Genomic DNA, 56,512 nt, shown 5'->3' on the forward strand with positions numbered 1-56,512 from the left:
GGGCGGGAGCGGGCGCAGGCGCGGCGGAGGCGGCGGTGGCGGCCGGGGCGGGGGCGGCCGCGGCCCGCGGGGCCGCCTCGGGCCAGGAGGACGTGAGGCCGGAGCCCGCACCACCGCCGCCCGGGGCGTCGGGCCACGCCGGGGCCGGGGGCGCGGCGGCGGGCGAGCGCACCGACAGGATGCCCGCCGAGGCGGAGGCGGATGCCGGTGCCGCCGCCGGTGCCGGGAACCGGACCGCCGGAGCGGCGGCCGCGGCTGCGGACGGCGTACGGGCCAGGGAGATTCCGGGACCGGCCCCTTCGGCCGCCGGCTGCTCGGGGCGGGAACGGCCCCCCGAGAGGACCGCCGGGCGCGCGACCGGCTCGTACACGGCCTCGCGCGCCTCTCCGTGCGCGGCCTGGTGCGCGGCTTCGGACGCGGCTTCGGACGCGGCGCCGGACGCGGCCTCGGGCGCGGCCCCGGGCGCGGCTTCGGACGCGGCCCCGTACGCGGCCTCGGGCGCGGCCCCGGGCGCGGCGCCGTACGCGGCCCCGGGCGCGGCTTCGGACGCGGCCCCGGGCGCGGCTTCGGACGCGACCCCGGGCGCGGCTTCGGACGCGACCCGGTGCGCGGCCTGGTGTGCAGCTCCGTGCGCGGCTTCGGGCGCGGCCCCCGCGGTCTCGGGCGCGGCGCCGTGCGTGACCCCGTACGCGACCTCGGACGCGGCCCCGTACGCGGCTTCGGAGGCGGCCCGGTGCGCGGCCCCCCGCGCCGGCTCGTGCGCCGGCTCGTGTGCTGCTTCCTGACCGGCGGCGGGCTCCGCCGGGCTGCCCCACGACACCCGGTGGTCGCGCGGTCCGCCGAAGCCGGCCTGGTGGAGGGGGTCGGCCTGCCACGCCAGCGGTTCGGGCTCCGGCGCCGGGGCGCGGGTCGGGGCCGCGGCGGGTGCCGGTTCGGGCTCCGGCAGGGCTTCCGTCGCGGAGGTCTCGTCCAGGAAGACCGGCCCCGTCTCCTCCATGGGGGCGCGGGCCTCGACGACCGGGGCGGGGCGGCTCGTACCGGGCACCCAGGCGGCGCCGTTCCAGTACCGGACGAACCCGGGAATGGACGGATCGGGGTAGTAGCCCTCGCGGGCCGCGTGCTCGCCGTCACCAGGGGAGGCCGTCATGTCCCCAACTCCGATCGTGGCTTGAGGCTTGTCCAGGGGAGGACCATAGCCAAGAACCGTCCCCCGGCAGGTCCGGTAACGGGAGAATGCAAGCCTTCGGGCGAACCTTTCACCAGGCGACCTTTTTCGGCCATCCGATCAGATCCGGCCAATCTCCCTTTCGCTGCCCGAAGTCGCGTCATACTCGGCCGCCCGCGCGCTCTCTCCGGGCGTGGGGCGCGACCCGGCCCCGCACACGAAGGCGCGGCGCGCACCCGGCGCACGCGCAGTGCATCGAAGTGAGGCCGTCATGCACCACCCCGTCGTCGAGCGCGAGCTGGAACTGAAGCTGGTCCTGTCACCCGAGCGCAGCGTCGCCGTCCCCGCCCGCCTCCTCTACCTCACGGACGACCCGTACGCCGTCCACATCACCTTCCACACCGGTTCCAGCGCCCCGGTCAACTGGACCTTCGCCCGCGAACTGCTGGTCGAGGGGGTGTTCCGGCCGTGCGGCCACGGGGACGTCCGGATCTGGCCCACCAGGATCGAGGACCGGGCCGTGCTCTGCATGGCGCTCAGCTCCCCCGACGGCGACGCCCTGCTGGAGGCGCCCGCCGCCTGCGTGTCGGCCTGGCTGGAGCGCACCCTGCGGATCGTCCCGCCCGGCACCGAGGCGGACCGGCTCGGGCTGGACGCGGCCCTGGCCGAACTGCTCGCCCCCACCCCGGCCGACGAGCTGTGGCTGCGCGACCCGTGGCCCTCGGACGAGTCGGCGGACGGGGAGCGGTGAGGGCCGGCCGCCCCGCGCGGACCGGGCGGCGGGCGCCGGGAGGACTCCTCCGGTGGGAGGCGGGTCCGTCCGGTCAGAAGACCTTGCCCGGGTTGAGCAGCCCCAGCGGGTCGAAGGCGTGCTTCACGGCGCGCTGCATCTCCATGCCCACCGGGCCCAGTTCGCGGGCGAGCCACTCCTTCTTCAGGACGCCCACCCCGTGTTCGCCGGTGATCGTCCCGCCCAGGGAGAGCCCGAGCTCCATGATCGCGTCGAAGGACGCGCGGGCCCGCCGCGCCTCGTCCGCGTCGGCCGGGTCGAAGCAGACCACGGGGTGGGTGTTGCCGTCCCCCGCGTGCGCGCAGACGCCGATGAGCAGGTCGTACGCGCGGGCGATGGCGGCCGTGCCGTCCAGCATCTCGGCGAGCCGCGAGCGCGGTACGCACACGTCGTCGATCATCGTCGCCGGGCGCAGCGCGTCGAGGGCGGTCAGGGACATCCGGCGGGCCTGGAGCAGCAGTTCGGACTCGGCCACGTCCTCGGCGGGGACCACGGAGGTGGCCCCGGCGGCCGTGCACAGCTCCCCCACGGCCGCGAGCTCCTCGGGGGCGTGCGGGGTGTCGAAGGCGGCGAGCAGCAGCGCCTCGGTGGTCTCGGGCAGCCCCATCCTGCCGAGGGCGTTGACGGCGCGGACGGTCGTGCCGTCCATCAGCTCCAGCAGGGAGGGGGTCAGCCCGGCCTCCATGACGGCGCAGACCGCCGCGCAGGCGGCCGCGGCGGACGGGAACTCGGCGGCCAGGGCGAGCTGCCGGGGCGGCGCGGGGCGCAGGGCGAGGACGGCCCGGACCACGACGCCGAGGCTGCCCTCGGAGCCGACGAAGAGCCGGGTGAGGTCGTAGCCGGCGACGCCCTTCGCGGTGCGCCGGCCCGTGCGCAGCAGCCGTCCGTCGGCCAGGACCACGTCGAGCCCGAGGACGTACTCGGCGGTGACCCCGTACTTGACGCAGCACAGGCCGCCGGAGGCGGTGCCGATGTTGCCGCCGATGGTGCACTGCTCCCAGCTGGAGGGGTCGGGCGGGTAGTACAGGCCCCGGGCGGCGACGGCCCGCGAGAGCACGGCGTTGACGACGCCCGGCTCGACGACGGCGATCCGGTCGACGGCGGAGACCTCCAGGATGCGGTCCATCTTGATCAGGGACAGCACGATGCAGCCGTCGGAGGCGTTGGCGGCGCCCGACAGACCGGTACGGGCGCCCTGCGGGACCACGGGGATCCGCAGGGCGGTGGCGGTGCGCAGCACGTGCTGCACCTGCTCGACGGTCCGGGGCAGGACGACGGCGGCGGGGGTGCCGGCGGCGCAGAACCCCGCCATGTCGGTGGCGTAGGAGGCGGTCACCTGGGGGTCGGTGAGCAGGGCCTCGGCCGGGAGACCGGCCAGCAGGCGCTCGGTGAGCTGTGTGGAGAGGTCCTCGTCCATGGGGCCAGCGTGGCACTCGGGGCCATCGGTGTGAACACGCCCGCGCCCCTCTTCGGACACCTCGGTGAACTCTTCATATTGACGCACAGTGAGCACATGGACCGTATCGACGAGGAATCGCAGCAGCCGGCGCCGCCCGTGACCTTCACCGGCCGCAAGACGCTCGTGGCGGCCGCGGTCGCCGTGGTCCTGATCGCCGGGGCCCTGCTGATCCGGCCGGCCCGCACCGGTGACGACGCCCGTCCGCCGGGGCCGAGCGAGCGGGCCGCCTCGGCGGTCGGCAGGGGCGCCCCGGTCGCGGCGGTGGACCTGACGGCGCTGGTCGCGGGCCGGGAGAAGTGGGTCGCGGCGCACCCGCGGGACCACGCCTCGTGGGCGGTGCTCGGCGCGGCCTACCTGGAGCAGGGGCGGCGCACCGCGGACTCGGGGTGGTTCCCGAAGGCGGAGAAGGCGCTGAAGCGGTCGCTGGAGGCCCGCCCGGCGGAGAAGGGCAACTTCGACGCGATGACGGGCATGGGCACGCTGGCCAACGCCCGGCGGGACTTCGGCACCGGCAAGAAGTGGGGCGAGCTCCTCCGGGCGCAGGCCCCGGAGCGGTGGACGGCCTACCCGGTGCTCGTCGACGCGTACACGGGCCTGGGGGACTACAAGGCGGCGCAGGCGGCGATGGACCGGCTGCTGGAGCTGCAGACGGGCCTGGTGGCGTACACGAAGGCCTCGCAGGTCTACCGCGACCGGGGCTGGCGCGAGGACGCCGTGATGGCGATGGAGCACGCGGCGGGCGCGGCCAAGGCTCCGGCGGAGAAGGCGCACGCGCTGTTCCGGCTCGGCGAGCTGTCCTTCGAGCGGGGCGACGCGGCGCTGGCGCTGACGCAGTACGAGGCCGCGCTGCGCACGGACCCGGGGCAGGCGCAGGCGCTGGGGGGCCGGGCTCGGGCGCTGGCCGGGCTGGGGCGCGGCGGGGAGGCGGTGCGCGACTACCGGATGGCGCTGGGGCGGACCCCGGTGCCGCAGCTGGCGCTGGAGCTGGGCGAGCTGCTGGAGGCGCTGGGCCGCGGGCAGGAGGCGCGGGTCCCGTACGACATGCTGGGCGCGCTGGCGGCCCGGGACGGCTCGAACGGGGTCGACGACGACGTGGTGCTGGGCCTGTACGAGGCGGACCACGGCGATCCGGCGGCGGCGGTGCGGCGGCTGTCGCAGGAGTGGTCGCGGCACAAGAGCGTGCAGGTCGCGGACGCGCTGGGATGGGCGCTGCACAAGTCGGGCGACGACGTGGCGGCGCTGGAGTACGCGAAGAAGGCGACCGAGCAGGGGCTGCGGAGCGCGGACTTCGCCTACCACCGGGCGATGATCGAGCGCGGCCTGGGCGACGAGTCGGCGGCGCGGCGGCACCTGGAGGAGGCGCTGCGGACCAACCCGCGCTTCTCGCCGCTGCGGGCGCCGCGGGCGAAGGAGATGCTGACGGTGATCGGGCAGCCGGCGGCGGGCGGTCCGGAGAACGTGCTGCCGACGAAGCCGTGGGTGGCGCCGGAGCTGCCGAAACCGAATCCGCCGAAGCCGAAGCCGCCTGCGGTGCCGCCTGCGGCGAAGCCGACCCCGACGCCCGCGTCCGACTGACCCCGGGGCTCCGCCCCGGACCCCGAACGGCGCTCCGCGCCGCGCCTCAAACGCCGGCGGGGCTGGGATGAGGCAGATCCGGCCCCGCCTGGCACGTGCCGGCTCACGGAGGGCAGATCCAGCCCCGCCGGCGTTTGAGGCGCCGGGCCTGGGGCGGAGCCCCTGGGGCGGAGCCCCGGCGGGCCGGGGCGGGGCAGATCCAGCCTCGCCGGCGTTTGAGGCGCCGGGTCTGGGGCGGAGCCCCGGAGGCCGGGCCCCCCCGGGGCCGGGCCTCCGGGGCCGGGGTGGGGCGGCGGCTACAGGTTGCCGCGCTTTTCCTGCTCGCGCTCGATCGCCTCGAACAGCGCCTTGAAGTTGCCCTTGCCGAAGCCCATGGAGCCGTGGCGCTCGATCATCTCGAAGAAGACGGTCGGCTTGTCCTGCACCGGCTTCGTGAAGATCTGCAGCAGGTAGCCGTCCTCGTCGCGGTCGACGAGGATCTTCAGCTCGCGCAGGGTCTCGACCGGTACCCGGGTCTCGCCCGCCCACTCGCCGAGCGTGTCGTAGTACGAGTCCGGGGTGTCCAGGAACCGCACGCCCGCGGCGCGCATCGCGCGGACGGTGGCGACGATGTCGTTGGTGGCGAGCGCGATGTGCTGGACGCCGGCCCCGCCGTAGAACTCCAGGTACTCGTCGATCTGCGACTTCTTCTTCGCGATCGCCGGCTCGTTGATCGGGAACTTCACCTTCAGGGTGCCGTCCGCGACCACCTTCGACATCAGCGCCGAGTACTCGGTCGCGATGTCGTCGCCCACGAACTCCTTCATGTTCGTGAAGCCCATGACCTTGTTGTAGAAGGCGACCCACTCGTTCATGCGACCGAGCTCGACGTTGCCGACGCAGTGGTCGATGGCCTGGAAGGTTCGCTTGGCCGGGGGCTCGACGATCGGGGAGGCGGCGACGAAGCCCGGCAGGTAGGGGCCGGTGTAGTCGCGGCGCTCGACGAGCGTGTGGCGGGTCTGGCCGTAGGTGGCGATCGCGGCCAGCACGACCGTGCCGTGCTCGTCCTCGACCTCGTGCGGCTCCTCCAGCCCGCGGGCGCCGTGCTCGACGGCGTAGGCGTACGCCGCCCGGGCGTCCGGGACCTCGATGGCCAGGTCGACCACGCCGTCGCCGTGGTCGGCGACGTGCTCGGCGAGGAAGCGGCCGCGGTCGGTCGACGCCTTGATGACCGAGGTCAGGACGAAGCGCGCGCCGCCGTTGGTGAGGACGTAGCTGGCGGTCTCGCGGACGCCGTTCTCCGGTCCGGAGTAGGCCACGAGCTTCATGCCGAAGGCGGTCGAGTAGTAGTGCGCGGCCTGCTTGGCATTGCCGACGGCGAAGACGACCGCGTCCATGCCCTTCACCGGGAAGGGGTCCGCCTCACGCGCGGTGTGCGGGGTGGTGTCGAGGGTCTCAGTCATGACCGCAGAGTCCCGCCCATCCACAAGCTGCGCAATAGTTCTCATTTCAGCTGTACAGATTGACCAGCTGAGCCAGAGAATGGCTGAAACATCTGCGCACTATGACCACCACCGAGGGCCGGAGGCACCCGTGGGCATCGACGACCTCGACGGCCGGCTCATCGTCCTGCTCGCCCGCGAACCCCGGATCGGGGTGCTGGAGGCCTCGCGCCGGCTCGGCGTGGCCCGCGGGACCGTACAGGCCCGCCTCGACCGGCTTCAGTCGAACGGAGTCATCCGCGGCTTCGGTCCGCAGGTCGATCCTGCGGCCCTCGGGTACCCGGTGACGGCCTTCGCCACTCTGGAGATCAAGCAGGGGCAAGGGGCCGACGTGCGGGCCCACTTGGACGGGGTCCCCGAGGTGCTGGAGCTGCACACCACCACCGGTCACGGGGACATGCTGTGCCGGCTCGTCGCGCGCTCCAACGCCGACCTCCAGCGGGTGATCGACCGGGTTGTCGGTTTTGATGGCATCGTGCGGGCTTCGACGGCGATCGTCATGGAGAACCCCGTACCCCTGCGGATCATCCCCCTGGTCGAACAGGCGGCCGAGGACGACACCCGCTGACACCCCGCCGACCGAAGGCGGCCGGACGCAGGACGAGGTGACACGGCGTGAGCTTCTGGACCTACCTGTCCGCCCGCCACGAGCAGCTCCTCACCGACGCCTTCCAGCACGCCAGCGCCGTCTTCCAGTGCATGCTGCTCGCGACGGTCCTCGGCCTGGTCATCGGCGTGACCACCTACCGCAGCGGCTGGGCGGGCAACCTCGCCATCACCTCCACCGCCTCGGTGCTGACCATCCCCTCCCTCGCCCTGATCGGCCTGCTGATCCCGCTGGTCGGGCTGGGAGTGGCACCGACCGTGATCACCCTGACCCTGTACGGGCTGCTGCCGGTCGTCCGGAACTCGATCGTGGGCCTGCGCGGGGTGGACCCGGCCCTGGTCGACGCGGCCAAGGGCATCGGGATGTCCCGCGCCGCCCGGCTGCTGCGGGTGGAGCTGCCGCTCGCCTGGCCGCCGATCCTCACCGGCATCCGCGTCGCGACCCAGATGCTGATGGGCATCGCCGCCATCGCCGCCTACGCCTCGGGGCCGGGCCTGGGCAACGAGATCTTCCGCGGGATCGCCTCGCTCGGCAGCGCGAACGCCCTCAACCAGGTCCTGGCGGGCACGGTGGGCATCGTCATCCTCGCCCTGCTCTTCGACGCCGCGTACGTCCTGCTCGGCCGTCTCACCATCCCGAGGGGGATCCGTGTCTGAGACCGACGCCCCGGCTCCGGGGAGCGCCTCCGGAGCGACGATCCGGCTGGAGAACCTCACCAAGCGCTACCCGGGCAACCCCGCCCCCGCCGTCGACGACGTCTCGATGGACATCAAGGCGGGCGAGACCGTCGTCTTCGTCGGCCCGTCGGGCTGCGGGAAGTCCACGACCCTCAAGATGATCAACCGGCTGATCGAGCCCAGCTCCGGCCGGATCAGGATCGGCGACGAGGACGTCACCGACATGGACCCGGTCAAACTGCGGCGCAAGATCGGCTACGCGATCCAGTCCTCCGGGCTCTTCCCGCACATGACGGTCGCCGAGAACATCGCCCTCGTCCCGAAGATGACCGGCTGGTCCAAGGCGAAGGTGAGGGACCGGGTCGAGGAGATGCTCGACCTGGTGGGCCTCGACCCGCGCGAGTTCCACGGCCGCTACCCGCGCCAGCTCTCCGGCGGCCAGCAGCAGCGCGTCGGCGTCGCCCGGGCCCTGGCCGCCGACCCGCCGGTGCTGCTGATGGACGAGCCCTTCGGGGCCGTCGACCCGATCACCCGCGACCACCTCCAGGACGAGCTGATCCGGCTCCAGCACGAGCTGCACAAGACGATCGTCTTCGTCACCCACGACTTCGACGAGGCCATCAAGCTCGGCGACCGGATCGCGGTGCTGCGGGAGCGCTCGCACATCGCGCAGTTCGACACCCCCGAAGCCATCCTCACCAACCCGGCGGACGACTTCGTCTCCGGTTTCGTCGGCGCCGGCGCGGCCCTCAAACGGCTCAACCTGACCCGCGTACGGGACGTGGGGATCGCGGAGTTCCCGACCGTGTCGGTGGACGACCCCCTCCAGCAGATCTTCAGCACCCTGCGCGGCGGCCGGCACAACGAACTGCTGATGCTCGACCGGCGCGGCCGCCCGTACAAGTGGCTGCGCCGCGGCGACCTCATGCGGGCCAAGGGCTCCCTGGCCCGGGCCGGCCAGCTGGTCCACGACACCGTGACCCGCGACGCGACCCTGCACGACGCCCTGGAAGCCGTGCTCACCGACAGCGGCGGGCGGGTGGCCGTCACCGGCCGGCGCGGCGAGTACATCGGGGTCGTGGACATGGAGACCCTGATGAACTCGGTCCACGAGATGCTGGAGGCGGACCGGCTCACCGCCGCCGAGCACGCGCACGACCTGGAGGAACTGCGCCACCACCGGACCGAACAGGAGCTGGAGGGCGAGGGGGGCGGCTCATGAGCACCGCGTCCCCGCACCGCCCCTCCGGCGAGCGGCCGCCCGGCGAGCACGAGGTCAGGGGCCTCCCCTTTCGCGACGACCTCGCCGACGGGACCGAGGAGCCGGGCCCCCCGGCCCCCGGGCGGGGCCGCGCCCACCGGATCACCCGGGCCAGGCTGCTGGTCACGCCCGCCGTCCTGGGCCTCGTACTGCTGGCCCTCTACCTGTGGATCACCAACATCCCCCTCGACCCCATCGAGAAGAACTCGCTCGGCAACGGCAACGTGCGGCTGCGGCTGTGGCAGCACGTGCGGCTCACCGCCGTCTCCACCTTCTGGGTGCTGGTGATCGCCATCCCGCTGGGCATCGCCCTGACCCGCGGCGCGGCGCGCCGGGTCGCGCCGGTGTTCACCGCGATCGCCAACGTCGGCCAGGCCACCCCCGCCATCGGCCTGCTGGCCCTGCTGGTCATCTGGCTCGGCATCGGCCCGTCCACCGCGATCGTCGGCATGGTGGCGTACGCCGTGCTGCCCGTGCTGTCCAACACGATGGCGGGGCTGCGGGCCATCGACCCCCAACTGGTGGAGGCCGCGCGCGGGATCGGGATGTCGGGGAGGGGCCGGCTGCGGAAGGTGGAGCTGCCGCTCGCGGTCCCGCTGATCCTGGCGGGCGTACGGACGGCGCTGGTGCTGAACGTCGGCACAGCCACCCTGGCCACCTTCGGCGGCGGCGGGGGCCTGGGCGACCTGATCACCTCCGGGATCCAGACGCAGCGGATGCCGGTGCTGGTGGTGGGCTCGGTGCTCACCGTGGTGCTCGCCCTGTTCGTGGACTGGCTGGCCTCCCTGGTGGAGACGGTCCTGACCCCGCGCGGGCTGGAGGCGTAGATGCACACCTTCCGGACGAGGGCGGCGACGGCGGTCGCGGCGGCCGCTCTGCTGGCACTGGCCGGCTGCGGGCTCAAGAGCGGCTCCCCGATGGTGGACGACGTGCGGCCGGGCTCGGTCGGGCAGGGCGAGCCGCTCGCGGGCGCCTCCCTCACCGTCACCTCGAAGAACTTCAGCGAGAACATCGTGCTCGGTCAGATCCTCGGCCTCGTCTTCGAGGCGGCGGGCGCCGAGGTCCTGGACCGCACCAACCTGCCCGGGTCGATCAGCGCGCGCGAGGCCGTCCGCAAGGGCGACGCCGACGCCATGTACGAGTACACCGGCACCGCCTGGATCACCTACCTGGGCAACACCGAGCCGATCGACGACCCGCGCAAGCAGTGGGAGGCGGTGCGCGCCGCGGATGTCCGAAACGGCGTGGTGTGGCTGCCGCCGGCCTCCCTGAACAACACCTACACCCTGGCCATCAGCAAGAAGAACAACGCGAAGTACCACCTGCGGTCCCTCTCGGACGTGGCCGCGCTGGCCCGCAGGAACCCGTCGGCGGTGACGCTGTGCGTGGAGAACGAGTTCGCCTCCCGCGAGGACGGCCTGCCGGGCATGGAGAAGGCGTACGGGATGAAGATCCCCGCGGGCAACGTCCAGAAGATGGACGCCGGGATCATCTACACGCAGGTCTCGAAGTCGGACTCCTGCCTGCTGGGCGAGGCCTTCACCACGGACGGCCGGATCAAGGCCATGGACCTGGACATCATGGAGGACGACAAGCGCTTCTTCCCCAACTACAACGCGGCGCCGGTGGTCAACGCCAAGACGTTCGAGAGGTACCCGGTCATCGCGCAGCTGCTGGCCCCGGTGACGGAGCGGCTGACGATCGAGCTGACGCGGGAGCTGAACGCGCAGGTGGACGTGGAGGGGCGGGACCCGCACGCGGTGGCCAAGGCGTGGCTGCTGGCGGAGGGCTTCATCCGGGAGGGCTGACGGCTGGGGGCTGCCCGGGGGGATTCTGCCGATTCTGCCAAAAACCTGCCGCAGGGAAATGATCGCCCACGGGAGTCTTCGCGACTCTATCGTCGGGGCATGCCCGCACACCTCCCTCCGTACCCGCGTCCGGCCGGGCGCCGCGTGAGCCGGGGGCCGTTCGCCGCGGTCCTGGCCGCCAACACCATCTCCATAGCCGGGAGTTCACTGACGCTCATCGGGGTCCCGTGGTTCGTCCTCGTGACCACGGGGAGCGCCGGCCGAGCCGGGATCGTCGCCTTCTGCGCCACCCTGCCCGTCGTCGTCGCCGCTCTCGTCGGCGGCCCCGTCATCGACCGCATGGGCCGCCGCCGGGTCTCGGCCGTCTCCGACCTGGTCTGCGGCCTCGCCGTCGGGGCCGTCCCGCTGCTGCACTACGCGGGCCTGCTGGAGTTCTGGATGCTGTGCGCGCTGATGGCCGTCAGCGGCCTCGTGCACACGCCCGGCCTGACCGCCCGGCACGTCCTGATGCCCGACCTCGCCGAGCACGCCGGGACCACCGTCCCCCGGGCGGCCGGCCTCTACGACGCCGTCTCGCGCGGCGCGCGCATGATCGGCGCCGCGGTGGCGGGCGTCCTCATCGCGGCCTTCGGGGCCGAGACCGTGCTCCTGGTGGACGCGGTCACCTTCGGGGCGTCTGCCCTGCTGGTCACCGTCTTCCTGCGGGAGGTCCCGTCCGCCGAGCCGCAACGCGCCCGCGGAGGAGTGTCGTTCGCCTCGTACCGCGCCGAACTGGCCGAGGGCTGGGCCTTCCTGATCCGTTCCCGCCTGCTGCTGGGCGTCACCGTGATGGTGATGATGACCAACGGGCTGGACCAGGGCTGGTCCTCGGTCCTGCTGCCCGTGCACGGCCGCGAGAACCTGGGCGGCGCCGGCGCCCTGGGGCTGATGATCTCCCTCTTCGGCGGCTTCGCCCTGCTGGGAGCCCTGCTGTACGGGGCGTGGGGCGAGCGGTTCCCGCGCCGGACGGTGTTCGCGGCGGCCTTCCTGGCCTCCGGGGCGATCCGGTACGCCGTGGCCGCGCTCACCGATACGGCGCTGCCGCTCGCGGTGACGATGGCCCTGGCCGGCCTGGGAGCGGGCATGCTCAATCCGATCCTGACGACGGTGATGTACGAGCAGGTGCCGCAGGAGCTGCGCAGCCGCGTCTTCGGGGTCACCACCGCGGGCTGCGAGCTGACCATGCCGCTGGGCGGGCTGGCCGCGGGACTGCTGGTCGACGGGTTCGGTGCGACGACGGCGCTGCTGCTGTTCGGCGGCACCTATCTGCTGACGACGCTCGCCCCGCTGCTCTTCCCGGCCTGGCGGGGGCTGAACGCCGCGCCGCCGCCGCCCGTCAGCAGGTCGGAGCCGGCTCTCCCCGGTTCAGCGCGCGCAGCGCGTTCACCGCGTCCGTCAGCGAAGTGACGGGGACGAGCCGCAGCCCCTCGGGCAGTTCGGACCGGGCGTCGGAGCACTCGGCCTTCGGTACGAGGAACACGCTGGCCCCGTCGCGCCGTGCGGCCTGCGTCTTGAGGGCCACTCCGCCGACCGCGCCGACCTCTCCGCCGACGCTGATGGTGCCCGTACCGGCGATGGTGCGGCCGCCCGTGAGGTCGCCGCCGCTGCCGTCGCCGTCGAGCTTGTCGACGATGCCGAGGGAGAAGAGGAGCCCGGCGCTGGGGCCGCCGACGTCGGCGAGGTTGAGGTCGACCTTCACGTCGTCGCGGTCCTTGTGGAGGAAGCCGAGGGCGGCCTGGGTGGCGGTCGACTGGGACTTGGCCATTTCCTCCAGGTTGTGCGCCTCGATCTCCTGGTCGGTTCCGCCGGAGGAGTAGACGGCGTCCTTGGGCATGACCGCACGGGCGGGGTCGAACCAGTGGCCGACGAGCTCCGGCAGGGTCACCGTCGTGGAGGGGCCGGTGGCCTGGATGGTGGTCATGCGGAGCTGGCCCGTGGTCTGCCGGGTGGGGGCGCCGGTGACGGCGATGACGGCTTTGCCGTCCCGCTCGCCGAGCACGTCGGCCGTGAGCCCCGGCTGGGCGATCACGAAGGGCAGCGGCGCGAAGGCGGCCACGCCGAGCAGCGCGACGACGGGCGCGGCGCAGACGGCCAGGGCGGCGGGACGCGGCAGACGTGTGAGACGAGAGAGCACCCGCCCAATCTATCCGCCCACCCACAGCTTCGACCCGCACCGCTACAGAAGCCCCACCGCGCGGACGGGCCGGGCCCGGCGCACCACGGCACCCGGCCCGGCCCGCGCAACGGCGTCAGCGCAGGGCGTCGGCGACCTCGCGCGCCGCGTCGACCACCCGCGGCCCCACCCGCTCCGGGACCGCGTCGGCCAGCATCACGACCCCGACACTGCCCTCCAGCCCGGTGATGCCCACGAGCGGCGCCGCGGCGCCACTCGCGCCCGCCTCCAGCTCTCCGTGGGTCAGCGTGTACCCCGGCTCGATCAAGGAGCCCTGACGGGCGGCCAGGATGGCCCGCCCGGCGGCACCGCGGTCCAGCGGGTGGCGGAAACCCGCCCGGTAGGCCACGTGGTAGTCCGTCCAGGTCGGCTCGACGACGGCCACGGCCAGCGCGTCGGTGCCGTCGACGAGGGTCAGGTGCGCGGTGGCGCCTATGTCCTCGGCGAGGGACCGCAGCGCGGGCAGGGCCGCCTCACGCACGAGGGGGTGCACCTGCCGGCCCAACCGCAGGACACCGAGCCCGACGCGGGCCCGGCCGCCGAGGTCGCGGCGGACCAGGGCGTGCTGTTCGAGCGTGGCGAGAAGCCGGTAGACCACGGTGCGGTTCACACCGAGGCGGTTGGAGAGCTCGGTGACGGTCAGACCGTGGTCGGTGTCGGCGAGCAGTTTGAGGACTCTGAGCCCTCTGTCGAGAGTCTGGGAGGTTTCCGCGGTCACGACGCCTCTCCCTCTTTCGGTGGGCGGCGGTGACTCTCGGGGTGGCGCGCCACCGGTCCCGCGGCGGCGCACGGAGAGGCCGCCGGTAGCGGCCATGGCACCGGCTGCGCTCCCGCGGCGGCGCTGCCACGGTGCGTTCGATGCGGGGACAGTAGCGAGCAGGTTCGCTGAGCGGAAGGGCCCGTCCAGAATCCGGGCGCCAACTACCGTTTTATGACGGTTCCTGATCGGTGTCGGAGTCGTTTCGTGACCTCACCCGCCCCAAGAGGTCTCCACGTCACCACGACGCGGGCGACGCGGGCGACCCGGGCGACGCGCGCGGGGTCCGTGCGGCGTACCCCGCACGGACCCCGCCCGCCCCACCCCTCGTACGAACCGCTCACCGCATCCGGGTGGCCCACTCCTGGACCTTCTTGATGCGCTCCCGCAGCTGCCCCGCCGTCGCCTCCGCGCTCGGCGGCCCGCCGCACACCCGGCGCAGCTCCGTGTGGATGACCCCGTGCGGCTTCCCGCTCTGGTGGACGTACGCGCCCACCATCGTGTTCAGCGACTTGCGCAGCTCCAGCAGCTCCTTGTGGGAGACCACCGGCCGCCGGTCGGCCGGCAGCTCCAGCAGGTCCGCCTCCGCGTCCGGCTTGCGGCGGCTGTGCGCGATCTGCCGCGACTGCCGCTTCTGGAGCAGCATCTGCACCTGGTCCGGTTCCAGCAGCCCGGGGATGCCGAGGTAGTCCTGCTCCTCTTCGCTGCCCGGGTGCGCCTGCATGCCGAACTCGGCGCCGTCGTAGAGGACCCGGTCGAAGACCGCGTCGGACTCCAGCGCCTCGAAGGACATCTGCTCCTCGTCGCCGGTGTCCTCGTCCTCCTGCTTGTTCGCCTCGTCCATCTCCTTCTCGGACTCGGCGTACGGGTCTTCCTCACCCTGCTTCTTCGGCTTGTCGAGGACGTGGTCGCGCTCGACCTCCATCTCGTTCGCGAAGCCGAGCAGGTAGGGAATGGTCGGAAGGAACACGGAGGCGGTCTCGCCGCGCCTGCGCGATCGCACGAAGCGCCCCACGGCCTGGGCGAAGAAGAGGGGGGTCGAGATCGTCGTCGCGTACACCCCGACGGCCAGCCGGGGCACGTCGACGCCCTCGGACACCATGCGGACCGCGACCATCCAGCGGCTGCCGTCCTCGCTGAACTCGTCGATCCGCTTCGAGGCGCCGGTGTCGTCGGACAGGACCACGGTCGCCTTGCTGCCGGTGATCTCCCGCAGCAGCTTGGCGTACGCGCGCGCCGAGTCCTGGTCGGAGGCGATGACCAGGCCGCCCGCGTCCGGGATGCCCTTCCTGACCTCGGTGAGCCGCTGGTCGGCGGCGCGCAGCACGTTCGGCATCCAGTCGCCGCGCGGGTCCAGCGCGGTGCGCCAGGCCTGCGAGATGGCGTCCTTGGTCATCGGCTCGCCGAGCCGGGCGGCGATCTCGTCGCCCGCCTTGGTGCGCCAGCGCATGTTGCCGCTGTAGGAGAGGAAGATGACGGGCCGCACGACGCCGTCGCCGAGCGCGTTGCCGTAGCCGTAGGTGTAGTCGGCGGAGGAGCGCCGGATGCCGTCGTTCCCCTCCTCGTACGTGACGAAGGGGATCGGGTTGGTGTCGGACCGGAAGGGGGTGCCGGTCAGGGCCAGGCGGCGGGTCGCCGGGTCGAAGGCCTCCAGGCAGGCCTCGCCCCAGGACTTCGAGTCGCCGGCGTGGTGGATCTCGTCGAGGATCACCAGGGTCTTGCGCTGCTCGCACCGGTTGCGGTGCAGCATCGGGCGGACGCCCACACCCGCGTAGGTGACGGCGACCCCGTGGTAGTCCTTGCTGAGCGGGCCGGCGGAGTACTCGGGGTCCAGCCGGATCCCTATCCGGGCGGCCGCCTCGGCCCACTGCTTCTTCAGGTGCTCGGTCGGCGCGACCACGGTCACCTGCTGGACCACGTGGTGGTGCAGCAGCCAGGAGGCCAGGGTCAGCGCGAAGGTGGTCTTTCCGGCGCCCGGCGTCGCGACCGCGAGGAAGTCCCGCGGCTGGGTCTGGATGTAGCGGTCCAGCGCCCCCTGCTGCCAGGCTCGCAGCGCGTTGGCGGTGCCCCAGGGGGCACGGCCGGGGAAGGCGGGTGAGAGGTGGTGGGAGGCGGTAGTAGTCACGGTCTCCGGTTCGGGCTCTCGGCGTACTCGCGTACTGGCACGGGCAGTCGTACGTAGGACAACCGGGCCACCCTACCGGCCCGGGCCCGCCCCTCGCGGAGGGACAGGCCCGTGACCTCGGGCGGTGCGGCGAGCGTCACATCCGTCGCGGGCGCGCATCCCATCCGGACATCCCGCGCAGGCGCTGCGCGATCCGCCCGATGTCGGACTCGTTCCCGGCGGCCACGTCGATGACCAGGCCGTACGCGAGTTCCTGGTCGACGGCCCCGAGGTCGATGCCGTTCACGGCGAGGAAGGTCGCGGCGGCGAGCCAGGCGGTGCGCTTGTTCCCGTCGACGAGGGGATGGTTCACCGCGATGCCGTGGAGCAGCGCGGCGGCCTGCTCGTACGGGTCCGCGTAGGCCGGCGTCCCGAACATCCGCGCCCGGGGCCGGTGCACGGCGGACTCCAGCAGCCCGGACGCGCGCAGCTCGACGGACTGCCCCCGGGCGAGGCAGGCACGGCGCGCGAGGTCGAGCACCTCCACGAGCGTGAGGTGCCGCGCGGCGGGCGACGCGGGGGCGGGCGCGGGGCGGGTGGTGGGTGCGGGGGCGGGTCGGGGTTCGGGCGCCGGGGCGAGCGGGCTGGCGGACCCGGGGGCGGATCGGGGCTCGAAGGCGTGGGCGGGGCGGGGGGCGGTCACGAGCCGAGCCGCTTCAGCAGGGCGGAGTGCTGCTGCGCCAGGCGTCCGGCGGCCTCGCCGACCCGGGTGCGCTCGGCCCGCAGGTGGGCGCGTACGGCCTCCAGCGCGACGGCCTCCGGCGTGCTGCCGACGGCATCGGCCAGATCGGCCAGCTCCGCCCGCTCGGCACCGTCCAGTCTGATGATCGTCTCGTCCATTCCGCGACCCTAACCGCCCCGGGCGGGGACGCCCCCTGCTTTTCCGCGGGGGCGGGGCGGGAACGGGCGGGCGGCCGGGGGGCCGGCCGGGGGCTGGGCGGCCGAGGGGCCGGGCGGGCGGCCGGGGTCGCTGTGACACCGGCGGTTCGAACCCGGCAGCGCTCACCTCACCGGTCGTCGTACAGGCGGGTCGCCACCCACGCCCCCACCAGCGCGACGCACGCCATCGGGAGGAAGACCACCACGAAGGCCCCCGGGTGCGAGGGCCCGCCCGCGGCGTCCGCCACGGAGTGCGCGGCGCCCACCGCTCCGCCGCCCAGCGCGGCGAACGCGGCGCCGCCCCCGGCCAGCAGCACCACGTTCGCCAGCGCGTCGGAGATCTGCAGGGCCGCGGAGTTGGCCCCCGCCTCCTCCGGCGCCGACAGCTTCAGCAGCAGCACGCTCGTCGAGCCGATCACCAGGCCCATCCCCAGGCAGCCCACCGCCCAGGCCAGGGCCAGGGTCCAGACCGGCACGGACTGGACCAGTACCGCCGGGGCGGCCGCGATGGCCACCGCCACCATGATCATCCCGCCGACCATCAGCCGTTCCCGGTACGGCTCCGCACCCCTCTTCGACTGCACCCACGAGCCGCCCGCCCAGGTCAGCCCGCCCAGCGCGAGCGAGAAGCCGGCCATCGTCGGGCTGAGCCCCCGCTGCGTGACCAGCATCAGCGGCACGAAGCTCTCCGCCGCGATGAACGACCCGGCCGCCACCCCGCGCAGCAGCACCACCGACGGCAGCCCGCGCCGCGCCCGGTACGTACCGCGCGGCAGCAGCCCCCGCACGGCCGGCACCAGCAGCGCCGCGCCCGCGGCTGCCGGGAGCAGGGACGGCCACCGCAGGTCCTGGGCGGCGTACTGGAGCAGCCCCGCGCCGGCCGAGATGCCGAAGGCCAGCCGAATCCGGCGCCGGTCGAAGGCCGCGGGCCGCCCGCCGGTGTCGACGGGGCCGGAGGCGGTCCGCCGTATGGCGGGCAGGGCGACCACCAGCGGTACCACCACCAGGGCCGGTATCCCGAGGAACACCCACCGCCACCCGAGGTGCTCGGTCACCGTCCCGGAGGCCAGCGGCCCCACGATGGAGGGCACCACCCAGCTCGCGGCGAAGGCCGCCATGATCGCGGGGCGCAGCCGCTCCTCGTAGGCCCGGCTGACGACCACGTAGAGCGCGACGATCACCAGCCCGCCGCCGAAGCCCTGCACGGCCCGGCCGAGCACGAACACCCACATGGCCCCGGCCGTGCCGGAGAGGACGAGCCCGGCGGCGAAGGCCCCGATGCCGACGGTGAGGGGCCGCAGCGGCCCCTGGCGGTCGGCCCACTGGCCGGACAGGACCATGCCGAAGAGGCTCGTCGTGAAGTAGGCGGAGAAGGCGAAGGCGTAGAGCCCGATTCCCTCCAGCTCGCGGGCGGCCACGGGCATGGCCGTGCCGACGGCGGTGGCCTCGAACGCGATCAGGAAGACGACGGAGATGATCCCGATGCTGAGCGTCCGGTACGCGGCCCCCATGACTCCGCCCGGCGGCGGCGCGGCCGGGGCCGGGGCGGCTGTCTGGGTCGCGCGGGGTTCAAGGGCACTCATCGCCCCAGAGTAAGGTGCGTAGCCATCGTTCGACCCTGTCCATCCGACGGTTCCGGGCCTCCGCCCGGAGACCCGCGCCGTCGGGCACTGTGAACGCGGCATGGCAGTCGTGTTGCGGCCCCGGCGGGGGCCTTCCGCCACCCCGCGGGCCCCCGTACGGTCGTACCCATCACCACCTCACAGCCGTGTGCCCGAGTGGTTGAGGGACTCGCCTGCAAAGCGAGTTACACCGGTTCGATTCCGGTCACGGCTTCTGGATGCCCGGACAGGCAAAACGAGTGGGTGGCGCCCCGTAACGGGTACCACCCACTCGCCATTCGTCTCGGTTCTCGTCTCGCTTACGCCGCCTGGCATCCGACGCAACAAGACGGAGACCTCACCCGGGGCGCCCAGGATCGCGAGCCGCTCCTACAGAGACTCAGCCGGCCTTGAATCTCAAATGCTCAGGTCCCCGATGCGGTACGTCAGCGTGTAGCTCCCGCCGACGCCGCCGGCGAAGTTTTTCGAGTGTTCTCCGTTTGGCTCAAAGCGGGATACGTCCACAAATCCGAGCGAGTCGGAACCCAGCGGACTCTCGTCATCCCGCAGGCTGATCCTCTTGCTTTCATCTCCACCGAAGGGGAAGAGGGTATCGAACCCTACTTCGGTAGCCTGCACCATGGAGAAGATGCCCGAAGGCGGCCAGAACTTTGTTCCGTTGTGGAACATGAAAAGCTCGTCGACGTCGTCGTCGTCGGTGTCATTACACCGGAGCCTCGTGAGTTTCACGACCCTTTCGGCCACGATCGTCACCTCCCTCATTCGACAACCTTTACTCGGTAGGTCAGGACGTAGTGGAAGTCATCCCCAGTGATATCGAACCGCTCGGGACCGTTAGTGTCACCCTCAGAAATAATGACTCCACCAAGGTCGTCATCGGTTCCTAGATCCTCCTGATCGAGTAGGACAACGGTGACTTCACCCTTGAAGGCGAAGTTGACACCGAGTGGAACCTCTAGACCTGCACCGATGGAGAAGAATCCAGAGAAAGGCCAGATCTGCATACCGTTGGCCTGGATCATTATCTCGTCGATGTTGGAATCTTGAGGGTCCTCGCAGCGCAGTTTATCCATCGTCAAGACGGCGACCAATCCCCTCGCCTTCCTCCGTTATCTACTACACCCCTCTTCTTTCAGGAGACCACCGCCCGGCGATTTACGCAACTGCCACAAGGCGTACTTGTAATACGATTCAATAATTGCTTCATAAAAAGCTGGAGGGCCGTACCACCGCCCTCTCATGGAGCGCTGCATCGACCCCGTAAGCGCCTCTCTCGCGTAGGCCCCCGGGCACGGGTGCCCCGGGCTCCAGCGGAACCGTCGCGGCCGTGTGGCGTGCATCGTGTCGCCCGTCCCGCACGTGCGCCTCGGCCAGAAGAGCCTTTTACTCTGCCCAGTCACGGCGGTGGGAGTGGCTGCGCCCGTGCTCGTCGGGGAACACCCACTCCCCTTCTGCCCAGCGCTTCCCAACCGCTGCCGCTCCGCGTCCTGGGCCTTGCGGTGGGCGCGCAGTACGGGGATCACGGTCGAGATGGACGGCACCGTAGGGCTCTACACCGACCCTCAGCACGTGCACACGTGGTCCTGTCCCCGCGCGAACGCGGCGAACCACTTCAGTTCCCGCTGGGACATATCTGCGAAGCGAGTTACGCCGGTTCGATTCCGGTCACGGCTTCGCGGCGCGGCCGCCCGGGGACAGACGCTCCCCTGGGCGGCCTTCGCCGTGCCCGGCCCGCCTGGGGTCAGGGGCCCACGCTCGTGCCCGGCTTCGGCAGGTTCTGCGCCTGTTCGGGAAGGCCGGCGTTGTTCGCGCAGCCGAGGTCCCTCGCCACGGACAGCGCCGCCGAGTGGATGACGGTCAGCTGGTCCTGTCCGGGACCGGCTTCGCCCTCGTTCCCGCCGCCTTGTGCGTGGACCAACACTCGGATCTGCAGCGGGACGGCCTGGGTGGAGCCGACGCGGGGGCTGACGCAGTCGTACGTGAGGTAGAGCTGCTTCGACTCCGTCCAAACCCGCGGGTCGCGGGCGCCCACGCCCGGAAGGTCGGCCGGGTCCGCGGCGTTCTTGCTGAAGGCGGTGAAGCGCACCCGCGCCGTCGCGAAGCGGGACCCTTTCGGCTCTCCCGCGACCTCGCAGGTCGCTTCGGGCATGTCCCGAACCCTGGCACCGGCCCGATAGGCGTCTTCCATCGCCTGAGCGACCGCCCGCACACCTGGATTCTTCTGCGCGTCGCGGATCCTGAACTCCGTGGATCCAAGGACGCGCTCCAGGGCCTCGCCCCCCGCGGCGGGAAAGAGGCCGGTGCAGACCTGGGCTACCGGAACCTTCTGCGGCTCCGCGGCCGGCGCCGGCTGCTCCGATCCCCCCGTGGAACAGCCCGCGGCCACCGTGCCGAGGACCACCAGGGTGACGGCCGGCCCCCACAGCGGGCTCGACATCCGATCGCGGTTCACTTGACCCCCTTCGTCTGCGATTCATGGCCCCGCTGGCGGGCCACAGAATTGCCGGACTCGTACCCGATCCGCATCGACTCGGCGAAGTCGTTGCCGAACTCGCTGGACGCCGACCTCCCGACGGGGCCGGCCCAGGGCCGCCGGACGGACCGTACACGCTCCGACCGATCCGCGATCGGCGCGGCTCAGCCCGTCGTCGGGGTCCTCTGCACGGTCAGCCGATCCGGTACGCCACCGTTGTCCTCGCAGCCCAGTGCCTCGACCAGCGGGAGCGCAGCCGCGTGGGCGAGCGCGAGGTTGGCCTCGCGGTACTTGGCGTCATCTCCTCGGGGGAAATCCCGGTTCCAGGCCCGCACCGCCACGACGGCCGGCGAGGCTCCGTCCGCACCCTGCAACCGGGGGCTGACGCAGTCGATGTACACGACCGCCTTGCTCGCGTCGGCCCACGCTCCGCGAGCCAGCGCGTACCGCGCGGCCCCCGGGCCGGTCTGCGCGGCGTCCGCGACACCGGGCCGTACCCGCTCGGCCGTCACGGTCAGGTCGGCGACGCCCGCCTCCGTGCCCTTCCGTACGGAGCAGATGCGGTGCTCCCGCCACGCACCGTCGTCCATCGGCTCCGCGGCCAGCTTCCCCGCGGCGTCCTTCGCACTCTCCCCGTCCGTCGACGGGGCGAAGGCCTCGGCTCCCGACGCCACCCGGAGCGCTGCGCCACCGTCTCCGCGGAACAGCCCGTGGCACGCCTCCGCGGCGGCCACGGGCACCTCGGCCTTCCCCTCGCCGTCTCCCCCGCCCCCGCCCCCGCAGCCGACGAGCAGGAGCGCTGCTGCCACCCCCACGATTGCCGCTCCCCGCTGCGCGGGGCCCCTCTTCTCACTGCGGGTCATGGCCCTGCTGGTCCTCTCGGTCGGCGCCCGTCCCGTAGCCGATCAGAGCGGCCTGGCGCAGGTCCTCGGCGAAGGCCGAATCGCTCTCACGCACGTTGTGCTGGTTGATGAAGGACCTTGAGGGCCCCTGCATCGTCTCCTCGCCCGCGCGGTAGATCTCGCTCTTCTGCTCCCGCAATTCCTTCTTCGAGTCGTCCTCGTGCTTCTTCTGCTCCGCCTCCGACCAATCCCCCACCACCTGGCCGGCCATCTGCTCCAGCGCACCGCTGCCGACGTCCACGGCAAGCGGGACCATGATGGCTGCGGCGCCCACGGCAGCCGTCGCCGGGAGGAATGCCACTCCGGCAGCGATCGCCGCACCGGTGCCGAACTCGATCCACGCGCTGCGCTTCTCCAGCGCCTTGTTGTACTCCTCGTCTTTCGCCACGTGGTGCTCTTGCACTTGGTCGGCGCGGGACTTGTCAAGCATGCCCTGCACTTCCGCGCCCACCCGGACGGTCTCCCGCGCAGCTCCCTTATCGATCTGCCCGTCGGGTCCGACCTGGGCCTCCAGGACTGACGTCGAGTAGACCCGTTCGGCAGTGGACACCGTGGCGTAGGCGTCAGGGTGCTGACCCAGTGCGCTCAGGAGCTTGCGGACCTCGTCCCGTTCGAGAGTCACGTGCCCGGTCGAACTCTTGGGCTCGAATGGGGTGTTCGGGTCGTTCTCTGTCAGGGCACGGTTAACGTCGTCAATGTATCCGGCGGTCATGTTGCCCACGCTGTCGGCCAACGATTCGTGCGCCTTGAGCAGGCCGGCGTCGCTTCCGTACTTGGCGACGACCTCCTTCATGATGCTCGCCGAGGTGTCGTCCCGCTCCAGCGTCGGCGACGGATCGTCCCACGCGTGGCCCAGCGTCGCGGCCTCCAGGGCGTGCCCCAGCGCGTCCGGCATGTACTGCTGGACCTTCTTCAGATCGTCGGGGTTGGTCCCCTCCATGTCGATCGTGAAGTCGTACTTCTCGTTGCCGAAGAAGTCGAGGTAGCTCGTGATCGGTTTCTTGTCCGCGCCCTTGCCGAGGTCGGCCGCACCGGATTTTTCCGTCCCATCCTGGTTGTACGCGTGCGGCGCGCGGTCGGGGTCGAAGAACTGCCGCGCGGCCTCCGGGCTGTGGCCCATCGCTTCCAGGAAGCTGACCACCGGGTCGTAGCCGGCGCCGTTGACCCCGGACGGGTTGAGCATGTTCTTGCCGTACCCGTTCAGGTGCCGGGTCCCGTTGAAGAAGTCCGGGTCCTTCGCGTGGATCTGGGTGGCGTGCTCGGCGATCGGCACCAGGAACCTGGGGTCGTAGTTGCCGTGCCGCATGATGCCGCCGAGCAGCTGGTATCCGTACGGCGGGTTCTGGTCGTATCTCACCAGCGGGATGTGCTGGGTGCCGAGTTTGCGCAGCTCCTGCGCGAAGCTGTCGGGAAGGTGCGGTTCGGTCTTGGAGTTCGTGGCCGTGGCAAGGTTGAGACCAAGGTTCTTTTGGAGTTCCTGGACGTCTTTCAGCCGCTGCTCGTCCAGCTTCGAGTAGTCGTACGTGTCCGTCGACATGTGACCGAAGAATTCGAGGGCGCCCTTGGGGCCGAGTGTCTCGTAGAAGTTCTTCGAGAACTCCGGGACCTTCGCGTTGTCCGCGAGCAACTCGTTGAGCTCCACGAGCTCGTCGTGGCTGAGCCCGCGTCCCTTCTTGGCCAGACCTGCGGCGCGGCCGGCCTGTTCGGCGTCGAGGCCGGCATATGTGGGTCCGCTGAAGTCGCGCGTGTCGGTGACGTTGGCGCCGAGCAGGCGGGACAGGGACTGGTCGACGTCGTCACAGTTCTCGACGATGGCGTCGATTTTCTGTTGCCACAGACCCCGGTTCTCCCGCAGGGACTGCTGGTAGTCGGGGTCATGGCGCGCCGCGTTCCGCTCCCCCTCCGTCTTCGCCGGTACGGCGGACACCCGCCCGGAGGCGTCGACCTGGAATCCGGCCGCGGGCGCCTCCTCGGTCGCGATCTTCTTCAGTTGCTCCTTGGAGGACTTGAAGACGGCGAGACCCTCGGTCAGGGCCTTGTGGACGCCCTTGGCCTCCTTGGCCGCGTCCTCGAACTCCTTCGCCGTCTTGGCGACGAACTCCCGCGCCACCCCGGCCGTGACCCCGCTCCACTGGGCCTTGTCGGCCTTCGCCTTCATGCCGTCACGGGCCGCCCGGGCCATCTCGTCGAGCTTGCCGGCCATCGCCTGCCAGTCGGTCGCGGCCGTCTGCAGCTTGTCGACCGGCGCGTTGATCACGTTTTCGTACGTCAGCATGCCGGCGCCCTACTTGAGGTACTCGTTGAGCGCGGACGAGGTGAAGTCGGCGTGGAGCTGCTGCTCGTCCTTGGCGTGGGAGGAGAGAGAGTAGTTCAGGCCGTTGGAGATGTTCGCGCAGGCCGCCACGAGGGTCTTCACCTGGCTCTCCCACGTGGTCTGGGCCTTGGACAGCGCTGCCCCGCTCGCGAAGTTCTCCTTCGTCAGCGCGCCGGCCGCCTCGGTGGTGGCGGTGGCCGCGTGCTTGCCGTCGGTCTGGAGGCGGGAGTGGAGTTTGTAGGCCTCGGTGCCGATGGCGCCGATGTGGTCCTGGTTGACTTCGAGGTCGCTTGCGCCACCGCCGCCACCGGGCTCGGGAGCCAGCTGGTTGAGCCGCATGGCGACACTGGCGGTGGCCGTGGCGCGCGCCGCCGACCATTCCTCGTCGAACGACATCGCGTGAACTCCCTCTTTGGATCAGGTCGGATCAGAATCGGATGGGATGGGGTGGGGTGGGGTGGGGTGGGATTGGGTCCGATGCGATCAGCGGTTGGAACGGCGTACGACGACGGCGGTGACGGCTCCGCCGATCAGCAGGCAGGCTCCCAGCCCGATGCCGAGCCAGGGCAGGAGCCCGCTGCCTTCTTCCGCCTTCTGGGCTTCCCCGGCCTGCGGCACGGGCGACTGCGACGCCGTGCCGCCGCCCGAGGGCTCCGGGGACGTGGCCGCCGCGTCGGCGGCGGCGAGGTCGGGCAGCGGAAACACGTCGGCGGGACCGGGGTCGCCGGGGGTGGGCAGCGCGATGCGGGGGCGGACGACGCCGTAGCCGACGTAGTCGTTGCGCTCGGAGCCGTCGACGGGCCCGCCGGCGGTGTTCAGCAGGACACGGAGGATCTGGTTGTTGGTCCAGTCGGGGTGGGCGGACCAGAGGAGGGCGGCGGAGGCGGAGGCGAGGGCGGAGGCGTCACTGGTGCCGTGGCTCTTGCAGACCCCCGTCGCACCGCCACAGGCGGAGAAGATGTCGATGCCCGGGGCTGCCATGTCCACCTGCGGACCGTGCTGCGATTCCTTGGTTGGCTCACCGTCGGCACCGACGGCCCCGACACCTACCACCCCAGGCGTTGCACCCGGGTATTCAACTTCGTTAGTCGTGTCCCCCGAGTTGCCGACGGCAGCGAAGACTAGCTTCCCTTTCGAAAGCGCATACTTCACGGCTTCGGCACGCGCGCGGTCGCCCTCTGGCTTACTGACGGTACCGAGAGAAAGGTTGATGATCCTGGCATTTGAGTCTGCGGCATACCGGATGGCTGCAGCCCACGATGGGGTCGTAATCGGCTGATCTTCAGAGACGCGGATGGGAAGGATCTTGGCACCCGGTGCAAGCCCGTACGCGCCATCACCTGTCGGATGCTTTCCAGTACCGGCAATGATTGCCGCCATCGTGGTTCCGTGCCCTCCCGATCCGCCAAACTCGTCGCCCTCGAGCGATGCGGCGAAACTCTTGCCGGGCACAAACTGGCCTTCCAGTTCAGGGAGAACCTTGAACCCGCTGTCGATGACAGCGACGATGACTCCTTTGCCTGTGCTCCTCTTCCAGATGTCGTCTGCCTTCATGGCGTCGAGATGCCATTGCTGCGATCGAATGCTCGCCGCGTGGGCCGGGGTCGCGGCGACTCCGGCCAGCAGCAGGCCCGTAAGGGCCGCGGTCGCCTTGCGCATGTGCATCCCGTGCCACGTCCGTTCTGCTCAGTCGATCACAGGCGGGACAACGCGACGGTTGCCCTGCCAGGTCTCTTCGTCTTCGGCCAGGTAGTCGGGGCGTTCGCCGCCTTGGCCGTCGCGCCGCCTGCCGGGTGTACGTGCACCGACGCCGCCCGCATGACCCGCGCCCCCGATCCCGGCAACGTTGTTGCGGACCGGCCCGGAGCCACCCTGCGTAAAGGGCTGCCCGCCCGTGACGGGACGGGCACCCGTGCCGGCCTGCCGACCTCCGACGACGCCTCCCGATTCCATCGCGAGACGGCGTCCTGCCGCCGTTCCCGCCGCTCCACCGTGCGGCCCGCCGACACCGCCGCCCGTGCCTCCACCCATGCCCATACCACGGCCGACCTGCGATCCTTCTGCGCCGATGACCGTGCCGCGCGGGATACCGGCGTGCGGACCACCGGAAGCAACCGGTCGTCCACCCACGATGCCGCTGTCACGCGGGGGCAGCCCCGTGAAGCCACCGACCCCACCGGCTTTGCCGCCGAGGCCGCCGGGACCATTGGTCCCCGGGACAGGACCGATGCCACCGGGGCCCGTCCTGCCGCCGATCGGCGGCAGGGGCTGCAGGGGCGGTGGCGGCAGGAACCCGCCAGGAACGATATGACCGCCACCCGGACCGGTGGGAATCGTGCCCGGTGTGGTCGTCGCCCCGTGAAGGGCGGTGGGCGGCAGCGTGGCGACATGGTCGAGGTCCATGCTCACCTCACGGTCCGGAATGCCCGGCAGTGGAGTGGATGTCGCCCCGGTCGTCGGCGGCAAGGTGCCACCGGCGTGCGGTTGCTGCCCCGGGAGGAAGGGGGAGTCACTTGACGGCGTCAAACCGGAGGCGCCGGACGACCCGTACGGCGCTCCAAGCGATCCGGAGTCGTCAACGGAGCGTCCACCGCCGCCGGACCGTGTTACGTCATGCTCTCCGCTACGGTCTGGAGGCACGAGCACCGGCGGCGGCGGCGGGAACGTCGGGATTTCTGCCCTGTTCATCTGCGTCGTCGACATCTCGTACGACTGCGACAGGCTCCGCAGCGCGTCCACCGCCCGCGCATGGTCCCCGCTCAGCCTCGAATGCGCCTCCTGGCCCAGCTGGCGGGCGTCCGGGTCGTTGCGGTACTCGTGCGACGTCGCCAGGTCGTCCTTCAGCTTGGCCTCGGCCGCCGCGCTGTACGCCGGCATGTTGTTCCTGGCCTCGACCATGGTCTGCGCGGCCAGCGTCATCCAGTGGCCGCCCGTGGCGCTGAAGTCGCTCAGGACCAGCGTCGCGCTGCCGGCCTTGTTCACCCATTCCTGGAAGGCCACCGCCGCCTCGCCGTCCCAGCCCTCGACCTTGTGGTCCTTGAGCTTCTGGCCGATCTCCTTGATGGCCTTCGCCGCCTCCGTCAGCTGCGTGGCGCGGGTCCTCACCGCCTCCGGGCTGAGCGACGCGATCATCGCGTGCAGCTGGGCGTGCGTGCATCCCTCGAAATCCGTGGCCATCAGACCTCACCGCCCCGCTGCGCGCCGGGCTCGCCCGCGTGCGTCGCGTCCGCCGGCTTCTTCGCGTACGGGTCGCGGTCCGGGACGTACTGCTCCTGCGCCTGCTTGGCGATCAGCACCATGCGGCGCTGCGTCTCCAGGTCCACGTCGCCGTACCCCTTGCCCGCCGACAGGATCGCGATCCCCAGGGCCTCGATCTGCCCCGCCAGGCCCCTCGACAGCTTCTGCAGCTCCGTGTGGACCGTGTTGTACGACGTGAACAGCGCGTCCGCCTCCGCGAAGCCCGTGCCCAGCGTGCCCTTCGGCAGGGTGCCGTCCGCCAGCTTCCCGTGGTCCGCCGGGGATTCCTCCAGGGACTTCAGGAGGTCGTCCACCATGGTCTTGTACTCCTTCAGCGAGTCGTACTCGACCGCCAGGGCAGCCGCCTGCGCCCTGATCGCGTCCGCCACGCCCGCTCCGAAGCCCACTCCGAACAGGCCCGCCCCGTTGTCCTCTGCCACGCTGGCCGTCTCCGTCTCCCCGTAGGCGCGGCGTCGCCGCCGTGCCCCGTCCCCGTTGGTCGCGCCGTTCGCACGCGCATGCCGGTCGCACGCGCACGCACATGCGCCTGCGCACGCGCGCGTCGGCACTCTCGGCGATCACTCTAGCGACCGGCGCGGACAGCCCCAACCCTCGGGTTGCAGCTGCAATGCGGTTCAGGTGCTCACGAGTTGGGCGCGGCGACCGCCGCCGACGGGCGGATCGGGAGCCGGTTGACCGGGCGCCCCGTGGCCGCCCGCACCGCCGAGGCGACCGCCGCCGGGGTCGTCACCACCGGGACCGCGCTCGCCGCCTTCGCCCCGAACGGGGCCACCACGTCGCGCTCCTCCACGAGCTTGACGATGCGCACCGCCGGGGCGTCCAAGGCGGTCGGCAGGGCGTACCCCGTCAGGTCCGGGTGGCGGACCAGGCCCGAGACCGTGCGGAGGTTCTCCGTCAGCGCCGCGCCCACGCCCTGGGTGACGCCCGCCTCGATACGGGCCTCCAGCTGCCGGGGGTTCAGGACGCGGCCCACGTCCTGGGCGACGGCCAGCTCCACCACCCGCACCGAGCCCAGCTCGATGTCCACGTCCACCACCGCGCGGATCGCGCAGAAGGCCAGGCCCACGAAGGCGTCGCCCTGGCCGTCGCCGTCCAGCGGTTCCGTCGGGTGGGGGCGGCACTGGGCCGTGGCCCACAGTTCCTTGCCCGCCATGGCCTCCGGGACCGTCATGGAGAACGCGCCGTCGTACGAGGTGATCCGGCCGTCCGTGATCTGGAGCAGCTCGGTGGACATGCCGAGCTTGTGGGCCATGGGCTGCAGCAGCTGGGTGCGGACCATCTTCGCCGCGCGCTCCACCGCCCCGCCCGAGACCCACGTGTGCCGGCCGTGCGCCGCCGGGCCCGCCGGGGGCTGGTCGGTGTCGACCGGGGCCACCGCCACCTCGTCGACGCCGAGCACCTCCTGGACGATCTGCCGGGCGAGCGTGGCGAAGCCCTGGCCGGTGTCGACCGCCGCGCAGATGACCGTGGCCACGCCGTTGACGACCTTCACGGTGGCCGTGGAGACCTCGTCCGCGCCTTCCGCGCCGAGCATGTGCACCATGCCGACCCCGTACCCGACCCCGCGCCGCACCGCGCCCGGCTCGCCCGCGCCCTCGGGGCCGCCGGGCAGCAGCCACTCGTCCTCCGGGGTGTCCTTCGGGAGCGCGGGAAGCTCGAAGTCGCGTACGGCTCGCAGCAGTTCGGCGACGGGCGCCGGGCAGGTGACCGTCTGGCCCGTGGGCAGGAGGTCGCCGGTGGCCAGTACGTTGCGCATGCGCAGCTCGGCCCCGTCGAGGCCGAGGGCCGCGGCCAGCTTGTCCATCTGGCCCTCGTACGCGGCGCAGACCTGCATCGCGCCCTCGCCCCGCACGTGGCCCGACGGCGGGTTGTTGGTGCGTACGACCCAGCCCTCGACGAAGGCGTGCGGGACGACGTACGGGCCGCACGCGAAGGCCACCGCCGCGGCCAGGGACTCCGAGGAGGAGTCGGCGTACGCGCCCGCGTCCATCAGGATCTGTGCCTCGACCTTGACCAGGCGGCCCTCCGCGTCCGCGTGGTGGCGGTAGCGCAGCAGCGTGGGGTGGCGGTGGGTGTGGCCGAGGAAGGACTCCTCGCGGGTGGCGGCCAGCTTGACCGGGCATCCCGTACGGAGGGCGAGCAGGCCCAGCGGCAGCTGGAAGGCGGCGTCCTCGCGGTCCGCGGTGGCGCCCGGGACCCCGGTGACCACGACGCGCACCCGGTCCGGCTCCAGCCCGAAGCAGGCGGCGGCCAGGTCACGGTCGGAGTGCGGGTCGGTGGAGGCGGTGTACAGCTCCACGCCGCCGTCGGGGCGCGGTACGGCCAGCCCGGCCTCCGCGCCGATGGGCGCGGGATCCTGGCGGCCGATCCGGTAGAGGCCCTCGACGACCACCTCGCCGGTGGCGTCCGGGTCGCCGTAGCGCAGCGGGATGTGCCGGATGAGGTTGCCGTCGGGGTGCAGGGCGGGGGCGCCGAAGGCCTGCTCGGGGTCGGTGACCGCGTCGAGCAGCTCGTACTCGACGGCGATGGCGGCGGCCGCGAGCCGGGCCGTGTCGGGGTGGTCGGCGGCGACGGCGGCGATGGCCTCGCCGTGGTGGCGGACCACGTCGTGCGCGAAGACCGGCCGGTCCGCGACCCGGCGGCCGTGCGTGGTGGCGCCGGGGACGTCGGCGTGGGTGACGACGGCGCGCACGCCGGGCATCTCGGCGGCGGCCGAGGTGTCGATGGACAGGATGCGGGCGTGCGCGTGCGGGGAGCGCAGCACGGCGGCCCACAAGAGGCCCTCGGCCCACAGGTCGGCGGCGTAGGGGAAGGTGCCCTCGGCCTTGGCGCGGGTGTCGGCGGCCGGTACGGAGGCGCCGATTCCGCGCAGCACCTGCTGCTCCGGGGACTCGGCGGCCGTCTGGGCCGTGATCGGGGAGTTGACCGCCGTCGTCGCTGTCGCCGCGTCCTGCCCGCTCACTCCGTGCCTCCGTGGTGGATGCCGCCCTCGCCGGGCGGTGCCTGGTGCGGAATACGCGGCTCCGGGGGGGCCTGCGCTGCCGGGAGCTCGGCGGCGGCCGCCTCGCGCCCCGCCACGACCTCGCGGACGGCGTCGACGACCCCCGCGTAGCCGGAGCAGCGGCAGAGATTGCCGCAGAGCGCCTGGCGGGTCTCCAGCTCGCTGGGGGCGTGGTTGCCCTCCAGCAGGTCATGGATGGTCATGGCCATGCCGGGCACGCAGAATCCGCACTGCACCGCGCCCGACCTGCACAACGCCTGCTGCACGTCCGAGAGTTCCCCGTCCGTCGCGAGTCCCTCGACGGTGCGGACCTCGCTGCCCGCGGCGGTGGCGGCCGGGACCAGGCAGGAGGCGACGAGCCGGCCGTCGACCTGCACGGCGCAGGCGCCGCACTCGCCCTGCGAGCAGCCGTCCTTGGCGCCGGCGAGGCCGAGGCGTTCGCGCAGCACGTAGAGGAGGGACTCGCCGATCCAGGCGCCGGTGACGGGGCGGTCGGCGCCGTTGACGCGCAGGACGTAGGAGGCCGCCGGGTGTTCGTGATGGGCGACGGCCCCGGCGTCCCCGTCGATGTCGTACGTCGGCCCCCCGGCCGGGAGACCCGCGGCGGCGTCCCCGTCCCGGAGCGCGACAGCGGGGTCGGCGGGGTCCGCGTCCGGCACGGGCTCGGACCCGGTGTCCGCGGGGGCCGGGGCGGTCACGGTGAAGCCGTGCCCGTCGGTACCGCCGGGCTCCGCCGCGGGACGGGCCGTCTCCGGGAGGGCGTACCCGTCATCCGGCCCGGACTCCTCCTCGGCCGGCCCGGACTCCGGCGCCCGTCCGGACTCCTCGGCCGGCCCGGACTCCTCGGCCGCCGAGGGCCCGTCCGGCGCGGACTCGAAGCCCGCACCGGACTCGAAGCCCGCACCGCCCGACCGGGAGCCCGCTGCGGACTCCCGGTCGGGCGCCGGTCCGGAGGCCGTGAAGCCTCGCCCGTCGGTGTCATGGCCGGCGTCGGTGCGGTCGGTGCCGTCGGTGCCGTCGGTGCCGTCGGTGCCGGCCGGGCCGGTGTGCGCCGCCCGGCCGGGGTCCGAGGCAACGGCTGCGGCCTCAGCCGCCGGAGCGGGCGCCGGCTCGGGCGCACGGCCGAAGGCGGCGAAGCCGTGCCCGTCGGTGTCCGCGTGGGGAAGGGGCCGGGCGACCGGGGCGATGTGTTCCGGATCGGGGGCGGGCGCCGGGCCGGTCCGTACTCCGCCGAAGAAGTCCAGCCCGTCCGGGGCCGCCGACGGCGCGGCGGCGCCCGCTCCCGGGTGCGGCCGCTCGCCCGCGCCCGGCGTCGCCGCCGGGCCGTGAGCGGCCTCGATGTCGTGCGGGGCCGGGTGCGCCGGCTCGCCCTCGGGGAGCGGGGTGCCCACGCCGGGGCCGCCCAACACCCGCGGACCGCGCCGCAGGGCGCCCGCGCCGGGCCCTTCGGAGGCCCGCCCGGCGGCTGCCGCGGCGGCCGCCACGGCGGCGTCGGTGCCCGGCAGCACGCCGCCGTCCTGCCCGTCGGAGGGCTGCTGGGCCGCGTAGCCGCGCGCGCCCTCGAAGCCGGGGTGGTTCGCCCACGGGGCGGCGGCGCCGCCCGGCAGCGTCGCCGGGGCCCTGCTCCAGTCGGCGTCCAGGCCGCCCTGCCGGAAGTCGCCCGGGTCCGCGAACTGTTCCGGCACGGCCCACTGGCCGGTCGCCGGAGCGGACCCGTCGCCGGCGGCGGCGCCCGTGAGCGCGTCCGCGGCGAATTCTCCGGTGTGGTGGTCCTCCGGCCCCGGCTGCGGGAATCGCCACTCGGCGGTGTCCCCGTGCTGCTGCCGGCGCTCCTCCTGGCCGTGCTGCTGCCGGTGCTCCTCCTGGCGGTGCTCCTCCTGCCAGTGCTGTTCCTGCCAGTGCTGCTCCTCCTGGCGGTGCTGCTCCTGGCGGTGCTGCTCCTGGCGGTGCTGCTCCTGCCGTTCCCGGCGGTGCTGCTCCAGGCGCTGCTGCTCCTCCTGCGCCGGCTCCGCCCCGGCGAACGCCGCGGCCACCGACGCCGGGAGCGGGATCGACGCGGGGATCGGGCCGCCGACGGGGGCGGGGCCCTGGCCGGAGATCCGGCCCGAGGCCGCGCCGGGCGCCGGGTCGGACGGGACCGAACCGCCCGCTTCCGGCCACTGCACCGGAAGCGTCCACGTACCCGTGGCCGCCGGGTCCGTGGTGGCGGAGCCGAGCGGCACGATCATCGGCGGCGGCACGTAGCCGTGGCCGGGCGCCGCGAGCGGCTCCCCCGTGCCGAGGGCGTCCAGCATGTCCTGCGGCAGCTTCACGAAGGCCGTCGCGTCGGAGTCGTACTCGCCGCCGTGCGGCACCGGCTCCCAGCCCCATTCGGGGCTCGCGGGACCCGTGTCGCCCGGGTCCCCAGTCGCTCCGCTCACGTACCCGTTCCCGTTCCCACTCATGAGGTCAGCGCCCTCCCCAGGGCCCTCCGTGCCAGCACGGCCACCGTCCGCCGCAGATGCAGTACTCCGGGAGCCACCGGTTCCCCCTGGTCGGGCACGCAGGCCGCGGCGACGTACTCGCCGAAGGCCTCCAGCGCCTCGGGGGCCAGGCTGCGCTCCCCGTCCCAGTCGATCAGCGAGGCCACCCACTGCTCGGCCTCCAGGGGCCGCAGCGGCATCGGGGCGACCGCCCCGATCGCACAGCGCACACCCCGGCGCGCCGGGTCCAGCACCAGCCCCACGGATGCCACCGCGCGCCCGGGACCGGTGCGCCCGGTGGCCTTCAGGAACACCTGCGGCGCGTGCAGCAGCGGCACCCGCACGAAGCCGATCAGTTCGCCGGGCCGCAGCATCTCCCGCCCGGCCAGCAGGTACGACACCGGGATCTCGCGCGATCCGCCGGGGCCGACGATGACGAGCACGGCCTCCAGCGCGGCCAGCACGGGCAGCGAGTCACCGGTGGGCGCGGCCGTGGCGATGTTCCCGCCGAGGGTGCCCGCGTTGCGGATCTGCGGGGGCCCGGCGGCGCGCGCGGCGGCCGCCAGGGCGGGGATCAGAGCGGCGAAATCCGGCCGCCCCATCCGGGCGTGGGTGAGTCCGGCGCCGAGCAGCGCGTGGCCGTCCTGGTACTGCCAGCCGCGGATCTCGTTGATCCGGCCCAGCCCCACCAGGGCGGCGGGCCGCAGCAGCCCGGCGTTGACGGCGGCCATGAGGTCGGTGCCGCCTGCGACGGGAACGGCGGCGGGCATGGCCGTGAGAGCCGCCACGGCCTCGTCGAGCGAGGCCGGCAGCGTCACGGACTGCGCCGCGTGCGCCGCCTGCGGCCCCTGAGCTGAATTCAGTGCGTGCGGTGCGTGCGTGGTCAACCCAGCTGCCCCTTCCCGATGTCCCGGTCCCGGCGCTCGCGCCTGTCCGCCGTACGGTACGTCCTCACCGCCGGGACGTGGCAACTCTGGCACATCTTCCGGGCCGCTCGGCGCGAGGGTCCGCCGGGCGGCCCCCGCTCCCGCCCACCTCGTCCGATCGCCCCTTTTCCCCCGTATCCACCGAAATCTAGGAAGAGTTCCCGTTCTCGGCATCACACGTTCGGGGGCGCGCCCTCGATCGGACGTCCGAGCAGTCCGGGCCGGCGCTGCCACGGCAGCGGGCCGCCCGGGGGCCGGTAGGCGACGCCGAGCGCGTCGAGGCGCCGGTAGTGCGCCGCCATCCGCTCCTCGAAACCGGCGAAGTCCCGGTCGGCGGGGGCGGGCTGACGGGACCAGACCACCTCGGCGAAGGCGGCCAGCCGCGGGAACACCTGGTAGTCGAGGCGGTCCTGGCTGTCCATCACCTCCGTCCAGACGTTGGCCTGCGCCCCCAGCACGTGCGCGGCCGCCTCCGGTGACAGCTGCGGCGGCACCGGCTCGAAGCGGTACACGTCCTCCAGTGTGCGGACGTACCCGATGGGCACCGGCTCGTCCGCGCCGTCCGCCTGACGGTGGTCCAGGTACACCCGCTGCTCGGGGCACATCACCACGTCGTGCCCGGCCTCGGCGGCGGCGATCCCGCCCGCGTACCCGCGCCACGAGGACACGGCCGCGCCCGGCGCCAGGCCGCCCTCCAGGATCTCGTCCCAGCCGATGAGGCGGCGTCCGCGCTCGGCGAGCCAGCCGTCGAAGTGCCGGACGAACCAGGACTGGAGCCCGTCCTCGCCGTCCACCCCCAGCTGCGCGATCCGCTCCTGCGCGGCGGCCGAGTCCCGCCACTGCCGCTTGGGGCACTCGTCCCCGCCCACGTGGACGAAGGGCGAGACCTCCGCCGGGAACAGCTCCAGCAGCTCCTCGAAGACCCCTTCGTAGAACCGCAGCACGGCCTCGGTGGGCGCGAGCACGTTCTCGCTGATCCCCCAGTCGTCCCAGACCTCCAGTACGCCCGTGTCCACGACATCGGTGTTGCCGAGCTGCGGGTAGGCGGCGATGGCCGCCTGCGAGTGCCCCGGCACGTCGATCTCGGGAACCACCCGGACGTGCCGCTCCGCCGCGTACGCGACGATCTCGCGGATGTCGTCCTGGGTGTAGAAGCCGCCGTGCGGGGTGTCGTTCCACAGGGGGGAGGCCCGGTGCCCCCGCCGGCTGCGCGCCCGCCACGCGCCGACCCCGGTGAGGCGCGGGTGGCGCTTGATCTCGATCCGCCAGCCCTGGTCGTCCGTCAGGTGCAGGTGCAGGACGTTGAGCTTGTGCGCGGCGAGGAGGTCGATGGAGCGCAGCACGCCGTCCTTGGGCAGGAAGTGGCGCGCGACGTCGAGCATCATCCCGCGCCACCCGAAGCGGGGGCCGTCGGTGATCGCGGTGTACGGCAGGCTCCAGCTCCGGCCGGGCAGCGGCGCCCTGCGGTGGGCGTCGGGCCCGAGCAGCTGGCGCAGCGTCTGGGCGCCCCAGAACAGTCCGGCCGCCGTGGCGCCGGTCAGCTCCGCGCCGTCCGCGCCGATGTCGAGCCGGTAGGACTCCGGGCCGAGTCCGCCCGCGGGATCGGCGCCGATGCGCAGCCGCAGGTCGCCCCGTACGCCCTCGCCGGCCGGCGGCAGGCTCCAGCCGGTGGCGGCTCCCAGCTCGCGGCGGAGCCAGCGGGCCACGCCCCCGGTGCCGGGGCCGGCGTCGAGGACCGGCTCGGGCCCCAGCGCGTAGCGGTGTCCGCCCTCGTGGGGAACGGCGGCCAGGGGTACGGGGATCAGGTCCATGCTCAGCCCTTCGCAGCAGCCCGTTGCGCCCTGCGCAACGGGCGTTCCGCAGGGTGGCGTGCGGCGACCATAACGCGCCCCGGGGGCACGGCAAAGGCCCCCGTGCGCGCCTCTGCGCGCCCGGGGGCCTCGGTCCTGCTCGACGGGGGCCGGACTACTTGTCCTTGCCGCCCTTGTCCTTGTCCCCGCCGGGGCCCATGGACTCGTAGATCTCCTTGCACATGGGGCAGACCGGGTACTTCTTCGGGTCCCGGCCCGGCACCCACACCTTGCCGCAGAGCGCGACGACGGGGGTCCCGTCGAGCGCGCTCGCCATGATCTTGTCCTTCTGGACGTAGTGGGCGAAGCGCTCGTGGTCGCCGTCACCGTGCGACACCTGCGGCGTCGGCTCTACGAGGGTTCCCGTGCCAGACCCGCGCTCGGGCTCAAGAGTGCTCATGGACCCAGGGTACCGACCCCCGGGCGCGTCAGTTCAGCGACGGGTCGTCCGGATAGGTGGCGACCATCGCCAGGTCGCCCCGCTGGCGGCGCAGCACCGCCCGCCAGAGGCGTTCCGGGTCGGGGGAGGACACGTCCCCGGGCTCCGACTCCACCACGTACCAGGCACCCTCGCCGACCTCGGCCTCCAGCTGCCCCGGCCCCCATCCGGAGTAGCCGGCGAAGATCCGCAGGCTCCCCAGGGCCGCGGCCAGCAGCTCCGGCGGCGCCTCCAGGTCGACCAGCCCGATGGCCCCGTGCACCCGGCGCCAGCCGAGCGGCCCCTCCTCCCCCGGGATGACCGCGATCCCCAGGGCGGAGTCCAGGCCCACCGGGCCGCCCTGGAAGACCACGCCGGGGTCGCCGGCCAGCGGCGCCCAGGGCAGCAGGACGTCGCCGACGCCCACCGGGGTCGGCCGGTTGAGGACGACGCCGAGCGAGCCCTGCTCGTCGTGGTCGAGCAGCAGCACCACGGCGCGGTCGAAATTCGGGTCCGCGAGGGCGGGGGTGGCCACGAGCAACCGCCCTGTGAGGGAGGACACCTCGGTCATGCCGCCATGATCTCGCACATTCGCCCGCCCGGGGGAGCGGACGGGCCGATCGGATCTTGCGCAGCTCAGGGCGCACGGGGGTGTCCTGGAGCGGGCGTCGGGGACAGAGGCGGAACGCGACGCTCCGCCATGGGGTGGGTACGGAGGGTGTTGTACCGAATTCATGACAGTCCTACGGCCGCGTCGGCCATACAAACAAAGGGGTGGTGGCCCTTACTCTTTTCCCTGGCCCCCTGCCCACCCCTCCCGGAACGCGAGATTCATGACCGGCACAGTCAGTGACGATGTACTGCTTGTCCACGGCGGTACCCCGCTTGAGGGCGAGATCCGTGTCCGCGGTGCGAAGAACCTCGTACCCAAGGCCATGGTCGCCGCTCTGCTCGGCAGCGAACCCAGCCGACTGCGCAACGTTCCCGACATCCGTGACGTGCGGGTCGTGCGCGGGCTGCTCCAGCTGCACGGGGTGACGGTCCGTCCCGGCGAGGAGCCGGGCGAGCTGCTGCTCGACCCCACCCACGTCGAGAGCGCGAACGTCGCCGACATCGATGCCCACGCGGGCTCGTCGCGCATCCCGATCCTCTTCTGCGGCCCCCTGCTGCACCGCCTCGGCCACGCCTTCATCCCGGGCCTGGGCGGCTGCGACATCGGCGGCCGGCCGATCGACTTCCACTTCGACGTGCTCCGCCAGTTCGGCGCGACCATCGAGAAGCGCGAGGGCGGCCAGTACCTGGAGGCGCCGCAGCGGCTGCGGGGCACCAAGATCCGCCTGCCCTACCCGTCGGTCGGCTCGACCGAGCAGGTGCTGCTGACGGCCGTCCTGGCCGAGGGCGTCACCGAGCTCAGCAACGCCGCGGTGGAGCCGGAGATCGAGGACCTCATCTGCGTCCTGCAGAAGATGGGCGCGATCATCTCCGTCGACACCGACCGGACCATCCGGATCACCGGCGTGGACCGTCTCGGCGGCTACAACCACAAGGCGCTCCCGGACCGCCTGGAGGCCGCCTCCTGGGCTTCCGCGGCCCTGGCCACCGGCGGCAACATCTACGTGCGCGGTGCCCAGCAGCGCTCGATGATGACCTTCCTGAACACCTACCGCCGCGTCGGCGGGGCGTTCGAGATCGACGACGAGGGCATCCGCTTCTGGCACCCGGGCGGTCCGCTCAAGGCCATCGCCCTGGAGACGGACGTCCACCCCGGCTTCCAGACCGACTGGCAGCAGCCGCTCGTCGTGGCCCTGACCCAGGCCTCCGGCCTCTCGATCGTCCACGAGACGGTCTACGAGTCCCGCCTCGGCTTCACCTCGGCGCTCAACCAGATGGGTGCTCACATCCAGCTGTACCGCGAGTGCCTTGGCGGTTCGGCCTGCCGCTTCGGCCAGCGCAACTTCCTGCACTCGGCGGTCGTCTCCGGCCCCACCAAGCTGCAGGGCGCCGACCTGGTCATCCCCGACCTGCGCGGCGGCTTCTCGTACCTGATCGCGGCGCTGGCGGCCGAGGGCACCTCGCGGGTCCACGGCATCGACCTGATCAACCGCGGCTACGAGAACTTCATGGAGAAGCTCGTGGAGCTCGGCGCGAAGGTCGAGCTGCCCGGCGGCGACCTCGTCTGAGCCGCACCGGCCACCAGGAGGCCCCCCGGACCCCGCAAGGGTCCGGGGGGCCTTCTCATGGCCTCTCATGGCCTCGGGCCGGCCCCCCGCGGGCGGGCCGCGCCGACGGGGAGAGCGCCGACGGGGAGCCGCCGGCGTCCGGCCCCGTGGCCCGGGCACGCCGAAGGGCGGCCGCCCCGGTGGGACGGCCGCCCTTCGACTTCTGCTCGTGCTACGTACCACTGCCGTCCCGAGGGCCTCTGCGGCCCCCGGCACAAGGGCGGTGCTACTTGCCCTTGGCGGCTTCCTTGAGCTTGGAGCCCGCGGAGACCTTCACGCTGTAGCCGGCCGGGATCTGGATGGGGTCGCCGGTCTGCGGGTTGCGCGCGGTGCGAGCGGCACGGTGGGTGCGCTCGAAGGTCAGGAAGCCGGGGATGGTGACCTTCTCGTCGCCCTTGGCGACGATCTCGCCAACGGTCTCGGCGAGCGCGGCCAGAACGGCGTCGGCGTCCTTGCGGGTCACCTCGGCGCGCTCGGACAGAGCGGCCACCAGCTCACTGCGGTTCATGTTGTACTCCCGTGTTCAACTTGCCTTAGAGGCGTGAGATCGAAGCCGATGCTGCCAGGGCCCTCGGACAGTCCCCGGACCCGGGTCTGAACGTCAGACCCTCTCGCCCGGTTACGCATCCTGCCCCCACCAGCGGCGGGAAAGCCAATCCGGCACCCGCCGGGGTCACACGAAAAGCGCCACAGTCACGCGGCGGTGACGCTCCGTCCGCCTTCGGTCGATGCGGACCGCGGACCACACGGGCATCCCCGCAACCCTAGAGGCGGCCCGCCGGGCCCGCATCCCGCGACGCGCCGGGATCGACGGGCCGTGAGGGCGGTCACAGCGGCGGCCGCACGGCCGCCGCACACCGCCCGACCCCCGCCCCGACCCCCGCCGGGCTCGCGCGGGGCCTGGCGTCACGACCCCGAGGCGGCCTTGCGCACGGCGCCCGCGACGGCGCCCGCGACCTTGTCGTTGAACACCGACGGGATGATGTAGTTCGCGTTCAGCTCGTCCTCGCCGACGACGTCCGCGAGGGCCGTCGCGGCGGCCAGCATCATCTCCGTGTTCACCGTGCGGGACTGGGCGTCCAGCAGGCCGCGGAAGACGCCCGGGAAGACCAGCACGTTGTTGATCTGGTTGGGGAAGTCGGAGCGGCCGGTGGCCACGACGGCGGCCGTCTGCCGGGCCACCGCCGGGTCGACCTCGGGGTCCGGGTTCGCGAGCGCGAACACGATCGCGCCCTGGGCCATGGCGGCCACGTCGTCCCCGGAGAGCACGTTCGGGGCCGAGACGCCGATGAAGACGTCGGCGCCGACCACGGCCTCCTTCAGCGTGCCCGTGTAGCCCTCGGGGTTGGTGTTGTCGGCGATCCAGCGCAGCGGCGAGTCGGCCGCCGCGTCGACGAGATCGGGGCGGCCCGCGTGCACCACGCCGTGGATGTCGGCGCTGACCGCGTTCTTCACTCCCGCCGCGAGCAGCAGCTTCAAGATGGCGGTACCGGCCGCGCCGGCGCCCGACATGACGACCTTCACGTCCTCAACTGCCTTGCCCACCACGCGCAGTGCGTTGGTGAGGGCGGCAAGCACCACGATCGCGGTGCCGTGCTGGTCGTCGTGGAAGACGGGGATGTCGAGGGCCTCGCGCAGCCGGGCCTCGATCTCGAAGCAGCGGGGCGCGGAGATGTCCTCCAGGTTGATCCCCGCGAAGCCCGGGGCGATCGCCTTGACGATCGCGACGATCTCGTCGGAATCCTGGGTGTCGAGGCAGATCGGCCACGCGTCGATGCCGGCGAAGCGCTTGAAGAGGGCCGCCTTGCCCTCCATGACGGGCAGCGCGGCCATCGGGCCGATGTTGCCCAGACCCAGGACGGCGGAGCCGTCCGTCACGACTGCGACGGAGTTGCGCTTGATGGTGAGGCGGCGGGCGTCCTCGGGGTTCTCGGCGATCGCCATGCACACGCGGGCCACGCCCGGGGTGTAGATCATCGAGAGGTCGTCGCGGTTGCGGATGGGGTGCTTGGACGCCATCTCGATCTTGCCGCCGAGGTGCATCAGGAAGGTGCGGTCTGAGACCTTGCCGAGGCTGACGCCCTCGATCCCCCGCAGCTTCTCGACGATCTCGTCCGCGTGCGCGGTGGAGGTCGCGGCGATGGTGACGTCGATACGGAGCTTCTCGTGACCGGAGGCGGTCACATCGAGTCCGGTGACCGAGCCGCCGGAGGACTCCACGGCGGTGGTGAGCTGGGAGACCGCGGTTCCGCTCGCGGGCACTTCCAGGCGGACCGTCATCGAATACGAGACGCTGGGCGCCGTTGCCATGGCCGTGTTCCTCTTCTGTCCCTGGTTTTCGCTGTACACACGGGGCCCGGCACACGGCGGGCGTGGCTGGACCCTGTTGTCCGATCGTCCCACCTACCAGCCGGTACAAGGTAACCAGCTACAAATTCCGGAAGAACGTTTCCACCATACGAGATAGTTGCGGGTCGGTGGAATCGTGGGTTGATACGAAACAGGTCCGCGCCCCCCACTGCGTGGGGGGCGCGGACCTGGTGGAACCACTGCTGCTGACGTCTATGACACCGACCCGCCATGCTCGCCTCGCGGCAAGTGGTCGCTCTAGGCGACGAAGGTTGGGCCCGGGGGCTTGGATCGAGTCGGTGCCGTAACCAGGCTAACAAAGGTTCGCCGGAAGTGATCCCCCCTCCCGGAAGCGGATTCCGGGACACCACGCGCACGGCTGCCGACCAACCGGACGCAGGGCGGCCGGGGGTCCCGGCCGCCCTGCGCCTACGGCACCAGCAGGGCCGGGACCCCGTCCGGGCCGGGCTCGTCCCGCTCGGCCGAGACCACCGTGAGCTGCTGGGTCGCCCGGGTCAGCGCCACGTACAGCACCCGCAGGCCCGCCGGGGACTCGTCCGCGATCTCCGCCGGGGAGACCACCACCGTGGCGTCGTACTCCAGGCCCTTGGCCTCCAGGCTGCCCAGCGCCACCGCACGCTCCCCGAGGTCCGCGAGCCAGCCCGCGGCCTCCGTGCGCCGGTCCATGGCCACGACCACGCCGACCGTGCCGTCCACCTGTTCCAGCAGGCGCCGCGTCTCCTCCCGGACCGCGCTGCCCAGGTCCCCCGCGGCGGCCGTGAAGCGCGGCTCCAGGCCCGTCGAGCGCACCGCGGTCGGCGGCTCCATACCGGGCATCGCCAGGCGCAGCACCCGGGACGCGACCTCGGCGACCTCCGCCGGGTTGCGGTAGTTCACGGTCAGGGTGAACCGGCGGCGCGGCCGCGAGCCCAGTGCCTCGTCGCGGGCCGCGGCGGCCTCCTCCGGGTCGGTCCAGGAGGACTGCGCCGGGTCGCCGACCACCGTCCAGGTGCCCATCCGGCCCCGGCGGCCGACCATCCGCCACTGCATCGGCGTCAGGTCCTGCGCCTCGTCCACGATGACGTGCGCGTACTCGGTGCGCTCCGCCGCGAGCCGCTCGGCCCGCTCCCACTGGGTCTCCTCGCGGGTCGGCATCAGCTCCTCCAGCCCGCTGAGCTGGTCCAGCGGGTCCATCTCCCGCCTGCGCCGGGGGCGGGCGGGAGCACCGACGAGCAGCTGGAGCTCGTCCAGCAGCGCCACGTCGTGCACCGACAGGGGGCCCTTGCCGTCCGGGCCGACCCGGCGCAGCGAGCGGGCCAGCTGGCGGGTCTCGCGCGGGTTGAGGTCCCGGCGCGACCAGCGTCCGAGCCTGCGCTCGTCGGCCATCGAGGCGAGGACCGCGCGCGGGGTCAGCTCGGGCCACCAGGCGTTCAGGAAGTCGATGAAGGCGTCCTCGGTGGAGACGTCCTCGTCGAAGGCGGAGCGCAGCTCGGCCGCCAGCTCCGGGTCGCTGTGCCGGCCGGAGCTGCCGGACTTCGCGTACAGCGCGTCGAGGAGCAGCTTGCGGGCGCGCGGGCGGAGCAGGTTGACGGGCGCGGTGCCGCCGAGGACGTTCTGCCGGATCCGGTTGAGCTCGGCGGACTCCAGCTCGTGGCGGCGGCCGAAGGCCACCACGCGGAGCCGGTCGGGGGCGTTGCCGAGCTCCAGTGCTCCCCGTACGGCCTTGCGCAGCACCTTGAGCATCCGGGAGGAGCCCTTGATCCGGGCCACGGACGGGTCGTCGTACGTGGTCGCCTCGGCGCCGTCGACCAGCGATCCGAGCGCGCGGATGGCGACCTGGCCCTCCTCGCCGAGGGAGGGCAGGACGCCCTCGGTGTACGCGACGAGCAGCGGCGTCGGGGAGACGATCAGGATGCCGCCGGCGTAGCGGCGCCGGTCCTGGTAGAGCAGGTAGGCGGCGCGGTGCAGGGCGACGGCGGTCTTGCCGGTGCCCGGCCCGCCCGCGACCTCGGCGACAGACGCGGCGGGCGCCCGGATCACCAGGTCCTGCTCGGCCTGGATGGAGGAGACGATGTCGCGCATGGAGTGCGTACGGGCCCGGCCGAGGGCGGCCATGAGGGCGCCGTCGCCGATGACGGGCAGCTCCCGCCCGTCGAGGGTGGCGGTGACCTCCGGGCGCATCAGGTCGTCCTCCACGCCCAGCACCTTGCGGCCCTTAGAGCGGATGACGCGCCGGCGCACGACCCGGCCGGGCTCCTTCGGCGTGGAGCGGTAGAACGGCGCCGCGGCCGGCGCCCGCCAGTCGATGACCAGCGGGGCGTAGTCGGAGTCCAGGACCCCGATGCGGCCGATGTGGAGCGTCTCGGCGATCTCGGCGGTGAGGTCGTCGCTGATCGCGTCGTCGGCCGGCTCGACGGAGGTGAAGGCGCCGTCGGGCCCGCGCTCACCGTCCTTGCCGAGCACCAGGTCGATGCGGCCGAAGAGGAAGTCCTCGAACTCGCTGTTCAACCGGTTCAGGTGGATGCCTGCCCGGAAGACCTGCGCGTCGCGCTCGGCGAGGGCGCCGGGCGTCCCCACCTGGCCGCGCTGGGCGGCGTCGTTCATCAGGAACTCGGCCTCGTGGATCTTCTCCTCTAGGCGTCGGTACACCCGGTCGAGATGCGTCTGCTCGACCGCGACCTCCCGATCGCGGACGGAATCCGCCGTGCTGTCGACAGCGGCATTCTGCGCGGCCACCAAGGCCCCCTTCTGACGTGCATGGGCGACCGTCAACCGTACGCGAATTCGCGGCCGGTCCGCATACCCGTTCCGGAACCGGTCTCGCGGGGTGATACGCCGCCCGGTGCCGCGGCCGGGAGGGCGTGCCGGGCGGCGCGACCCGGTGGACCCTTCCGGTCACAGGACCTAGGCGCCGGACGCCAGGACCCGCCGGCGGTGCCGGGCGACGCGCTCCCGGTTGCCGCACCGCTCACTGGAGCACCAGCGCCGCCGGTGGCCGCGGGAGGTGTCCAGGTAGACCCGGGTGCAGCCGTCGCCCTCGCAGACGCGCAGCAGCGCCCGGTCGCCGGGGTCGGTGAGCAGCTCGACTGCGTCCCGGGCGACGGCGGCGAGCAGCGCGCCGCATCCCACGCCGCCGCACAACTCCCTTACCAGGTGGCCCTCCTGGTCCCGTACGGCGCACAGGCCGGGGGGTGGTCCGGCGGCCAGCGCGTTGACCCGGGCGAGGGCCGGCGCCGTGTCGGCGCGGGGGGCGCCGGGGCCGTCCAGTTCCGCCCGTACGAGGGTCTCCACGTCGCCGCGCAGGTCCCGGAAGGCGGCGGCCCAGTCGGGCCCCACCCGGGCGAGCGGCGTCCGGTCGGGCACCAGCCCGGCGCCGGCGAACCACAGCCGCAGCCCGTCACCGTCCCGGAGGCCGTCACCGGGCGCGAGGGTGGCCATCAGGTCCAGGCAGACCCTGCCGGAGTCGAACCACATGCCCGTCACCACCTCGCTCGCCGGAACCCCGCCCGCCGCCGCCGCTCCCAGAGTGCCCGCAGCCCGCGCGGGGCGGAAGCCCTTGCGCGGCGCCGGGGGCGGGCGGCGACTCGGGGGCGCGCGGCGGCTCGGGGCCGGGCGGCGGCTCGGGGGCGGGCGGGTGGGCCGGGGCGGGCCGGGCCCCTCCGGATCGTGCCGGGACGCCGAACCGCCGGGCCGCCGGGTCAGGCCGCGAGCGGCGGCGGGTCCTCGTGCAGCAGCCGCTGGAAGAGGAGGTGGTCGCGCCAGGCGCCGTTGATGTGGAGGTAGCGGCGGGCGAGCCCGTACTGCTCGAAGCCCGCCTTCGCCAGCACCCGCTGCGAGGCCAGGTTGTCGACCAGGGTCCCGGCCTCGACCCGGTGCAGGCCCACCTCGTCGCGGGCGAGCCGGCAGACCTCCTCCACGCCGGCGGTGGCCAGCCCCCGGCCGTTCCACGCCTGGTCCACCCAGTAGCCGATGCGGCCGCTGCACAGCGGACCGAGCACGATGGCTCCGAGGTTGAGCGCCCCGACGGGTGCGCCGGTCGCCGCCTCGACGAAGACGTACGGGACGGTCCGGCCCTCGTCCCGCTCGGCGAGGGCGGTCTCGATGCGGGCCAGTTGCCCGGCCTCGGTGTAGAAGGCCTCGGACCGGTACGGGTCGAAGGGCGCCATGAACGCCCGGTTGCGGGTCAGGACGTCGGCGAGTCCGGCCGCGTCGCCCGGCTCCAGCGCCCGCATCTCCACTCCGTCTATGATCATCCCGGCACGCTAGCCCACGCCGGCGCACCCGGGCCACCGCTCCCGCGCCAGCGCACCCGGGCCGCACCCCGGCCGACGCTCCCGTGGCGGCGTCACTCCCCGGGTGTGGTCGCGTACTTGTGCTCTCCGCCCGCGTCCAGGGACAGCCGGTACCCCCGCTTGACCACGGTCTGGATCAGCTTCGGCGACCCCAGTGCCACCCTCAGCCGGGCCATCGCCGTCTCCACCGCGTGCTCGTCCCGGCCCGCCCCCGGCAGCGCCCGGAGCAGGTCCGCCCGGGAGACCACCCAGCCCGGACGGCGTGCCAGGGCCCGCAGCAGGGCCATCCCGGCCGGCTGCACCGGCCGCAGCTCGGCGTCCAGCAGCACCGCCTGCCCCCGTACCTCCAGGCGGTGCCCGGCGACCGGCAGCACCCGGGCCCGGCCCGGGAGCTCCTGGCAGAGCAGCTGGACCAGCGGGCCCAGCCGGAAGCGCTCCGGCTGCACCGTCTCCACCCCGAGCGCCTGGAGCGGCAGCGCCGTCACCGGCCCCACGCACGCGGACAGCACCGGGCCGCGCAGGGCCGCCAGCACGGGCTCCCGTACGCCCCGCTCCTCGGCCCGCGACAGCAGCGAGGCCGCCGCCGGCGCCGAGGTGAAGCTGACCGCGTCCACGGTGCCGGCGACCACCGCGTCCAGCAGCCGGTCCAGCGGCGCCAGGTCCTGGGGCGGCATCCACCGGTACACCGGGACGACCACGACGTCGGCCCCGCCCGCCCGCAGCGCCTCCACGAAGCCCGGCAGCGGCTCCCCGTGCAGCTGCAGCGCGATCCGCCGCCCGTCCACCCCCGCCGTCAGGAGCCGCTCCAGCACCTCGGCGAGCGACTCCGACTCGGGGGACCAGGTCTCCACGAGCCCGGCGGCGCGGATGGCGCCCTTCACCTTCGGCCCGCGCGCGAGGAGTTCGGTGCGGCGCAGCCGCTCCAGCAGCTCCTCGCCGACCCCCCACCCCTCGGCGGCCTCGATCCAGCCGCGGAAGCCGATGGCGGTGGTGGCGACCACCACGTCCGGCGCGCAACCGATCAGCTCCTTGGTGGCGGCGAGCAGTTCGCCGTCGTCGGCCAGCGGCACGATCCGCAGTGCGGGCGCGTGCAGGACGACGGCCCCGCGCCGCCGGAGCAGGGCGATCAGGTCGTCGGCCCGCCGGGCGGCCGTGACACCGACGGTGAAGCCCGAGAGGGGGCCGGGACCGGTGTGCTGCCTGTCCTCGTACATGGTGACCTGCCTTGCCCAGTGGGTCGGTGTCGCGCCGCGGGAGCGGGAACGGTAAGCCGGGGCCCCGAGCCTGCCAACACGGCGTGTCAGGCTCGGTTCCACCGTATTTCGGGGCCGTTAACCACCGTTACACCGAGGTGAGCTGCGGCTTCGCGTCCGTCCCCGGTCGCGCCCCCGGCCTGGGCCCCGCGACGGTCTCCGCGGCGGGCCGGCGAAGGTATACCGCCCACGTCACCGCGCAGCACACCGCGTAGAAGCCGAGGAAGGTCGTGAAGGCGGCCGTCCCGGACCCGGTGGCGGTGAACGCCTCCCGGAAGACCAGGTTGATGCCGAGCCCGCCGAGCGCCCCCACCGCGCCGATCAGCCCCATGGAGGCCCCCGAGAGCCGGCGCCCGTAAGCCGCCGCGTCCTCGCCGGCCATGCCCCGGGCCAGGGCCTTCGCCTGGAAGATCCCCGGGATCATCTTGTACGTGGAGCCGTTGCCGAGCCCGCTCAGCACGAACAGCGCCACGAAGCCGACGAGGAACACCGGCAGCGACTCCCGCACCGAGGCCAGGATGACGACCCCGGTGGCCGCCGCCATGGCCACGAACGTGGCCAGCGTGATCCGCGCCCCTCCGAAGCGGTCCGCGAGGGCCCCGCCCACGGGCCGGATCAGCGAGCCGAGCAGCGGCCCGACGAAGGTCAGCGAGGCGGCCTGGAGCGGGGTGCGGCCGAACTGCGTCTGGAGCACCAGCCCGAAGGCGAAGCTGTAGCCGATGAAGGACCCGAAGGTGCCGACGTACAGGAACGCCATGATCCAGGTGTGGGGTTCGCGCACGGACTCCCGGACCGCGCCGGTGTCGTTCCGTACGGGTGCCAGGTTGTCCATCCGCGCCAGGGCGAGCGCGGCCGCGACCACGATCAGCGGGATGTAGACCGCGAGCAGCAGCCGCGGGTGCCCGGCCCCGGCGGTGGCGATGACCAGCAGCGCGACGAGCTGCACCACCGGTACGCCGATGTTGCCGCCGCCCGCGTTCAGCCCCAGGGCCCAGCCCTTCTTGCGCAGCGGGAAGAAGGCGTTGATGTTCGTCATCGACGAGGCGAAGTTGCCGCCGCCCACGCCGGTCAGCGCGGCCACGAGCACGAAGGTGCCGTACGAGGTCCCGGGCTCCATCACCACCAGGGCCGCCACGGCGGGCGCCAGCAGCAGCAGGGCGCTGACGACGGTCCAGTTCCGGCCGCCGAAGCGGGCGACGGCGAAGGTGTACGGCACCCGCACGAGGGCGCCGACGAAGGTGGCGGTCGCGATGAGGAAGAACTTCCCGGCGGGGTCGATCCCGTATCCGGGGCCCATGAAGAGCACCATCACCGACCACAGCGACCAGATCGAGAAGCCGATGTGCTCGGAGAGCACGGAGTACAGGAGGTTGCGCCGGGCGATCCGCTCCCCCGACTCCTTCCAGAAGGTCTCGTCCTCGGGATCCCACCGCTCGATCCAGCGGCCCCCCTTGCGCGGTGCGGTCGTACCGGTCATCACACGCCTCCACTGCTGTCGCGTCCGTGGTGACGACCGTACGAGGGGCGCGTTTCAGCCCCGGTCCCCGCCGGATGACCGCCGGGAAACCTTGCTCTCACCCGCCCCGGCGGCCGGGTGTGAGCCGCTCGGCGTCCAGCTGCCGGGCGCCGGTACGAGCCATCCGTGCTCGGCGGCCAGCCCGGCGGCCGCGGCGCACAGGGCGTCCAGGCCGGGGTGGCCGAAGCCCTCGCGCCACACCATCGACAGCGGCGACAGCGGGACCGGCCCGGTCAGCGGCCGCTTCACGCATCCGGGCATGTCGGGGAAGTCCACGGCGACCAGCACCGGGTTGCCGGTCTTGGCCATCACCCGCCCGAACTCCTCCTTGCCCATCGCCACCGGCGCGGGCGGCGCCACCTCGATGCCCCGCCCGGCGAACAGCTCGCGGGCCAGTCCCGTCCACTCCAGGGTCCGCGGGTTGCCGGCCCCGGCGTACACCGACTCCCCGGCCAGCCCGTCCAGCGGTACGGCCCGGTGCCCGGCCAGGGGGTGCCCCTCGGGCAGCAGCACGGCGAGCGGCTCGTACCGCACGGGGCACTGCGCGAGGCCGGCCCGCAGCGCCGGGTCGAGGCCGTCCGCGTACCCGAAGGAGACGTCGAGCCGCCCGGCCGCGATCTCGGCGGCGGCATGGGTCAGACCGCTCTCGAAGCGGGCCATCAGCTCGCACTCCGGGGCGAGTTCGCGGGCCCGCTCCAGGACGGTGCGCCCGGTGCCGGGGCCGTCGGTGTTCACGTCGACGAGGAGCGCCCGGGGGGCGGTGAAGGCCGCGCCGAGCTCCTCGTGCGCGGCCAGCACCCGCCGGGCCAGGGGCAGCAGCCGCTCCCCGTCCGGTGTCAGCTGCACCTGCCGGGTGGTCCGTACGAACAGGGTCGCGCCCAGGGCCCGTTCCAGCCGCCGGACGTCCCGGCTGAGGGCCTGCTGGGCGACGTACAGGCGGGCGGCGGCGCGGGTGAAGTGCAGTTCCTCGGCGGCGGCGACGAACCCGCGCAGCAGGCGGGGGTCCACGTCTCGGGGCATCACCCCCGGAGACTAACAACGCGGGGGCGTGAATGGGTCCTGAACAGGTGTTGGACGGTGCGCCCGGTCCCGGCCGAGGCTGTGGCCATGCCCCTCATGGCCGTCACCGGCTCCACCCTCGTCCTCGCCGCCCCGCCCGCCGTCGTGCCGCCCGCCGCGCGGACCGTCCCCGCAGCCGTACCGGCCGCGGCCGCCGCGCCCGCCGCCCCCGCCCGGGCCGGTGCCGGCCGCGGGCGGGGCCGGGGTGGCGCCCTCGGGCCCGGACCGTACCGCCGGCTGTTCGCGCTGCCCGGCACCCGCGCCTTCACCGCCGGGAACCTGCTCGCCCGGCTCCCGATGGGCATGTTCGGGGTCAGCGCCGTCATGATGATCGCCGGGCAGCGCGGCTCCTACGCCCTGGCCGGCGCGGTCACCGCCACCGGCCTGGCCGCGACGGCCCTGGTGGGCCCCTGGACGGCCCGGCTGATCGACCGCCACGGCCAGGCCCGGATCGCCCTCCCGGCCACCCTGGTGGCCGTCCTGGGTTCGCTGTCCCTGGTCGCCTGCGTCCGCGCCGACGCCCCCGCGTGGACCCTCTTCGCCTCGTACGCCGCCACCGCCACCACCCCCAACACCGGCGGCATGTCCCGGGCCCGCTGGACCCACCTGCTGCGCGGCTCCCCGGCCGCGCACCACACGGCGATGTCCTTCGAACAGGCCGCCGACGAGCTGTGCTTCATGCTCGGCCCGGTCCTGGCGGCCGCCCTGTGCACCGCGGTGGTCCCCGAGGCGGGCACCCTCACCGCCGCGGCCCTGCTCCTCACCGGGATGCTGGTCTTCACCTCCCGGCGGGCCACCGAGCCGCCCGTGTCGCCGGCGCCCCGCCGGGGAGCCCGGTCCCCGCTGCGCGCCCTGGGTCCGCTGCTGCTGCCGTTCCTGGCCACGGGCATGGTCTTCGGCTCGATGGAGGTCACCTCGATCGCCCACCTCGGCGCCCTCGGCCTGGGCTCCGCCTCCGGCGCGGTGCTGGCCCTCCAGGCGGCGGGCTCCTGCGCCGCCGGCCTGGTCTACGGCACCCTGCGCCCCCGCGGTCTGCCCCTGTGCCTGTCCGTGATGGCCGTCATGATGGCCCTGCCGTGGGCCGCGGCGGCCGCCGGCTCCCTGCCCGCCCTGGCCGGCGCCCTCCTGCTGGCCGGCACCGCCACGGCCCCGACCATGGTCACCGCGATGTCCGAGGTGCACGCCCGCACCCCCGCGGGGCGCCTCAACGAGGGCATGACCCTGGCGGTCACCGCCCTCATGGCGGGCATCGCCGTCGGTTCGGCCACGGCCGGCCTGGCCGTCGACCACCTCGGCACCACGACGGCGTACCTGCTGCCCGCGGCGGCGGCCGCCCTCGCCCTGCCCGCGGCGGCGGCGGGCCGTTCCCTGCGGCGGCCGAGTGATCGTTCCCGCGTGGTACCCACCGCCGGCGCCCGCGATCGGCCATAACTGGGGTGTCTCCAGCGCCCTTCCCCCTGCGGAGGAACACCCCGTGCCGACTTCCCGCTCCGTACCCGCGGCCCTGATCGTCGCCGCCGTCACCACGGCCTGGCTGGTCCCGGCGGTCCCGGCCCTGGCCGACCCGGCCGCCCTCAGGTTCTCCCAGCCGTACCTCCCCTCGATCGCCCCCGGCGGCACGGGGCGCGTGGTCATCGCCGCCGCCAACGGCGGGGAGCAGGTCGTCAGCGGTACGTTCCGCATCACCGCTCCGGAGCGCACCACCTTCCCGGAGGCCCGGTTCTACTGGGACGGCCGGCGTGCGACCGTCCCGTGCACGCGCTCGGCCGACGCCCGGCTGCTGACCTGCGAGGCGGGCACCCGCGCCGGCTTCGCCTTCCCGAGCGGCGCGCAGACGCAGCTGGGGGTCGCGCTGCGGGTGGACGCGGACGCGCCCGAGGGCACGACGCTGGGCGGCGGCGAGTGGGCCACCGGCCCGGACGCGACGGCGCTGTTCGCCGTCGCCACCCCGGTGACCGGCCCCAAGGGTGACGACGGCAAGCCCGGGCGCGACGGGAAGCCGGGCCGCCAGGGAAAGCCGGGCAGCCCCGGCCCCAAGGGCGAGAAGGGCGACACGGGAGAGCGCGGGGACCGGGGAGACCGCGGCCCGGCCGGCCCCCAGGGGCCTCGGGGAGACCGGGGCCCGAAGGGCGACGCCGGCACGCCGGGCACCTGCGCGAAGTGCGGCGGCCCCCACAAGAACCCGACGGCCCGCATCGTCTCCTCCGGGAAGGGCCTGGGCATCCACTCCGGCCCGGGCACCGGGTACGCGACGAAGGGCAAGGCCCTGACCGGCGACGTCGTCGCCGTCCAGTGCAAGGTCAACGGCCAGCCCGTCGACGGAAACGCGATCTGGTACAAGCTCGCCGACGGCCGCGGCTGGATCGCCGCCCGCTACGCGAAGAACCTCAACAAGGTGCCGCTCTGCTGACGGAGCCCCGCCGTACCACCGAGCCGGAACGGCACAGTGGTACGTGTTTACGGTACGTGTCCCGTACGGTAAACTCGTACGACTCAACGAGGGGTGCCGACGATGTCCATCAGCGCCAGCGAAGCCCGAGCCACGCTCTTCCCGCTGATCGAGCGCGTCAACACCGACCACGACCCGGTGCGCATCACCTCCAAGAACGGCGACGCCGTCCTCATGTCCGCCGCCGACTACGACGCGTGGCAGGAGACCGTCTACCTCCTTCGCTCCCCCGCCAACGCCCGGCGGCTCATGGAAGCCGTGGCCCGTGACCGCGAGAGCGCACCCGCGGTCACCAAGACCATGGAAGAGCTGAGGGACCTGGCAGGCGGCGAGGAGTGAGGAGCGTCCACTTCGACCCGGACGCCTGGGAGGACTTCCTGTTCTGGCTCGGCTCGGACCGCAGGACGGCGCGCAGGGTCACCCGCCTGATCGGTGAGATTCAACGCGACCCCTTCAGCGGGATCGGCAAGCCCGAGCCGCTGAAGGGCGAGCTGTCGGGCTACTGGTCACGCCGCGTCGACGACGAGCACCGCCTCGTGTACCGGGCGGACGCCAAAGAAGTGAAGATCCTCAAGGCGCGTTACCACTACTGACCCGCACCACGAGAAAACCCCCTGACCTGGCGAAGTTCTCGCAGGTCAGGGGGTCTTCTCACATGGGGTGGTGGAGATGGCGGGAATCGAACCCGCGTCCAACGGTGCAGAAGCAGGGCTTCTCCGAGCGCAGTCCGCTGCGCTTTTCTCAGCCCCGGAGATCACACGGACAAGTCTCCGACGGGCTCAGTCACTGTTTGGTTTCCCTCCAACCCCCGTGACCGGGGCTAGAGGTTTAGATCCCTAGTTGACGCCAGGATCCGGACCGGGACCACTTCCGGGCTGACGCTCCTCACAGAGGCTTCAGCTCACTGTTATTAGGCAGCGAGGGTGAAGCGGGAGTTATCGCTCTTGGAGTTGGCGATTATTGTTTGCGACATGTGGTTAGCGAGATCATTGCCGCTTCCTCGGCTCGCTTCCCCTGCATCGACATCCGCTGTCGAAACCGATCATCCCCATGTTGATTTTTCAAGCTGCCCCACCCGCAAGCGCGTGGTGCTGACGCCATGGTACGCGAAGTCGACCACCGCGTGCCAGACGATTAAACCGTGCCCCGCTGCCTGCGCCGGATCGCCGAGATCGTACGGCTCGTCTCGCGCGTGTCCTGCTTCTCGCGGAGCGTCTGGCGCTTGTCGTACTCCTTCTTGCCCTTGGCCAGCGCGATCTCCACCTTGGCCCGGCCGTCCTTGAAGTACAGGGACAGCGGGACGATCGTGTGGCCCGACTCCTGCGCCTTCCGCTCCAGCTTGTCGATTTCCTCGCGGTGCATGAGGAGCTTGCGCTTGCGGCGGGCGCTGTGGTTGGTCCAGGTGCCCTGGCTGTACTCCGGCACGTGGACGTTGTAGAGCCACGCCTCGTCGCTCTCCATCGTCACGAAGCCGTCCACCAGCGAGGCCCGGCCCTGGCGCAGGGACTTGACCTCGGTGCCCGTGAGCACGAGACCGCACTCGTAGGTGTCGATGATCGTGTAGTCGTGGTGCGCCTTCTTGTTCTGGGCGATCAGCTTGCGCCCTTTTTCCTTAGCCATAGTGCGGTCATTTTCGCACTACGGACCCACCCCGGGGCCACCCAATACCCTGGCGGCCCGCTCCTCGGCCCCGTCGCCGCCCGCCGCCAGGTCCGGGATGATGCCTGCCCCGTCCAGACTGCGGCCCCCCGGGGTGCGGTACGTGCCCACCGTCAGCTCGGCCACCGAGCCGTCCGGGAGCTCGGTCGGCATCTGCACCGAGCCCTTGCCGAAGGTCCGGCTGCCGACCACCACCGCCCGGCCGCGGTCCTGGAGCGCGCCCGTCACCAGCTCGGCCGCGCTCATCGTGCCGGCGTCGACCAGGGCCACCAGCGGCCGGGCCGTGTCCCCGCCCGGGGCCGCGTACAGCGCCCGCTGCTCCCCCCGTACGTCGTACGTCCCCACGAGGCCGCCGTCCAGGAAGGCCGAGGCCGCCGCCACCGCCTCGGTGACCAGCCCCCCCGGGTTGCCGCGCAGGTCGAGCACGACCCCGGCGCCCGCCGGCGCCGCGCGGACGGCGGCCCTGACCCGCTCGCCGGAGCCGCGGGTGAAGGAGCTGACCTTGATGACGGTGATCCCGCCCGGAAGCTGCCGGACGGTCACCGGCTCGGTGCGCAGCTGCTCGCGGCGGACGGTCTCGGTGAGGTCGGCGCCGCCCCGGCTCAGCCCCAGTACGACGGGGGTGCCGGCCTCGCCGCGCAGCAGGGAGACCACGTCGCCCACGACCAGGCCGGTCACGTGGTGCCCGTCGACGCTCAGCAGCCGGTCTCCGGCGCGCAGGCCGGCCCGGGCGGCGGGGCTGTCGGGCTGGACCTTGTCGATCTCGATCCGGCCGTCCCGGCCGCGCTCGGCCCAGAGGCCGACACCGGTCCAGCGGCCGTCGAGGTCCTCGGCGAAGGCCTCGTACTCGTCCTGGTCGTAGACGGTGCCCCAGCGGTCCCCGCTGCGGCTGACCACCTCCTGGGCGGCCTTCTTGCCGGACTTCCCCTCGGCGACGGCCTCGGCGGCTGCCCGGGCGACCGCCTCACGGTCGGCGGTGCTCGCCGACCGGGGCGCCCCGGGCCCGGCGGCCGCCGCGCCACCCGCACGGGCGACCAGGGCGGGGGGCTCCTCGGGGACCCAGCAGCCGGTGCTCGCGGCGGCGGCGACGGACGTGAGGAAGACCAACGTCAAGACGGCCCCGCGACGTGGGCCGCGGGGCCGGAGACAGAAGGCGGGCAGACCCGGCATGGCGCCGAGTCTAGGACAAGCCCCGGACCGGTACGGAGGGTTGACCGGACGGCCCACGGGGCGCTTGTCACACCTTCAGGTACTTGCGCAACGCGAGGAAGGCGGCCATCGAGGGCATCAGGAGGCCGATGAAGAGGACGTAGGGGAGCTTGCCGATCACCGAGCTCCAGCCCATGAAGTCGATGATCTGGATCTTGTTCCGCAGCTCGAAGCCGTGGTCGATCACGAAGTACTGGCCCGAGACCAGCATGCAGCAGGCGAGGACGGCGCCGATCAGGCCGGCGACGGCCGCCTCCATGATGAAGGGGACCTGGATGTAGAAGCTGGAGGCGCCCACCAGCCGCATGATCCCGGTCTCCCTCCGTCGGCTGAAGGCGGAGACGCGCACGGTGTTGACGATCAGCAGCAGCGCCACGACCAGCATGATCAGCATGATGCCGAGGGCCGCGACGTTGACGTAGTTCAGGATCTTGAAGAGGACGTCGATGGCCTGGCGCTGGTCGTCGACGGTGTGGACGCCGTCCCGCCCGGCGAAGGCGGAGGTGACGACCTTGTACTTCTCCGGGTTCTTGAGCTTGACCCGGAAGGACTCCTGCATCTGGTCGGGGGTGATGGACGAGGCCAGCGCGGTGTGCCCGTACTGCTCCTGGTAGTGCTTGTAGGCCTCGTCGGCCGACTCGTAGGCGACGGACTTGACCAGGTCCATCTGCTTGAGCTCGGTCTCGATCTGCGTCTTCTGATCGCCCGTCACCGCGCCCTTGCCGCAGGTGGTGACGCCCGTGGAGGCCGCCCCCGAACCCTCGGCCTTCTTGGCGGCGGCCTCGGTCGCCTCCTGGGCGTCCTGCTTGTTGCAGAGGTAGAGCGTGACGTTGGCCTTGTCGTACCAGTAGCCCTTCATCTTGCTCACCTGCTCGCGCATGAGCAGGGAGCCGCCGAACAGGGCCAGCGACAGGGCCACGGAGATGATGACGGCGAAGGTCATCGTGAGGTTGCGGCGGAGGCCGACGCCGATCTCCGACATGACGAACTGGGCGCGCATCGCGTCTCAGGTGCCTTTCAGTGCTGGTAGCCGTAGACGCCGCGCGACTGGTCGCGTACGAGACGGCCCTGTTCGAGTTCGATGACGCGCTTGCGCATCTGGTCGACGATCTGCTGGTCGTGCGTCGCCATGATCACGGTGGTGCCGGTCCGGTTGATCCGGTCCAGCAGCTTCATGATGCCGACGGAGGTCTGCGGGTCGAGGTTGCCGGTGGGCTCGTCCGCGATCAGCAGGGCGGGGCGGTTGACGAAGGCGCGTGCGATGGCCACGCGCTGCTGCTCACCGCCGGAGAGCTCGCCGGGCATCCGCGCCTCCTTGCCGCCGAGGCCGACCAGCTCCAGGACCTGCGGGACGGCCTTGCGGATCTCGCCCCTCGGCTTGCCGATGACCTCCTGCGCGAAGGCGACGTTCTCGGCCACCGTCTTGTTGGGCAGCAGCCGGAAGTCCTGGAAGACGGTCCCCAGCTGGCGCCGCATCTGCGGGACCTTCCAGTTGGAGAGCTTGGCGAGGTCCTTGCCGAGGACGTGCACCTGGCCGTGGCTCGCCCGCTCCTCGCGCAGGATCAGCCGCAGGAAGGTGGACTTGCCGGAGCCGGAGGAGCCGACCAGGAAGACGAACTCGCCCTTCGCGATGTCCAGGGAGACATCTCTGAGTGCCGGGCGATTCTGCTTCGGGTAGGACTTGGAGACGCTGTCGAATCGGATCACGGATGCACCACGGTCGCCGGGAGTAGGTGTGCGTGACCATACGCGAACGGGCGCGAGGTGTGGACCCGGCCTCCGGAGTTGCCCGTTTTATCCCGGGGTCCGCAAGGGTCCGGACCGCGATTGCCCGGACGGGCCGCGCCGAATGTCGGCGGAGCTGGCACAGTGGTAGGGGGAACGGACCGTTTCCCCCTGCCGTTGTATTCGATGAGCGGGGCCGAGGGGACGAGAGGAGGAGCGCATGACGATTGACCGGCTCGTGTGCGCGAACTGCGCCGCACCCGTCAGCCAGGGCCGCTGCCCGGTGTGCCGGGCGAACCGGGAGCGCCTCCAGCAGGAGGGCCCCTTCTCCGGACTGAATCCCATGATGCTCATCGCGCTCATGGTGGTCCTCGTGGCGGCACTGGTGCTCGTGGTCCAGCAGACCGCGTAGGAGACGGACGGGGCGGCGCGACCGCGCCGCGTACCGATCACACCCGGAACGACGAAGGGCCCGGACACCGAGGTGTCCGGGCCCTTCGTCACGCCCGGGCGCTCGCGCGCCGGAGCGCGTCAGGCCGTCTGCTCCTGCTGCTTGCGCCAGCGGATTCCGGCCTCCAGGAAGCCGTCGATCTCGCCGTCGAGCACCGCCTGCGGGTTGCCGACCTCGAACTCCGTCCGCAGGTCCTTGACCATCTGGTACGGGTGCAGGACGTAGGAGCGCATCTGGTTGCCCCAGGAGCTGCCGCCGTCCTTGAGGGCG

Annotated in this window: 51 protein-coding genes, 1 tRNA gene, 1 other RNA gene and 1 pseudogene (1 of these 54 cut by a window edge); 15 read left to right on the forward strand and 39 right to left on the reverse strand. The window is 72.8% G+C overall.

Annotated features, from left to right (window positions below):
• Window positions 1-1,147 (reverse strand): DUF2510 domain-containing protein (locus ACFWU6_RS16755; protein WP_383981678.1); only part of this gene is annotated, 1,147 nt, incomplete at its 3' end.
• A 289-nt stretch (window positions 1,148-1,436) separates the two neighbouring features.
• On the opposite strand from ACFWU6_RS16755, the gene ACFWU6_RS16760 reads away from it, so the two are divergent.
• Window positions 1,437-1,916, forward strand: a complete 480-nt coding sequence (locus tag ACFWU6_RS16760; RefSeq protein WP_383813160.1) for an SsgA family sporulation/cell division regulator — start codon at window positions 1,437-1,439, stop codon at window positions 1,914-1,916.
• Between the two features lie 73 nt (window positions 1,917-1,989).
• Here ACFWU6_RS16760 and ACFWU6_RS16765 read toward each other — a convergent pair whose 3' ends face one another.
• Window positions 1,990-3,372, reverse strand: coding sequence for an FAD-binding oxidoreductase (locus ACFWU6_RS16765; protein ID WP_383813162.1), 1,383 nt, complete (start codon window positions 3,370-3,372; stop codon window positions 1,990-1,992).
• 96 nt (window positions 3,373-3,468) lie between these two features.
• Between ACFWU6_RS16765 and ACFWU6_RS16770 the strand changes: the two genes are divergently transcribed.
• Window positions 3,469-4,989 (forward strand): tetratricopeptide repeat protein, encoded by a 1,521-nt coding sequence (locus ACFWU6_RS16770; protein ID WP_383981680.1) that lies wholly within the window; start codon window positions 3,469-3,471, stop codon window positions 4,987-4,989.
• A gap of 296 nt (window positions 4,990-5,285) precedes the next feature.
• On the opposite strand, the gene hppD is transcribed toward ACFWU6_RS16770, so the two are convergent.
• Window positions 5,286-6,431: a 4-hydroxyphenylpyruvate dioxygenase gene (hppD, locus tag ACFWU6_RS16775; protein ID WP_383812816.1), complete on the reverse strand. Its 1,146-nt coding sequence runs from the start codon at window positions 6,429-6,431 to the stop codon at window positions 5,286-5,288.
• A 130-nt stretch (window positions 6,432-6,561) separates the two neighbouring features.
• Here hppD and ACFWU6_RS16780 point away from each other — a divergent pair, with 130 nt between their 5' ends.
• The 6 genes from ACFWU6_RS16780 (at window position 6,562) to ACFWU6_RS16805 (ending at window position 12,269) form a co-directional block, all read left to right on the forward strand.
• A complete protein-coding gene (locus tag ACFWU6_RS16780; RefSeq protein ID WP_383812818.1) occupies window positions 6,562-7,038 on the forward strand; it encodes an Lrp/AsnC family transcriptional regulator in 477 nt (158 codons plus the stop codon).
• A gap of 47 nt (window positions 7,039-7,085) precedes the next feature.
• Entirely contained in the window at window positions 7,086-7,733 is a 648-nt protein-coding gene (locus ACFWU6_RS16785) for an ABC transporter permease (protein WP_383812820.1), read from the forward strand.
• Window positions 7,726-8,976, forward strand: a complete 1,251-nt coding sequence (locus ACFWU6_RS16790; protein WP_383981682.1) for a betaine/proline/choline family ABC transporter ATP-binding protein — start codon at window positions 7,726-7,728, stop codon at window positions 8,974-8,976. Before ACFWU6_RS16785 ends, ACFWU6_RS16790 begins: the two co-directional genes overlap by 8 nt.
• The gene (locus ACFWU6_RS16795) at window positions 8,973-9,842 is read left to right on the forward strand and encodes an ABC transporter permease (protein WP_383812824.1); all 870 of its coding nucleotides are present in this window, start codon (window positions 8,973-8,975) and stop codon (window positions 9,840-9,842) included. Before ACFWU6_RS16790 ends, ACFWU6_RS16795 begins: the two co-directional genes overlap by 4 nt.
• Window positions 9,843-10,823 carry a glycine betaine ABC transporter substrate-binding protein gene (locus ACFWU6_RS16800; RefSeq protein ID WP_383812826.1) on the forward strand — a complete coding sequence of 327 codons (981 nt, stop codon included), beginning with the start codon at window positions 9,843-9,845 and terminating at the stop codon, window positions 10,821-10,823.
• A 99-nt stretch (window positions 10,824-10,922) separates the two neighbouring features.
• On the forward strand, window positions 10,923-12,269 hold the full coding sequence (locus tag ACFWU6_RS16805; RefSeq protein WP_383981684.1) for an MFS transporter: 1,347 nt from the start codon (window positions 10,923-10,925) through the stop codon (window positions 12,267-12,269).
• Here the strand turns inward: ACFWU6_RS16805 and ACFWU6_RS16810 are convergent.
• The 6 genes from ACFWU6_RS16810 to ACFWU6_RS16835 form a co-directional block, all read right to left on the reverse strand.
• Complete coding sequence (locus ACFWU6_RS16810; RefSeq protein ID WP_383981686.1) at window positions 12,199-12,996, reverse strand: S16 family serine protease; 798 nt, start codon at window positions 12,994-12,996, stop codon at window positions 12,199-12,201. The two genes, ACFWU6_RS16805 and ACFWU6_RS16810, sit on opposite strands and share 71 nt — an antisense overlap.
• Window positions 12,997-13,111: 115 nt before the next feature.
• Window positions 13,112-13,753 (reverse strand): IclR family transcriptional regulator, encoded by a 642-nt coding sequence (locus ACFWU6_RS16815; protein WP_383812831.1) that lies wholly within the window; start codon window positions 13,751-13,753, stop codon window positions 13,112-13,114.
• 379 nt (window positions 13,754-14,132) lie between these two features.
• The gene (locus ACFWU6_RS16820) at window positions 14,133-15,917 is read right to left on the reverse strand and encodes a DEAD/DEAH box helicase (protein ID WP_383805748.1); all 1,785 of its coding nucleotides are present in this window, start codon (window positions 15,915-15,917) and stop codon (window positions 14,133-14,135) included.
• 136 nt (window positions 15,918-16,053) lie between these two features.
• Window positions 16,054-16,443, reverse strand: a complete 390-nt coding sequence (locus ACFWU6_RS16825) for a type II toxin-antitoxin system death-on-curing family toxin (protein ID WP_383805813.1) — start codon at window positions 16,441-16,443, stop codon at window positions 16,054-16,056.
• A gap of 152 nt (window positions 16,444-16,595) precedes the next feature.
• Window positions 16,596-16,796 (reverse strand): hypothetical protein, encoded by a 201-nt coding sequence (locus ACFWU6_RS16830; protein WP_383805750.1) that lies wholly within the window; start codon window positions 16,794-16,796, stop codon window positions 16,596-16,598.
• Between the two features lie 167 nt (window positions 16,797-16,963).
• On the reverse strand, window positions 16,964-18,418 hold the full coding sequence (locus tag ACFWU6_RS16835) for an MFS transporter (RefSeq protein WP_383805752.1): 1,455 nt from the start codon (window positions 18,416-18,418) through the stop codon (window positions 16,964-16,966).
• Between the two features lie 181 nt (window positions 18,419-18,599).
• On the opposite strand from ACFWU6_RS16835, the gene ACFWU6_RS16840 reads away from it, so the two are divergent.
• A tRNA-Cys gene (locus tag ACFWU6_RS16840) sits at window positions 18,600-18,671 on the forward strand.
• 182 nt (window positions 18,672-18,853) lie between these two features.
• On the opposite strand, the gene ACFWU6_RS16845 is transcribed toward ACFWU6_RS16840, so the two are convergent.
• From ACFWU6_RS16845 to ACFWU6_RS16920, 16 genes and pseudogenes are all read right to left on the reverse strand, one after another.
• The gene (locus ACFWU6_RS16845; protein WP_383805754.1) at window positions 18,854-19,219 is read right to left on the reverse strand and encodes a hypothetical protein; all 366 of its coding nucleotides are present in this window, start codon (window positions 19,217-19,219) and stop codon (window positions 18,854-18,856) included.
• Entirely contained in the window at window positions 19,216-19,536 is a 321-nt protein-coding gene (locus ACFWU6_RS16850; RefSeq protein ID WP_383805756.1) for a hypothetical protein, read from the reverse strand. The genes ACFWU6_RS16845 and ACFWU6_RS16850 overlap by 4 nt, the downstream gene beginning before the upstream one ends.
• A 214-nt stretch (window positions 19,537-19,750) precedes the next feature.
• Window positions 19,751-19,980 (reverse strand): annotated as a pseudogene (locus ACFWU6_RS16855) (site-specific integrase); the annotation flags it as partial.
• Window positions 19,981-20,198: 218 nt separating this feature from the next.
• A complete protein-coding gene (locus ACFWU6_RS16860) occupies window positions 20,199-20,909 on the reverse strand; it encodes a hypothetical protein (RefSeq protein ID WP_383981688.1) in 711 nt (236 codons plus the stop codon).
• Window positions 20,910-21,094: 185 nt separating this feature from the next.
• Window positions 21,095-21,739 (reverse strand): hypothetical protein, encoded by a 645-nt coding sequence (locus ACFWU6_RS16865; protein ID WP_383981690.1) that lies wholly within the window; start codon window positions 21,737-21,739, stop codon window positions 21,095-21,097.
• Window positions 21,740-21,779: 40 nt separating this feature from the next.
• The gene (locus tag ACFWU6_RS16870) at window positions 21,780-24,107 is read right to left on the reverse strand and encodes a hypothetical protein (protein WP_383981692.1); all 2,328 of its coding nucleotides are present in this window, start codon (window positions 24,105-24,107) and stop codon (window positions 21,780-21,782) included.
• A gap of 9 nt (window positions 24,108-24,116) precedes the next feature.
• On the reverse strand, window positions 24,117-24,542 hold the full coding sequence (locus tag ACFWU6_RS16875) for a hypothetical protein (protein ID WP_383805760.1): 426 nt from the start codon (window positions 24,540-24,542) through the stop codon (window positions 24,117-24,119).
• A gap of 87 nt (window positions 24,543-24,629) precedes the next feature.
• Complete coding sequence (mycP, locus tag ACFWU6_RS16880) at window positions 24,630-25,805, reverse strand: type VII secretion-associated serine protease mycosin (RefSeq protein ID WP_383981694.1); 1,176 nt, start codon at window positions 25,803-25,805, stop codon at window positions 24,630-24,632.
• Between the two features lie 27 nt (window positions 25,806-25,832).
• The gene (locus tag ACFWU6_RS16885) at window positions 25,833-27,323 is read right to left on the reverse strand and encodes a WXG100 family type VII secretion target (RefSeq protein ID WP_383981696.1); all 1,491 of its coding nucleotides are present in this window, start codon (window positions 27,321-27,323) and stop codon (window positions 25,833-25,835) included.
• On the reverse strand, window positions 27,323-27,823 hold the full coding sequence (locus ACFWU6_RS16890) for a hypothetical protein (protein ID WP_383805765.1): 501 nt from the start codon (window positions 27,821-27,823) through the stop codon (window positions 27,323-27,325). The genes ACFWU6_RS16885 and ACFWU6_RS16890 overlap by 1 nt, the downstream gene beginning before the upstream one ends.
• Before the next feature lie 203 nt (window positions 27,824-28,026).
• A complete protein-coding gene (locus tag ACFWU6_RS16895; RefSeq protein WP_383981730.1) occupies window positions 28,027-30,318 on the reverse strand; it encodes a xanthine dehydrogenase family protein molybdopterin-binding subunit in 2,292 nt (763 codons plus the stop codon).
• 44 nt (window positions 30,319-30,362) lie between these two features.
• On the reverse strand, window positions 30,363-32,825 hold the full coding sequence (locus ACFWU6_RS16900; RefSeq protein ID WP_383981698.1) for a 2Fe-2S iron-sulfur cluster-binding protein: 2,463 nt from the start codon (window positions 32,823-32,825) through the stop codon (window positions 30,363-30,365).
• A gap of 20 nt (window positions 32,826-32,845) precedes the next feature.
• Window positions 32,846-33,754, reverse strand: coding sequence for an FAD binding domain-containing protein (locus ACFWU6_RS16905; RefSeq protein WP_383805769.1), 909 nt, complete (start codon window positions 33,752-33,754; stop codon window positions 32,846-32,848).
• 212 nt (window positions 33,755-33,966) lie between these two features.
• Window positions 33,967-35,604, reverse strand: coding sequence for a beta-N-acetylhexosaminidase (locus ACFWU6_RS16910; protein WP_383981700.1), 1,638 nt, complete (start codon window positions 35,602-35,604; stop codon window positions 33,967-33,969).
• Window positions 35,605-35,758: 154 nt separating this feature from the next.
• Window positions 35,759-36,043 (reverse strand): DUF3039 domain-containing protein, encoded by a 285-nt coding sequence (locus ACFWU6_RS16915; RefSeq protein WP_383805773.1) that lies wholly within the window; start codon window positions 36,041-36,043, stop codon window positions 35,759-35,761.
• Window positions 36,044-36,071: 28 nt separating this feature from the next.
• On the reverse strand, window positions 36,072-36,632 hold the full coding sequence (locus tag ACFWU6_RS16920) for a YqgE/AlgH family protein (protein ID WP_383805775.1): 561 nt from the start codon (window positions 36,630-36,632) through the stop codon (window positions 36,072-36,074).
• Window positions 36,633-36,894: 262 nt separating this feature from the next.
• On the opposite strand from ACFWU6_RS16920, the gene murA reads away from it, so the two are divergent.
• A complete protein-coding gene (murA, locus tag ACFWU6_RS16925) occupies window positions 36,895-38,241 on the forward strand; it encodes a UDP-N-acetylglucosamine 1-carboxyvinyltransferase (RefSeq protein ID WP_383805777.1) in 1,347 nt (448 codons plus the stop codon).
• A gap of 265 nt (window positions 38,242-38,506) precedes the next feature.
• Here murA and ACFWU6_RS16930 read toward each other — a convergent pair whose 3' ends face one another.
• From ACFWU6_RS16930 to ACFWU6_RS16965, 8 genes are all read right to left on the reverse strand, one after another.
• Window positions 38,507-38,788, reverse strand: a complete 282-nt coding sequence (locus ACFWU6_RS16930; protein ID WP_007264399.1) for an HU family DNA-binding protein — start codon at window positions 38,786-38,788, stop codon at window positions 38,507-38,509.
• 398 nt (window positions 38,789-39,186) lie between these two features.
• Window positions 39,187-40,590, reverse strand: a complete 1,404-nt coding sequence (locus tag ACFWU6_RS16935; RefSeq protein ID WP_383805779.1) for an NAD-dependent malic enzyme — start codon at window positions 40,588-40,590, stop codon at window positions 39,187-39,189.
• A gap of 468 nt (window positions 40,591-41,058) precedes the next feature.
• On the reverse strand, window positions 41,059-43,365 hold the full coding sequence (locus ACFWU6_RS16940; RefSeq protein ID WP_383805781.1) for a HelD family protein: 2,307 nt from the start codon (window positions 43,363-43,365) through the stop codon (window positions 41,059-41,061).
• A 168-nt stretch (window positions 43,366-43,533) separates the two neighbouring features.
• On the reverse strand, window positions 43,534-44,103 hold the full coding sequence (locus ACFWU6_RS16945; RefSeq protein ID WP_383981702.1) for a CGNR zinc finger domain-containing protein: 570 nt from the start codon (window positions 44,101-44,103) through the stop codon (window positions 43,534-43,536).
• A gap of 224 nt (window positions 44,104-44,327) precedes the next feature.
• Window positions 44,328-44,882 (reverse strand): GNAT family N-acetyltransferase, encoded by a 555-nt coding sequence (locus ACFWU6_RS16950; RefSeq protein ID WP_383981704.1) that lies wholly within the window; start codon window positions 44,880-44,882, stop codon window positions 44,328-44,330.
• 92 nt (window positions 44,883-44,974) lie between these two features.
• The gene (locus tag ACFWU6_RS16955) at window positions 44,975-46,135 is read right to left on the reverse strand and encodes a uroporphyrinogen-III synthase (protein ID WP_383805786.1); all 1,161 of its coding nucleotides are present in this window, start codon (window positions 46,133-46,135) and stop codon (window positions 44,975-44,977) included.
• A 127-nt stretch (window positions 46,136-46,262) separates the two neighbouring features.
• Window positions 46,263-47,651, reverse strand: a complete 1,389-nt coding sequence (locus ACFWU6_RS16960; RefSeq protein ID WP_383805788.1) for a nitrate/nitrite transporter — start codon at window positions 47,649-47,651, stop codon at window positions 46,263-46,265.
• A 54-nt stretch (window positions 47,652-47,705) separates the two neighbouring features.
• A complete protein-coding gene (locus tag ACFWU6_RS16965) occupies window positions 47,706-48,710 on the reverse strand; it encodes a LysR family transcriptional regulator (protein ID WP_383981732.1) in 1,005 nt (334 codons plus the stop codon).
• 96 nt (window positions 48,711-48,806) lie between these two features.
• On the opposite strand from ACFWU6_RS16965, the gene ACFWU6_RS16970 reads away from it, so the two are divergent.
• From ACFWU6_RS16970 to ACFWU6_RS16985, 4 genes are all read left to right on the forward strand, one after another.
• Window positions 48,807-50,180 (forward strand): MFS transporter, encoded by a 1,374-nt coding sequence (locus ACFWU6_RS16970; protein ID WP_383981734.1) that lies wholly within the window; start codon window positions 48,807-48,809, stop codon window positions 50,178-50,180.
• Window positions 50,181-50,223: 43 nt separating this feature from the next.
• On the forward strand, window positions 50,224-51,159 hold the full coding sequence (locus tag ACFWU6_RS16975) for an SH3 domain-containing protein (protein ID WP_383981706.1): 936 nt from the start codon (window positions 50,224-50,226) through the stop codon (window positions 51,157-51,159).
• A gap of 102 nt (window positions 51,160-51,261) precedes the next feature.
• A complete protein-coding gene (locus ACFWU6_RS16980; protein WP_383805794.1) occupies window positions 51,262-51,537 on the forward strand; it encodes a type II toxin-antitoxin system Phd/YefM family antitoxin in 276 nt (91 codons plus the stop codon).
• On the forward strand, window positions 51,534-51,791 hold the full coding sequence (locus ACFWU6_RS16985; RefSeq protein ID WP_383981708.1) for a Txe/YoeB family addiction module toxin: 258 nt from the start codon (window positions 51,534-51,536) through the stop codon (window positions 51,789-51,791). Before ACFWU6_RS16980 ends, ACFWU6_RS16985 begins: the two co-directional genes overlap by 4 nt.
• A 68-nt stretch (window positions 51,792-51,859) precedes the next feature.
• Here the strand turns inward: ACFWU6_RS16985 and ssrA are convergent.
• The 5 genes from ssrA to ftsE all read right to left on the reverse strand — a co-directional run bounded on the left by ssrA (window position 51,860) and on the right by ftsE (window position 55,773).
• Window positions 51,860-52,248, reverse strand: a transfer-messenger RNA (tmRNA) gene (ssrA, locus tag ACFWU6_RS16990).
• Between the two features lie 84 nt (window positions 52,249-52,332).
• The gene (gene smpB / locus ACFWU6_RS16995) at window positions 52,333-52,818 is read right to left on the reverse strand and encodes an SsrA-binding protein SmpB (protein ID WP_383805797.1); all 486 of its coding nucleotides are present in this window, start codon (window positions 52,816-52,818) and stop codon (window positions 52,333-52,335) included.
• An 18-nt stretch (window positions 52,819-52,836) separates the two neighbouring features.
• Window positions 52,837-54,027, reverse strand: a complete 1,191-nt coding sequence (locus ACFWU6_RS17000) for a S41 family peptidase (RefSeq protein ID WP_383981710.1) — start codon at window positions 54,025-54,027, stop codon at window positions 52,837-52,839.
• A gap of 67 nt (window positions 54,028-54,094) precedes the next feature.
• Entirely contained in the window at window positions 54,095-55,066 is a 972-nt protein-coding gene (ftsX, locus tag ACFWU6_RS17005) for a permease-like cell division protein FtsX (RefSeq protein WP_383805801.1), read from the reverse strand.
• A gap of 17 nt (window positions 55,067-55,083) precedes the next feature.
• Complete coding sequence (gene ftsE / locus ACFWU6_RS17010; protein WP_150519391.1) at window positions 55,084-55,773, reverse strand: cell division ATP-binding protein FtsE; 690 nt, start codon at window positions 55,771-55,773, stop codon at window positions 55,084-55,086.
• A gap of 238 nt (window positions 55,774-56,011) precedes the next feature.
• Here ftsE and ACFWU6_RS17015 point away from each other — a divergent pair, with 238 nt between their 5' ends.
• Window positions 56,012-56,203, forward strand: a complete 192-nt coding sequence (locus tag ACFWU6_RS17015; RefSeq protein WP_383805803.1) for a hypothetical protein — start codon at window positions 56,012-56,014, stop codon at window positions 56,201-56,203.
• 119 nt (window positions 56,204-56,322) lie between these two features.
• On the opposite strand, the gene prfB is transcribed toward ACFWU6_RS17015, so the two are convergent.
• Window positions 56,323-56,512 carry the final stretch of a peptide chain release factor 2 gene (gene prfB / locus ACFWU6_RS17020; RefSeq protein WP_383805805.1) on the reverse strand. 920 nt of this gene lie beyond the right edge of the window, so 190 of the gene's 1,110 nt are visible here — the last part of the coding sequence; its start codon lies beyond the right edge, outside the window; it ends in the stop codon at window positions 56,323-56,325.

This window comes from Streptomyces sp. NPDC058674, from assembly GCF_042716505.1.
Taxonomy (GTDB): Bacteria; Actinomycetota; Actinomycetes; order Streptomycetales; family Streptomycetaceae; genus Streptomyces.

Excerpts from the sequence above, each read along its gene's own strand:
- ACFWU6_RS16980 (WP_383805794.1), top strand. The coding sequence starts at position 51,262 with ATGTCCATCAGCGCCAGCGAAGCCCGAGCCACGCTCTTCCCGCTGATC.
- ACFWU6_RS16770 (WP_383981680.1), top strand. The coding sequence starts at position 3,469 with ATGGACCGTATCGACGAGGAATCGCAGCAGCCGGCGCCGCCCGTGACC.
- ACFWU6_RS16870 (WP_383981692.1), bottom strand. The coding sequence starts at position 24,107 with ATGCTGACGTACGAAAACGTGATCAACGCGCCGGTCGACAAGCTGCAG.
- ACFWU6_RS16935 (WP_383805779.1), bottom strand. The coding sequence starts at position 40,590 with ATGGCAACGGCGCCCAGCGTCTCGTATTCGATGACGGTCCGCCTGGAA.
- smpB (WP_383805797.1), bottom strand. The coding sequence starts at position 52,818 with ATGGCTAAGGAAAAAGGGCGCAAGCTGATCGCCCAGAACAAGAAGGCG.
- ACFWU6_RS16920 (WP_383805775.1), bottom strand. The coding sequence starts at position 36,632 with ATGACCGAGGTGTCCTCCCTCACAGGGCGGTTGCTCGTGGCCACCCCC.
- ACFWU6_RS16950 (WP_383981704.1), bottom strand. The coding sequence starts at position 44,882 with ATGATCATAGACGGAGTGGAGATGCGGGCGCTGGAGCCGGGCGACGCG.
- ACFWU6_RS16970 (WP_383981734.1), top strand. The coding sequence starts at position 48,807 with ATGGCCGTCACCGGCTCCACCCTCGTCCTCGCCGCCCCGCCCGCCGTC.
- ACFWU6_RS16875 (WP_383805760.1), bottom strand. The coding sequence starts at position 24,542 with ATGTCGTTCGACGAGGAATGGTCGGCGGCGCGCGCCACGGCCACCGCC.
- mycP (WP_383981694.1), bottom strand. The coding sequence starts at position 25,805 with ATGCGCAAGGCGACCGCGGCCCTTACGGGCCTGCTGCTGGCCGGAGTC.
- ACFWU6_RS16945 (WP_383981702.1), bottom strand. The coding sequence starts at position 44,103 with ATGTGGTTCGACTCCGGCAGGGTCTGCCTGGACCTGATGGCCACCCTC.
- ACFWU6_RS16795 (WP_383812824.1), top strand. The coding sequence starts at position 8,973 with ATGAGCACCGCGTCCCCGCACCGCCCCTCCGGCGAGCGGCCGCCCGGC.
- hppD (WP_383812816.1), bottom strand. The coding sequence starts at position 6,431 with ATGACTGAGACCCTCGACACCACCCCGCACACCGCGCGTGAGGCGGAC.
- ACFWU6_RS16765 (WP_383813162.1), bottom strand. The coding sequence starts at position 3,372 with ATGGACGAGGACCTCTCCACACAGCTCACCGAGCGCCTGCTGGCCGGT.
- ACFWU6_RS16885 (WP_383981696.1), bottom strand. The coding sequence starts at position 27,323 with ATGGCCACGGATTTCGAGGGATGCACGCACGCCCAGCTGCACGCGATG.
- ACFWU6_RS17015 (WP_383805803.1), top strand. The coding sequence starts at position 56,012 with ATGACGATTGACCGGCTCGTGTGCGCGAACTGCGCCGCACCCGTCAGC.
- ACFWU6_RS16835 (WP_383805752.1), bottom strand. The coding sequence starts at position 18,418 with ATGAGTGCCCTTGAACCCCGCGCGACCCAGACAGCCGCCCCGGCCCCG.
- ACFWU6_RS16915 (WP_383805773.1), bottom strand. The coding sequence starts at position 36,043 with ATGAGCACTCTTGAGCCCGAGCGCGGGTCTGGCACGGGAACCCTCGTA.
- ACFWU6_RS16845 (WP_383805754.1), bottom strand. The coding sequence starts at position 19,219 with ATGAGGGAGGTGACGATCGTGGCCGAAAGGGTCGTGAAACTCACGAGG.
- ACFWU6_RS16960 (WP_383805788.1), bottom strand. The coding sequence starts at position 47,651 with ATGACCGGTACGACCGCACCGCGCAAGGGGGGCCGCTGGATCGAGCGG.
- ACFWU6_RS16760 (WP_383813160.1), top strand. The coding sequence starts at position 1,437 with ATGCACCACCCCGTCGTCGAGCGCGAGCTGGAACTGAAGCTGGTCCTG.
- ACFWU6_RS16805 (WP_383981684.1), top strand. The coding sequence starts at position 10,923 with ATGCCCGCACACCTCCCTCCGTACCCGCGTCCGGCCGGGCGCCGCGTG.
- ACFWU6_RS16830 (WP_383805750.1), bottom strand. The coding sequence starts at position 16,796 with ATGGACGAGACGATCATCAGACTGGACGGTGCCGAGCGGGCGGAGCTG.
- ACFWU6_RS16910 (WP_383981700.1), bottom strand. The coding sequence starts at position 35,604 with ATGGACCTGATCCCCGTACCCCTGGCCGCCGTTCCCCACGAGGGCGGA.
- ACFWU6_RS16965 (WP_383981732.1), bottom strand. The coding sequence starts at position 48,710 with ATGCCCCGAGACGTGGACCCCCGCCTGCTGCGCGGGTTCGTCGCCGCC.
- ftsX (WP_383805801.1), bottom strand. The coding sequence starts at position 55,066 with ATGCGCGCCCAGTTCGTCATGTCGGAGATCGGCGTCGGCCTCCGCCGC.
- ACFWU6_RS16955 (WP_383805786.1), bottom strand. The coding sequence starts at position 46,135 with ATGTACGAGGACAGGCAGCACACCGGTCCCGGCCCCCTCTCGGGCTTC.
- ACFWU6_RS16800 (WP_383812826.1), top strand. The coding sequence starts at position 9,843 with ATGCACACCTTCCGGACGAGGGCGGCGACGGCGGTCGCGGCGGCCGCT.
- ACFWU6_RS16930 (WP_007264399.1), bottom strand. The coding sequence starts at position 38,788 with ATGAACCGCAGTGAGCTGGTGGCCGCTCTGTCCGAGCGCGCCGAGGTG.
- murA (WP_383805777.1), top strand. The coding sequence starts at position 36,895 with ATGACCGGCACAGTCAGTGACGATGTACTGCTTGTCCACGGCGGTACC.
- ACFWU6_RS17000 (WP_383981710.1), bottom strand. The coding sequence starts at position 54,027 with ATGCCGGGTCTGCCCGCCTTCTGTCTCCGGCCCCGCGGCCCACGTCGC.